Annotated in this window: 45 protein-coding genes, 1 tRNA gene and 3 pseudogenes (1 of these 49 running past the window's edge); 23 read left to right on the top strand and 26 right to left on the bottom strand. The window is 37.8% G+C overall.

Translation table 11 applies throughout. The features are described from left to right. The 4 genes from A9996_RS10525 to A9996_RS10510 all read right to left on the bottom strand — a co-directional run. On the bottom strand, window positions 1-537 hold the 5' portion of the coding sequence (locus A9996_RS10525; RefSeq protein ID WP_066434360.1) for an anhydro-N-acetylmuramic acid kinase. The gene continues 540 nt to the left of window position 1, outside the view; the window shows 537 of its 1,077 coding nt (coding positions 1-537); its start codon is at window positions 535-537; its stop codon lies beyond the left edge, outside the window. After that, window positions 534-1,202 carry a class I SAM-dependent methyltransferase gene (locus A9996_RS10520; protein ID WP_083993915.1) on the bottom strand — a complete coding sequence of 223 codons (669 nt, stop codon included), beginning with the start codon at window positions 1,200-1,202 and terminating at the stop codon, window positions 534-536. Before A9996_RS10520 ends, A9996_RS10525 begins: the two co-directional genes overlap by 4 nt. 211 nt (window positions 1,203-1,413) lie before the next feature. Beyond that, window positions 1,414-2,757: a RagB/SusD family nutrient uptake outer membrane protein gene (locus A9996_RS10515; RefSeq protein ID WP_066434387.1), complete on the bottom strand. Its 1,344-nt coding sequence runs from the start codon at window positions 2,755-2,757 to the stop codon at window positions 1,414-1,416. Window positions 2,758-2,767: 10 nt separating this feature from the next. Next, complete coding sequence (locus A9996_RS10510; RefSeq protein ID WP_066434358.1) at window positions 2,768-5,788, bottom strand: SusC/RagA family TonB-linked outer membrane protein; 3,021 nt, start codon at window positions 5,786-5,788, stop codon at window positions 2,768-2,770. Between the two features lie 546 nt (window positions 5,789-6,334). Here A9996_RS10510 and A9996_RS10505 point away from each other — a divergent pair. Then, a complete protein-coding gene (locus A9996_RS10505) occupies window positions 6,335-10,123 on the top strand; it encodes a phosphodiester glycosidase family protein (RefSeq protein WP_066434352.1) in 3,789 nt (1,262 codons plus the stop codon). 46 nt (window positions 10,124-10,169) lie between these two features. Next, on the top strand, window positions 10,170-10,802 hold the full coding sequence (locus A9996_RS10500; protein WP_083993912.1) for a class I SAM-dependent methyltransferase: 633 nt from the start codon (window positions 10,170-10,172) through the stop codon (window positions 10,800-10,802). 23 nt (window positions 10,803-10,825) lie between these two features. On the opposite strand, the gene A9996_RS10495 is transcribed toward A9996_RS10500, so the two are convergent. Both A9996_RS10495 and A9996_RS10490 read right to left on the bottom strand, forming a co-directional pair. Beyond that, window positions 10,826-11,602, bottom strand: coding sequence for a glycosyltransferase family 2 protein (locus tag A9996_RS10495; protein WP_066434349.1), 777 nt, complete (start codon window positions 11,600-11,602; stop codon window positions 10,826-10,828). Window positions 11,603-11,709: 107 nt separating this feature from the next. Continuing rightward, window positions 11,710-12,144: a hypothetical protein gene (locus A9996_RS10490; RefSeq protein WP_066434346.1), complete on the bottom strand. Its 435-nt coding sequence runs from the start codon at window positions 12,142-12,144 to the stop codon at window positions 11,710-11,712. A gap of 459 nt (window positions 12,145-12,603) precedes the next feature. Between A9996_RS10490 and A9996_RS10485 the strand changes: the two genes are divergently transcribed. From A9996_RS10485 to A9996_RS10475, 3 genes are all read left to right on the top strand, one after another. Next, window positions 12,604-14,196 carry a PhoX family protein gene (locus A9996_RS10485; protein WP_066434344.1) on the top strand — a complete coding sequence of 531 codons (1,593 nt, stop codon included), beginning with the start codon at window positions 12,604-12,606 and terminating at the stop codon, window positions 14,194-14,196. 77 nt (window positions 14,197-14,273) lie between these two features. Next, window positions 14,274-16,085 carry a cytochrome-c peroxidase gene (locus A9996_RS10480; protein WP_066434342.1) on the top strand — a complete coding sequence of 604 codons (1,812 nt, stop codon included), beginning with the start codon at window positions 14,274-14,276 and terminating at the stop codon, window positions 16,083-16,085. Between the two features lie 629 nt (window positions 16,086-16,714). Further along, window positions 16,715-17,245 carry a DUF421 domain-containing protein gene (locus A9996_RS10475; protein ID WP_066434339.1) on the top strand — a complete coding sequence of 177 codons (531 nt, stop codon included), beginning with the start codon at window positions 16,715-16,717 and terminating at the stop codon, window positions 17,243-17,245. 173 nt (window positions 17,246-17,418) lie between these two features. On the opposite strand, the gene A9996_RS10470 is transcribed toward A9996_RS10475, so the two are convergent. From A9996_RS10470 to A9996_RS10455, 4 genes are all read right to left on the bottom strand, one after another. After that, window positions 17,419-18,165 (bottom strand): PRC-barrel domain-containing protein, encoded by a 747-nt coding sequence (locus tag A9996_RS10470; RefSeq protein ID WP_066434336.1) that lies wholly within the window; start codon window positions 18,163-18,165, stop codon window positions 17,419-17,421. A 12-nt stretch (window positions 18,166-18,177) separates the two neighbouring features. Further along, a complete protein-coding gene (locus A9996_RS10465) occupies window positions 18,178-18,756 on the bottom strand; it encodes a hypothetical protein (protein ID WP_157487207.1) in 579 nt (192 codons plus the stop codon). A 372-nt stretch (window positions 18,757-19,128) separates the two neighbouring features. Beyond that, window positions 19,129-19,308 carry a hypothetical protein gene (locus A9996_RS10460; protein WP_066434322.1) on the bottom strand — a complete coding sequence of 60 codons (180 nt, stop codon included), beginning with the start codon at window positions 19,306-19,308 and terminating at the stop codon, window positions 19,129-19,131. Window positions 19,309-19,424: 116 nt separating this feature from the next. Beyond that, window positions 19,425-19,685, bottom strand: coding sequence for a hypothetical protein (locus tag A9996_RS10455; RefSeq protein WP_066434317.1), 261 nt, complete (start codon window positions 19,683-19,685; stop codon window positions 19,425-19,427). Window positions 19,686-20,001: 316 nt separating this feature from the next. Between A9996_RS10455 and A9996_RS10450 the strand changes: the two genes are divergently transcribed. Continuing rightward, window positions 20,002-20,631: an SOS response-associated peptidase family protein gene (locus A9996_RS10450; RefSeq protein WP_066434308.1), complete on the top strand. Its 630-nt coding sequence runs from the start codon at window positions 20,002-20,004 to the stop codon at window positions 20,629-20,631. A gap of 131 nt (window positions 20,632-20,762) precedes the next feature. Here the strand turns inward: A9996_RS10450 and A9996_RS10445 are convergent, their stop codons facing one another. From A9996_RS10445 to ku, 4 genes are all read right to left on the bottom strand, one after another. Next, on the bottom strand, window positions 20,763-21,716 hold the full coding sequence (locus A9996_RS10445) for a helix-turn-helix domain-containing protein (RefSeq protein ID WP_169817250.1): 954 nt from the start codon (window positions 21,714-21,716) through the stop codon (window positions 20,763-20,765). Between the two features lie 168 nt (window positions 21,717-21,884). After that, the gene (locus tag A9996_RS10440; protein WP_066434300.1) at window positions 21,885-22,349 is read right to left on the bottom strand and encodes a hypothetical protein; all 465 of its coding nucleotides are present in this window, start codon (window positions 22,347-22,349) and stop codon (window positions 21,885-21,887) included. Between the two features lie 438 nt (window positions 22,350-22,787). Continuing rightward, on the bottom strand, window positions 22,788-25,214 hold the full coding sequence (gene ligD, locus A9996_RS10435) for a DNA ligase D (RefSeq protein WP_066434298.1): 2,427 nt from the start codon (window positions 25,212-25,214) through the stop codon (window positions 22,788-22,790). A gap of 1 nt (window position 25,215) precedes the next feature. After that, complete coding sequence (ku, locus tag A9996_RS10430; protein ID WP_066434295.1) at window positions 25,216-25,989, bottom strand: non-homologous end joining protein Ku; 774 nt, start codon at window positions 25,987-25,989, stop codon at window positions 25,216-25,218. A gap of 454 nt (window positions 25,990-26,443) precedes the next feature. Here ku and A9996_RS10425 point away from each other — a divergent pair. The 6 genes and pseudogenes from A9996_RS10425 to A9996_RS10405 all read left to right on the top strand — a co-directional run bounded on the left by A9996_RS10425 (window position 26,444) and on the right by A9996_RS10405 (window position 31,868). Continuing rightward, window positions 26,444-26,527: transfer RNA gene (locus tag A9996_RS10425), tRNA-Leu, on the top strand. 438 nt (window positions 26,528-26,965) lie between these two features. Continuing rightward, entirely contained in the window at window positions 26,966-27,865 is a 900-nt protein-coding gene (locus A9996_RS10420) for a MerR family transcriptional regulator (protein WP_066434292.1), read from the top strand. 57 nt (window positions 27,866-27,922) lie between these two features. Next, a pseudogene (locus A9996_RS10415) lies at window positions 27,923-29,410 on the top strand (phytoene desaturase family protein). Then, window positions 29,394-30,233 carry a phytoene/squalene synthase family protein gene (locus A9996_RS10410; protein ID WP_066434289.1) on the top strand — a complete coding sequence of 280 codons (840 nt, stop codon included), beginning with the start codon at window positions 29,394-29,396 and terminating at the stop codon, window positions 30,231-30,233. The pseudogene A9996_RS10415 and the gene A9996_RS10410 overlap by 17 nt, the downstream one beginning before the upstream one ends. Window positions 30,234-30,241: 8 nt before the next feature. Next, a pseudogene (locus tag A9996_RS20570) lies at window positions 30,242-30,692 on the top strand (sterol desaturase family protein). Between the two features lie 21 nt (window positions 30,693-30,713). Further along, complete coding sequence (locus tag A9996_RS10405; protein ID WP_066434286.1) at window positions 30,714-31,868, top strand: lycopene cyclase family protein; 1,155 nt, start codon at window positions 30,714-30,716, stop codon at window positions 31,866-31,868. Here the strand turns inward: A9996_RS10405 and A9996_RS10400 are convergent. The 6 genes from A9996_RS10400 to A9996_RS10375 all read right to left on the bottom strand — a co-directional run bounded on the left by A9996_RS10400 (window position 31,854) and on the right by A9996_RS10375 (window position 40,235). Beyond that, window positions 31,854-32,420 (bottom strand): TlpA family protein disulfide reductase, encoded by a 567-nt coding sequence (locus A9996_RS10400; RefSeq protein ID WP_066434283.1) that lies wholly within the window; start codon window positions 32,418-32,420, stop codon window positions 31,854-31,856. The genes A9996_RS10405 and A9996_RS10400 overlap by 15 nt on opposite strands. A 65-nt stretch (window positions 32,421-32,485) precedes the next feature. Continuing rightward, window positions 32,486-34,750, bottom strand: a complete 2,265-nt coding sequence (locus tag A9996_RS10395) for an aconitate hydratase (RefSeq protein ID WP_066434281.1) — start codon at window positions 34,748-34,750, stop codon at window positions 32,486-32,488. A 315-nt stretch (window positions 34,751-35,065) separates the two neighbouring features. After that, window positions 35,066-36,019: an AAA family ATPase gene (locus tag A9996_RS10390; RefSeq protein ID WP_066434273.1), complete on the bottom strand. Its 954-nt coding sequence runs from the start codon at window positions 36,017-36,019 to the stop codon at window positions 35,066-35,068. A 4-nt stretch (window positions 36,020-36,023) separates the two neighbouring features. Further along, entirely contained in the window at window positions 36,024-37,454 is a 1,431-nt protein-coding gene (locus A9996_RS10385; RefSeq protein ID WP_245905276.1) for a peptidylprolyl isomerase, read from the bottom strand. Continuing rightward, complete coding sequence (locus A9996_RS10380; RefSeq protein WP_317047107.1) at window positions 37,438-38,292, bottom strand: peptidyl-prolyl cis-trans isomerase; 855 nt, start codon at window positions 38,290-38,292, stop codon at window positions 37,438-37,440. The genes A9996_RS10385 and A9996_RS10380 overlap by 17 nt, the downstream gene beginning before the upstream one ends. Further along, entirely contained in the window at window positions 38,289-40,235 is a 1,947-nt protein-coding gene (locus A9996_RS10375; protein WP_066434271.1) for a peptidylprolyl isomerase, read from the bottom strand. Before A9996_RS10375 ends, A9996_RS10380 begins: the two co-directional genes overlap by 4 nt. A gap of 351 nt (window positions 40,236-40,586) precedes the next feature. Here A9996_RS10375 and A9996_RS10370 point away from each other — a divergent pair, with 351 nt between their 5' ends. Beyond that, a complete protein-coding gene (locus tag A9996_RS10370) occupies window positions 40,587-41,042 on the top strand; it encodes an SRPBCC family protein (protein WP_066434377.1) in 456 nt (151 codons plus the stop codon). Continuing rightward, a complete protein-coding gene (locus tag A9996_RS10365; protein ID WP_066434270.1) occupies window positions 41,035-41,271 on the top strand; it encodes a hypothetical protein in 237 nt (78 codons plus the stop codon). The genes A9996_RS10370 and A9996_RS10365 overlap by 8 nt, the downstream gene beginning before the upstream one ends. 145 nt (window positions 41,272-41,416) lie before the next feature. On the opposite strand, the gene A9996_RS10360 is transcribed toward A9996_RS10365, so the two are convergent. Then, entirely contained in the window at window positions 41,417-42,349 is a 933-nt protein-coding gene (locus A9996_RS10360; protein WP_066434267.1) for a peptidylprolyl isomerase, read from the bottom strand. 355 nt (window positions 42,350-42,704) lie between these two features. Here A9996_RS10360 and azu point away from each other — a divergent pair, with 355 nt between their 5' ends. Then, window positions 42,705-43,217: an azurin gene (azu, locus tag A9996_RS10355; RefSeq protein WP_066434264.1), complete on the top strand. Its 513-nt coding sequence runs from the start codon at window positions 42,705-42,707 to the stop codon at window positions 43,215-43,217. A gap of 122 nt (window positions 43,218-43,339) precedes the next feature. Here the strand turns inward: azu and lplA are convergent, their stop codons facing one another. After that, the gene (gene lplA / locus A9996_RS10350; RefSeq protein WP_066434261.1) at window positions 43,340-44,341 is read right to left on the bottom strand and encodes a lipoate--protein ligase; all 1,002 of its coding nucleotides are present in this window, start codon (window positions 44,339-44,341) and stop codon (window positions 43,340-43,342) included. A gap of 152 nt (window positions 44,342-44,493) precedes the next feature. On the opposite strand from lplA, the gene A9996_RS10345 reads away from it, so the two are divergent. Then, complete coding sequence (locus A9996_RS10345; protein ID WP_066434259.1) at window positions 44,494-45,000, top strand: hypothetical protein; 507 nt, start codon at window positions 44,494-44,496, stop codon at window positions 44,998-45,000. 185 nt (window positions 45,001-45,185) lie between these two features. On the opposite strand, the gene A9996_RS10340 is transcribed toward A9996_RS10345, so the two are convergent. Continuing rightward, on the bottom strand, window positions 45,186-47,387 hold the full coding sequence (locus tag A9996_RS10340) for an ATP-dependent DNA helicase RecQ (RefSeq protein ID WP_066434257.1): 2,202 nt from the start codon (window positions 47,385-47,387) through the stop codon (window positions 45,186-45,188). A gap of 87 nt (window positions 47,388-47,474) precedes the next feature. On the opposite strand from A9996_RS10340, the gene A9996_RS10335 reads away from it, so the two are divergent. Genes A9996_RS10335 through lptB form a run of 5 tightly spaced genes read left to right on the top strand, consistent with a single transcriptional unit; the run spans window position 47,475 to window position 51,179 of the window. Further along, the gene (locus tag A9996_RS10335; RefSeq protein ID WP_066434254.1) at window positions 47,475-48,440 is read left to right on the top strand and encodes a KpsF/GutQ family sugar-phosphate isomerase; all 966 of its coding nucleotides are present in this window, start codon (window positions 47,475-47,477) and stop codon (window positions 48,438-48,440) included. Next, complete coding sequence (gene tatC, locus A9996_RS10330) at window positions 48,440-49,264, top strand: twin-arginine translocase subunit TatC (protein WP_066434250.1); 825 nt, start codon at window positions 48,440-48,442, stop codon at window positions 49,262-49,264. The genes A9996_RS10335 and tatC overlap by 1 nt, the downstream gene beginning before the upstream one ends. Beyond that, window positions 49,257-49,607, top strand: a complete 351-nt coding sequence (locus A9996_RS10325) for a carboxymuconolactone decarboxylase family protein (protein ID WP_066434244.1) — start codon at window positions 49,257-49,259, stop codon at window positions 49,605-49,607. Before tatC ends, A9996_RS10325 begins: the two co-directional genes overlap by 8 nt. Before the next feature lie 9 nt (window positions 49,608-49,616). Continuing rightward, window positions 49,617-50,426 carry a glycosyltransferase gene (locus A9996_RS10320; protein WP_066434240.1) on the top strand — a complete coding sequence of 270 codons (810 nt, stop codon included), beginning with the start codon at window positions 49,617-49,619 and terminating at the stop codon, window positions 50,424-50,426. Between the two features lie 12 nt (window positions 50,427-50,438). Next, window positions 50,439-51,179 carry an LPS export ABC transporter ATP-binding protein gene (gene lptB, locus A9996_RS10315; protein WP_066434237.1) on the top strand — a complete coding sequence of 247 codons (741 nt, stop codon included), beginning with the start codon at window positions 50,439-50,441 and terminating at the stop codon, window positions 51,177-51,179. A gap of 300 nt (window positions 51,180-51,479) precedes the next feature. Here the strand turns inward: lptB and A9996_RS10310 are convergent, their stop codons facing one another. From A9996_RS10310 to A9996_RS10300, 3 genes and pseudogenes are all read right to left on the bottom strand, one after another. Beyond that, a complete protein-coding gene (locus A9996_RS10310) occupies window positions 51,480-51,725 on the bottom strand; it encodes a hypothetical protein (RefSeq protein ID WP_066434233.1) in 246 nt (81 codons plus the stop codon). A 357-nt stretch (window positions 51,726-52,082) separates the two neighbouring features. Further along, window positions 52,083-52,959 (bottom strand): annotated as a pseudogene (locus A9996_RS10305) (DUF808 domain-containing protein). 55 nt (window positions 52,960-53,014) lie between these two features. Then, complete coding sequence (locus A9996_RS10300) at window positions 53,015-53,773, bottom strand: CDP-alcohol phosphatidyltransferase family protein (protein WP_066434230.1); 759 nt, start codon at window positions 53,771-53,773, stop codon at window positions 53,015-53,017. 410 nt (window positions 53,774-54,183) lie between these two features. On the opposite strand from A9996_RS10300, the gene A9996_RS10295 reads away from it, so the two are divergent. Both A9996_RS10295 and lnt read left to right on the top strand, forming a co-directional pair. Beyond that, window positions 54,184-55,254: a putative type IX sorting system protein PorV2 gene (locus tag A9996_RS10295; RefSeq protein ID WP_066434374.1), complete on the top strand. Its 1,071-nt coding sequence runs from the start codon at window positions 54,184-54,186 to the stop codon at window positions 55,252-55,254. Window positions 55,255-55,393: 139 nt separating this feature from the next. Then, entirely contained in the window at window positions 55,394-56,983 is a 1,590-nt protein-coding gene (gene lnt, locus A9996_RS10290; protein WP_066434226.1) for an apolipoprotein N-acyltransferase, read from the top strand. Window positions 56,984-57,671: the final 688 nt, after the last annotated feature.

Genomic DNA, 57,671 nt, shown 5'->3' with positions numbered 1-57,671 from the left:
ATCGTAAGCGATTCTTTTTCCCTCAACTTCAAATGACATATTACTGATGCCTCCTAAATTGAGGCAAAAATCATACGATTCAAAAAATAACGCATCGCCAATAGGCACTAAAGGCGCGCCTTGTCCTCCCAAAGCCACGTCGTTAGACCTAAAATCGCAGATTACCGATAGACCTGATTCATTCGCTAAATGCTGACCGGAACCAATTTGAAATGTGACTCCCTTTTGAGGTTGGTGGTGTGTGGTATGCCCATGACTTGAAATATAGTCCACCTCTAATTGCTCTTCATCTATAAAAATTTTTGCTTGCTTACCCAGCCAAGTACCATAGCTATTGTGATACTGCAATAATTCATCGGCCGTAAGAAAAATGGCATCTTTGAGTTTTAACTCCATTTCTTTGGCGTAGGGAATATGTTTAGATGCTTTTATGTCAAATTTATAAGACCTATTCTCTTCCCAAATATGGCAGTAGGCTAAATCTAGTCCGTCTAATGAAGTACCCGACATCAGCCCTATAATTTTATATATTTTCATTTTACTTGTGTTTTAAAAATTACTGAAACAGGTGTCAAATCTTGATTGGTCACTTCAATGATTTCATTTAAAATTAACCCAGCTTTTTGGAAATCATCAAGCCAACCTTCAAAAGTACGCGCGTACCATGCATGACCATCTGAAAAATTCCCCGATAAACCTTTCCATGAATCTGGAATCCATTGCGAGGTATATGGCAAGCTATTTTGGATCAAGAAAAAAGGATGCATTGTTTGAATGATAATTTCGCCAGTGATAGTCAAGCTCTCTCTTAATTTTTTCAAAAGTGGAATCAGCTCTTCATTTTGGTAAATGCAGAAATTAAAAACGATGGCTTCAAAAGGAGCTTCGGCAAGTTTTTTACCTTCTGAAAGATCCTTATAACTCAAATGATAATAGGTCTCTTTTCCTTTCTCTTTCGCGTTTTCCAATAGTATAGCGGTGGCATCAATGCCTATGCCGGTTTTTCCCATATTAGTGATGGCTCTGGTCAGCCAACCTTCGCCACACCCAATATCCAATATTTTATTTGCTTTAGAATTCTTTAAAAGATTAACAACTGCTTCATTGGTAAATATCCGAGACGCAATCTCTTGATTATCCATAACTTTTATCCAACGCTCAGCATTAATTTCCCAGGATGTTTTTATAGTAGTTTCTTTCATGATAGATGTTATAATTGCTATCGGATGTGGCACATGACCTCAATTTCGATTGAAAATTGAGGAGCCGAATCCTCTTGAAAAACTTAATGATTTTGATAAACACTTTTCAGAATACGCGTGATACAAAGTGTTTCTTTTATTATGATTTTAAAGAAAAAGGCCTATCATTCGTCACTTGAATGTAGGCCTTTTTAATATAACTCAACTGAATTTAAATAGATGGATCTGCTGGAACATTAGGATTGCTATTACGTTCTAAGTCAGGATAAGGATAAAAGTTTCTATTTCTCTCTTCAGAAAAGTTTGACGCTGAACCACTTGGTTGTGGTCTGCTAAAACGGCGACTGTCTTCTAAACTCAAGCCAGATAAGAACAGTTCTGCTCTGCGATTTTTATATATTTCCTTTAAAATATCGTTTATCGTATTTGGACCTGAATACGCAGCCACATTAGCGTTTATCCCAAACACATCATCTGTATCTGTTAGAACATCATTCAGAGCCATTATAGCGGCGGGGATATCTGGATTTGCTTTTCTCAAATTTGCTTCAGCGATAATAAGCTTCATCTCATCAGGAATATATAGTGGAATTGATTCTGTATTCATATCAAAAAAACCGAGTAAATCTTCAACGGGCAATCCATTCTGATTGACGTTGGGCGAGCTTGAAAGATAAAATGCAACGCGACCATCTGCAGGATCAAATGTAAATTCTGAGTTTGGTAAACCGAAATTATCTCTCGGTTTAAAATTCGAAATCCCATTCAAAAATACACGGTTGTAAACTGGATTTAAATTTTGGCTATCGTAAGCAAAAACTGACGTTGAAGTAGTGCTCACATTATTGGCATTTGCAATTGCAGCTTCATAATTATTAGCAAAAAGATTGTATCGCGCTAAATATGCATTTATAGAATTAAGCACATCAATGTTTCCTAAAGTGATTTCATTGGTAAATTCCATTGAAACTGGTGTTGCGTTTAGTGCCGCTTTACCCTCATTCAATAGCGCAATCGCTGCTAAAAAACCTTCATTTCTTGTAACAAATAAAGCATCATTATTATTACTGGTCTGAATGATTACCTGCTCATAGTTTTGTGCCAAGCTACCTATTGCCATCGCTTTGAAAAGCTTAGCATAAGCGAGCAAACCGCTTTTTGTTCCTGGTGCCAACTCAACATTATCAATATTGGCCTGAATGTCTTCTGAAATCTTCATAACCCTCAACATATTAGACCACAACCCTTGTACATTCGAATTGAAATTAGGCAAACTAGAGCCACCTTCTTCCAATTCAATCATATTTTGAAATGTTGTGGTAATACCAGCTTCACGCGTTGTAATTGCCGGGGTTTCAATAATCCATCTAAGCCCTGAAGTGGCATATAACTGTTGCATTCCTACAGCAGCTGATAAAATGCCTTCTCTTGAAGAAAAGGTCTGTTCAGCAGTTGCCGCATTAGGATTATCAAAATCTGTCTCACATGAACTTACCAAAAGGGTTAAAATCATGCTTAAAGCAAATATGCTATTTTTTTTATATCTATTCTTCATTTTCTTTTTTTTAGAAACTAACATTAATACCTAATTGATATGTTTTTGGGATGGGAACCCCAGCAAAATCAAAACCTCTAACACCATTACTTTGACCAGCCGTATTAATTTCCGGGTCCCAACCCGAATAACTGTCCCATGAAACTAAGTTTCTGCCTACAAGACTGATCTCAATATTGTTGATATTCTTAAATGGAGATCTTAAATTGTAACTTATTGCCAATTCTCTTAACTTAACAAAAGATGCGTCTTCAACAAACTCTTCAAAAATATTGGCTTGTGCTTGCCCCAGATTTTTTAGTCTATTACCCGCCAATTCTTGACCGTAGTTATAGCCTCCTCCAAAAAGTCTATTATCCATCAAACGTCTGTTCCAGTTGAAAATATCATAACCCTGAACGGCATCAAATTGTATTCTCAATTCGAAATCTTTAAATGCAAATTCATTAATTAAGGAACCAAACCATTCTGGGTTAGGATCTCCTATCACCTTACTGAGTGCTGATCCTACAGGTTGGCCATTGCCATCTCTACCTATTTCACCAGTGGAGGTATTTCCTTTTTCTGTTTGAGGATATCCATTAGCATCCAATAACAGGGTTCCATCGGGGTTTCGTGCATAGTACTGACGATAGAAAACGCCTAGTGCCTCACCTTCTATGACATAGTTTGTAGAGAAACTACCGCCCAGTGCAAATTGTCCACCCCCAGCAACTTTGGTAACCACGTTTTCATTTCTAGAATACGTCGCAGTTACATCCCAAGAAAAACTAGGAGTTTTTATAGGAGTTCCTCTCAACAATATTTCTATCCCCTCATTTTCTAAGTTTCCGATATTTTCAATTCTTGAACTGAAACCAGTGGATGGTGACAATTCTCTAGGTAACAATAATTCGGATACACGTTGTTTATAGTATGTAAATTCCAATCCTAATCTATTACTTAAAAAACCGGCATCAAAACCAAATTCTATTTCCTCCTGGCGCTCTGGTGCGATATTTAAATCGCCTTGTTGTGTGCTAGGAATTAAACTCGTGGATCCGTTGATAGCACCCGGGCTTAACACTGTAAATCTTTGAAATGCCGATAACGCAGTTAGGTTACCTGCCTGTCCCCAAGACCCTCTTATTTTAAATACATTAAAGGTATCTCCAAAAGTATTTATCCAATAATCCTCTTCTGACATGATGTAGGATAAGCTGGCTTTTGCATACAATTGATTGCGCTCATCTTTACCAAAGGTAGATGCACCATCCATACGTACAGCGCCATTTACATACAGTTTGTCTTTATAGCTAAAAGATTGTTGTACAAATGAGCCCCAGTAAGATATTTGAGATCTGCTCTCTCCTTGTGCCAAAATACTTCCACTCTCTGCAGTTTCAACTATTGGAGGAAGGCCATCAGCAGTAATCCCAATGCGATCAAATTCTTCATATTGCCATGATCCACCCAAAGTAGTAGTAGAATTTATGACCTTAGACAATGCTGTTTTATAACTTAAATTCAGGTCACTGTTATATTGGAAATTATTAATATCAGAACGTCTTGCATAACCATTAGGATTGGGTGAAGTGTTTTTGATTGGTATAAAAGCAGTTGCAGATTGGTTGTAATAATCTATTCCAAGGGTGTAGCTCGCTGATAGTTTTTCAGTAATGTTTGCGTCCAAGGCTATACTTGTAATGAACCGATTGGTTTTTTGTCCAAATTTGAAACGATTTACCGCCTCTAATGGATTGGTTCTTGGCACTAACAAAGATGTCACAGGATAGACGCCCGACTCATCAGGATTTGGATTCACCGAGTTCTGACTAAACAAAAAACCCGTTATTGCACCGTATGGATTGCTAATACCACCATTTGGAATATCATCACTATTACTTCTGATGTAATTGAAACCACCCTTTATAGTTAACCAATCAAAAGCTTTTTGAGAAATATTGGCCTTAAAGCCAATTCTTTTGAAATCTGAGTTGACGATAATTCCTTCATTATCCAATTGCGATGCAGATAAGTAATATGTTGTTTTATCAGTGCCACCACTTACTGAAAAGTAATTTTCAGTTCCGTAGCCTGTGCCAAAAAAACTTTCTTGTAAATCATAACGCTCCACCGGAACTGTCTCTAGATTATTGCGATCACCTGCATTTACCCAAGCTAACTCAGTAGTATTATAATCAATCTTTTTTCGTAATTCATTTACTTTCACGTTCGTTGAAAAAGAGAATCTTGGATCCCCACTTTTTCCTTTTTTCGTAAAAATCTGTACAACACCATTACTCGCTCGAGAGCCATAAATGGCCGCTGCTGCTGCACCTTTTATAATTTCTATGCGTTCAACATCGTTTGGATTAATATCAGCTAATCGGTTCTGGGTATTACCACCTAAATCAACAAGTTCAGCACTCGAATTACTAATAATAATGCCGTCAACAATGTAAAGTGGATCGGAATTACCTAATACTGTGCTCGGTCCTCTCAGACGAATACTGATACCACCAGCTGGATCTCCAGAATTTTGTTGGACTAAAGCACCTGTAATTTTGCCCGAAATGGCCTGATCTACAGAAGTTGCTCCATTGTTGACTAAATCTTCAGCGCTTACCGTTGAAATGGCATTTCCCAAAGTGCGCTTATTTACACCAACGGTATTTCCTGTAATCACAACCTCATCTAAACTTAACAAATCTTCATTAAGACTGACATTGGTTTCAATCACATCACCTGAGGTCGTAACCTTGACTTTTTTCGTTGAAAAACCTAAATAACTTACTACTATGGTATAATCACCAGCTTTTAATGAAGCTGCGAAACTATAGTTTCCATCAAAATCAGTAACACTACCAACATTGGTGTTTTCAATAAATACAGACGCACCTGCTATGGGCTGTTCGGTTGCATTATCTGTTACATTTCCTTTAAACACATACGGGTTAGTTTGCCCATAGACAATAGTACTTATTGCAAACAGAGCAAATGTAAGAAGCTTGATGTGCAATTTTCCTTTCATTAAAATTTCTTTCTTCATAAATAATCATTGGTTAATTTAAACTGGAGTTAAAATGATAGTTCAATATTGACAATTTAAAATTTGTATTATGCTTTTTTAAAACACTTAAAGATAAAAAAACCGCTCTATATGGCATTAATTTTAGAAAATACTTGGCGCTCAAACTCATTGCCCAATCACTGTTTAATTTCAAAAATAAGCAAAAATAAATTTGCTAAAAGTTTTATCCAATCGTATAAATTAAAATCAAATATAGAGTTAAAAGACCTTCAAATTTAAAAAGGCTATAAATTAAAGTCTTTGAACTCCACCACTCATCGCCTGTCTCAAATCTTCGAAATAAATGGCTTCCCTTATCTTTTCGAAAAATCTCTATATCTTTAAACGCAATCAAGTTGAAGACGTAATAGCGTTGAAACTGCCAAGCACTATTATATAATCCATGTTCGTCAGAAGATTGGGGTCATATTTGAAGCAACCACGAGAACAAGGTTTTTACATTCAAGTATAAAAACTATTTATAAATTAGCCACTATGTGCCAAATAAAGCTATCCATTTATACTATGAACTTTTTAAAAATCATCTTCATTTTTTTAAGTTTTCTTTGGTTTGGTAGTGTTCATGGTCAAGACATCAACTTGCACTGGAACCCTCGAATAGATCTTAATACCGAACTGCCGTCTTCAATAAAAATATATGACACTTATGGAAATTTACCGGACGGGAAACCTCTCAGGGCTATGTATGCCGAAATAGACCTTCGGGATAAGAATTTAAAATTTCGTTCTATAGGAAGTGATATCTTCAGGGAGACCACTGCGGAAACCTACCAGAAAAACAATGCCATATTTGCAATAAATGGCGGCTATTTTGCCAGTAATTCCTCAGTGAGTTTAATCATTGAAGACGGAGAGGTAGTATCAAAAGGAACCCATAATACGCCACGCGGTGCTTTTGGGCTCAAAAACGGAAAACCAGAAGTGACCTGGACAACGCCAGCCCCAGATGGAGATTTCGCTTTTAAATTCAACGTAAGCAACGACGATGGTTCTTCTGAAAAATGGCTGGCTTCCCAAGCGGTCGGAGGCGGACCTGTATTACTAAAAAATGGTGAAATACAGGTCAACACCACTGCGGAGGGTTTTGCTAAAGACCATACTGCCCGCCATCCCAGGACGGCCATTGGATATAGAGATGACCATACGATCGTGATTTTGGTAGTGGACGGTCGGCAGGAGGCCAGTGTAGGAACCACCCTTATTGAACTGGCCGAAATTATGCAAAGTTTAGGGACGATAGCAGCTGTCAATTTAGATGGAGGCGGATCTTCTACTATGATTGCTGCCAATGAAGTGGTAAACGTGCCGTCTCATGTTTCTGGCGGTGATCGTAACGACCTGCGGAAAAATGCGGGTGCTATCATCATTTCAGAAAAAGTGTCATCAAAACCTGAGAAACCCATTTATTTTGACACCGATGATGTCGCATATGCCGAAACCGGGATATGGAAAGACAGCAATTTATTTAATTATTACGGAAAATCGGCATCAAGAGTGGCGGTGTCGAACCCCATCAATAAGGCAAGTTATCGCTTTAGAGGCATCAGCCCTAGAAAATATCAGTTGGGAGCTTGGTTTGCTTTGGATACTGCTGAAAATTCAATGGAAGTGCAGTACATTTTACATCAATCCGGCACAACCGATACGCTAAAAGTTGATCAATCTGATCTTGACAATTTAGGCAAATGGAGAATTTTAGGTGACTATCAATTAACACCTGAAGATTCACTTGAAATTAGAAGCACTAAAGGAAATCAATTTATTAGCGATGCCGTTCGATTGGTTCCCATTCACGACATTCCGGAAGTGCCTAAACGCGGAGACTTGCGGATTGGGGTGATTTCTGATCTTAATTCGGGACTTGGTGCCGTCGATTACGAATGGCAGGTGGATAGCATTATTAATAGAATGCCCCGCATTTGGAAACCCGATTTGGTTATTTCCGGTGGTGACCTTGTGGCTGGGATGGGAATTTCAGACACTGACCATTTGCAAAAAATGTGGGATGGATTTACAAAGCATATTGCCGCCCCACTTATAAAAAACGGTATTCCTTTCGCTTTTACATTAGGCAACCACGATGGCCCGCGCTCCTATAAAGTAGAGCATGATTTTGCCAATGCCTATTGGAATAAAAGTGAAAACAAGCCGAAACTAAATTTCGTTGATGACAGCCGTTTCCCCAATTACTATTCGTTTGTCATAAACGGTGTTTTTATCGTTTCTTGGGAAGCCTCGTCTGCTAAAATTACTGAAGAAAATTTAGAGTGGATGGAAAAACAATTTCAACTACCTGCTGCAAAAAAGGCCAAATTTCGTTTTGTGATGGGACATATGCCGCTTTACAGTGTGGCCCAAGAACGCGATTCTAAAGGAGATGTTCTCGAAAATCCTGAAAAATTACGGGCGCTTCTTGAACGTTACAAGGTACATACTTACATTAGTGGTCACCAACACGCTTTTTATCCTGGAAAGCGTGGCAAACTACAACTACTCAATACCGGAGCTGCAGGCTCTGGAGCTCGTTCTTGGCTAACACAGGAGCTACCACCAACCAACACTATTACTATTATGGACATTTTTTACGAAAGCCGTGAAATAGTCTATACAACATACGCCATCAAAGAGAAAAAAGCTTCAGATATGGAAGTTTTCGATATCCGCCAGCTACCTTCGGTAATTTTTGGAGTAAATGGATATATTTTACGCAATGATCATGAAAAATTTAAGGAAGGAAAAGGCTACTTCCATTCTATTCACGAAGGAGAAAACACCTCAGAAAACGGCGAATTTTCAGCAGTACTTGTAGAAAAAGAATTAAAGATTTCAGGACGTTTTGCCCTTCCAAAAACCCATAAGGATCGACACGTTGAAGTTGCGTTATTTCAAGGCAGAAATGGTGAAACCGGAACCCTTCTAAAAAAATTATATACTGGCAAAATCAAAAATGGAAAAAGACATTTTTCAGGAACACTAACAATAACCGAAAAATTAGAAGATCTTCTCGCCGTAGGAGGCGTGTATATCAGCGTTTCAGCAAAAAATGACAGTTTGCGAGGGCAACTATATCCGTCCCAAAACCAACCGCCAAAAAAACCGAATATCACTACTCACCATCCAAAAAATACCTATGGCGTTCGGGATCTAAAGGTCCTAGGTACCGTGAAATGGACTCCTGCAATTGACCCAGATGGCGATTTTGTGACCTATACCTATCAAATAGCTTCAAATCCCGAATTTTCGAAAATTATCTTTCAGCAAAATATAGGGCGTAATTCAATACTAAAGTTTGAGGAAAAAGACTGGTTTGAATTGCTGACAGATTCAAAGATTGGTGAAGAAGAAATCTTCTACCATCGCGTTTTGGCCAGTGATGGCAGTCTTGGCATAAGTTCAGGAATTTCAAAATTAAAACTGCTCAAATCTGATGAAGAGCTAACCGATCTTGCCGAGGTGGCACCTCCCAATTACAAATTTATAGAACAAATTGAAAATTCCGCTGCTGGTTATGGGGCGCTATGGGACGATGAGCATAATGTTTGGTTGGCCGACTATAACCGCGGATTGCTTATTAGAGATCCTAGCGGAGATTCTGCAAAATTCTCTCCACTTACCGAGGTTGAAATCGACGGAAAGCAGTATCCGCTGCACCCCGTAAACGGTATAGGAAAAGATCTGGACGGCAATATTCTGGTTGGCATCAATCGACACCTCATCAAAATAGACGCTAAAACTGGACAGGGCATTGCCGTATGGGAAGTACCTAAGGGCAACAGAGCCATCACCAGCCCAAGAGCGGCTAAAAACGGGACTATTTTTGCCATGTCTTTATTTGGAGAAGATTCGAATTTTATTTTGAAACAAAATGGCCATCGATTTGATCTTATAAAAACTATAGAATTGAAAGATCGTAATCTTTCCCGGACTTTTGATATGAGTTTCGATGGACGCACCCTGTACTTCCCAGAACCCGGTAGCGCACTAACCCAAGTATACCATAGCGAGGATGGGGATATCTATAAAAAAGCAGCCCCTATTAGAAGTTTAAACGCGGGCTCCAGTGCGCTACAAGTTCGTGATCATGCCCTCTATTTTGCAGTGCGATCTAACGGGATCTCACCTTCCTCCTTCCATTACCGAAATAGCGAAAAGCAAGAGATGTGGACTTTGGATTTACCAGAAGTTCAAGGGGCTGAACCTCGTGGGATAGGTATTTCACCAGATGGAAAATTGTTGATTTTTTGTAGCTATGACAAAGAAGGTGGGTTCTATTTATATAGGCAACAAGAATAAGGAATACCCTGCACTATCAATTCACTAAAGTCAACCGTGTGGCTTTGTGTTAACTCAAAACTTGCTGGAACCTTTCAATACACCTACGGAATACTTCTTTTTGACCAAAAGACAACATCTGGAAACCTTGGACACTGAATACTTCGAAGCCTTATATACGACTAAAATTGATCCTTGGAATTTTCGAGATAGTACCTATGAGCAGTCGAAATATAAAAGATCCATAAAAGCATTAAAGGGTGACTGCTATAGAAATTGCTTAGAACTCGGATGTTCCATAGGTATACAAACAGCAATGTTGTCTCAAATTTCTGACCAGGTATTGGCCATTGATATTAGTATGACCGCTATAAATGAAGCCAAAGCATCTTGTTCAAATCTTGACAATATAGAATTTAAGGTCGCTGATATTACCAAAGATTTCCCCGCTGGTATGTTTGATCTCATTACATGTTGTGAAATTGGATACTATTTAAACCCCATGGACTTATCAGTCTTATTTAAAAATATTGACGAGCATCTGTCTCCGGATGGAAAACTATTGCTTGTACATTGGACGCCCTTCGTGCCAGAGTATCCATTAAGTGGCGATGAAGTTCACGATAATTTTGCAGAAAAAGCTAAAATGTTGGGTGGTTATGAAGAATTGTCTAACGAACGGCATGATTTATATAGGTAGCAAGTCTGGAGAAAAGCCAACAATTAATTGGTCAAAAAATCCTCTAGGTCCTGTACTGCCAGACACACATTTTGTTTAGGAAACCTTTCGCGCCACGATGCTAGTTCATCGAGGTCCTTTTCAATTTTAAGGTTCATTGCATTGAAAGTGGGATATTTTAAAAAATAATCCGTTAGTTGATCTTTATCCAAACCGCTTTTAAAGCTGGCCCTCTCCAAAAATTTCTGGGTCTTGGTCAAATATAACGCTTCCACCAGATTATAGATTTTTAGTCTTTCCAGAAGTGCTTTAAGGCCTTCAACCTCAAAAATAATTGAGGACTCATCATTCCATGTTTTTAATTCCGCTCCAAACCCCCAAGGCGCTCTAGGGTCTTGTCTACTTGACGTGGTCACAATTGTTTCTGGACAATGTCTAACTTTAAAACCTCCGTATATTATGGAATCGTAAAACGCAATATCTTCACAAAATCCTAAGGGCCGCATACCTCCTACGGCCTCGTAAACATCAGCCCTGACTGCCAAACTAGGCCCTGAATTATCGGCATGGTTTGGAGCAAAATCCCATTCTTCCGGTACAAAAGTAGCCTTTAACCGAGCCACCAAGTTTTGATTAAAGACCGAATATTGATTGAACAAAGATTCAAGACATGTAACAATAACCTTTTCTTCATTATGGGCAGGAATTGTAACAATGATTTTAGTTTCAGGATCAGCTGGCTTCATCCCAATGGCAATAGAGTTTGCAATGGCATCTATGACAGCCATTGAATTTTCGTCGAAATATTTGTGTTTTTCCAATGTTTAGAAAACGAGCGTCGTCATATTAGCCAATTGAAAATTCTTCTTAAATCCGTTAAAACACGTCTTTAAGATGAAAATCAAGTCCTAAAAATCACAAGCATAAATTAAGAGCGCTTTTTGTACGGGCCTTCACGGTACATTGCAAATTGTGCTTCATTGAGTACTGCCTTCAAAGCGGCAACATGACTATCCTCTTTTTGTTGATTATCCATGTCAATACCTGGATTGGTCTTTTCCCAATCGCCCATAATAGCCTGGTAGTCTCTCTCAAATCGTCGGCTTTGATCTTCTGTCATACCTAAATCCTTATACATCAATTGTGTCTTGTCATCTGATGGACTTTTGGTGTTTTCTTCATTCCTGCGGTTCTCAAATGAATTTGACTTTTCATTTCTTAAGGAATTGTGGTTAGGATTCCGTGGCGGACCTGAAGAATTTTCATCCCTTACAGATGTATTACGAGTAACCTTGAAAGCCAAATAAGTGGTTAATGAAGCGAGTATACCCATAAATGCTAAAAATTTGCTTGTCTTATTCATAATGTGTTATTAAAGTTAAAAATTCATTCTACATTTTATCTGTTATAAAAATAGGTGTTACTAGTTAAAAGGATGATCCTTAATAATTTCAATTTTTGCTCAAATGAAACAAACACTTCCAGTTGAAACATCTATGTAACCATTAATGATTTTAATGCCATTTAGAAGAAATAGCGTACTCTAAAACTTTAATCCCTTGGTCGGAATAAAGAAGATTTGTATCCAAGTAACCGGCTGAACTATGGTTTTATTGAATTTTTCTGTAAAAATTTAGTGACCTTCAAATCTTTGATACTTGATAAAACACTCAAAATCTCCTTATATCCATTGTTCGTTAAGGTTGAGTTAACACCTTAACAGTACCTTAAACTTATGGTAATCAAACCACCTTAATTTCCTAACAGGTTATTTGAAGTCTAAACCTACTTTTGAATCAATTAAAAACCAAAATAAGTTTACATGAAAACTACTAAAAAAATCTTATTAAGCGCCCTCATTGCTCTAGCAGTTGGCTTAACATTCAATGCCTGTGAAGATGGCACAGACGGGATCAATGGTATTGATGGTGTCGATGGAACTGATGGCCAAGACGGTCAAGACGGTCAAGATTTCGTTCCAGAACCTACAATATTTGCAGACAAATCAAGCACGCCTCCGTTAGTGGCGATGTCTCCACAATTTAATTTTGTAAAAGCATACTCATTAATAAGTACTCCAGATGTTATAGGCGGCAATTTCCAGTTGGCCGGATCTGCTGATGGTGCTGGATTTCTCAGTGACAATCAAGGTGGCTATATTTATGTGGTGAATAACGAAGACAGTTATTCAGTGTCCCGTATTTTTCTAGATAAAAATTTAATACCAACTACTGGAGATTACTTATTGAACTCAGGTGTTTCTGACTTTTCAAGACAATGTTCAGGTACCATGTTTGAAGCGGCGGTGCATGGAGGTTCTAAAGATATCTTTTTGTCTGCATCTGAAAGGTTTCATTATGATGTTAAAGGAATTGACCCAAGAGTCACCACACCAACGCCAAATGCCGATTTTGGGTTAGATGCTTTAGGAGAGTTCTCTTGGGAGAATGCTGTGCCACTTCCAAAAGATGCCTATTCAGGCAAAACACTTATCATTGGTGGTGATGATGATTCAAGCGGTTCACAAGGTCAGGTGACGATGTACTATTCAACACAAGGTGATGCCGACTTTAATAACGGTAAAATTTATGTGATGCGCTTTAAGCAAATTTCAGATGGTGCAGGCGGTTTACAAGATGTATCTGCCAGTACAACTTATAATGAAGGCAGCTTGGATTTTGGTCAGACTTACGCTGTTGAATTCGTAGAAATTGTCGATGGAGCCAGTATGACCCAAAGTGAAATGGATACCGCATGTACTGCTATCAATGCCTCTCAATTTATGCGTGTTGAAGATGTTGATTATCAAAAAGGAAGCGATGCCAATGGCCGTAATATCTTTTTCGCTGTTACTGGTAAAGGTCCAGGCACCGGGACTTATAATGATTGGGGAACAGTTTATAACCTCAAATTAGATCCAGAAAATCCATTACAAGGAACAGTGAAACAGATCGTAAGTGGAAACACAAACACAAACAATATGGACGGGAACTTACCCGATCTTCAAAGTCCTGATAACATTTGTGTGACTGAAAATTTCATCTATATCCAAGAAGACCCCAACTCCTTCAGCAAAGGACATACAGCCTATATCTATCAAACTGATATCAATGGAAAAAATCCTAATAAAGTTTTGGAGTTTATCGTGCGTCAGGATTTAGCTGAAGATAATAGTGTAGGTCCGATGGATGGTGATCAAGGCGAATATGGTGCATTGATAGATATTTCTGATAAAGTAGGAATTCCTGGAACCTTTATATTGGCTTTACAGCCTCATTATTGGGTAAGTGATTCCTTCGGCGAATTGGATGGTCATAATTTCATAAAAGGTACACCAGCTTCAAATGGAGATACAGGTGGTCGCGAAGACAAACAAGCGTCGCAAATAGTCTTACTAAAAGGATTGCCTAGATAATTAATAATTATAATTTCAATAGAGACATCTCCATTTTTTATAAATGGAGATTCTTTTTATAGATAAAACCAACAGATATGAAGCACTTCTCTTCCCCCCTATTAGTCCTATTTAGTTTTGCATTATTTCTTTCCTGTAAAAAGGAAAAAGAAGAACTAGTTCCTATTTCTGAGTGGACCTATGCCCAAAATTATTATCTAGAAAACATTACCAAATCCATCCAATATCTTGACAGCTTAAAAGTTGAAGGCTTTGATGGAAAAAACGCCAAAAACTTATTTAAGGAAGCTCGTATTGCCTTTAAGAAAGCAGAACCTTATGCTACCTACCTCAATCCTGATGTAGGACATAGAGCTAATGGCCCTGCCCTACCGATTTTTAAAGAGGATAATAACAAGGTGCTTAAGCCGGTTGGCTTCCAAAAAATAGAGGAAAGCATCTACGAAGGTGAAACAAGTAAAGCAGATTATGAGGAGGAGCTTTATATCACGAAAGGGCTTTTGATAAATCTACAAAGCAATATCGAAAAGAGGGAACTAAATCCACAGCGTTTTTTCATCGCTACGCATCAACAACTATTTAGGATCGTCAGTTTGGCAATTGCCGGTTTTGACACGCCAGTGAGCCATTTGGGCATTTCAGAAACTGCCATATCCCTTGAAAGTTTATACGAAATCTATCAACACAGCATCCAATATATTATAAAGGACAAGAATTCCAAACTGGACACAGATTTTCAGAATCATATTGAAAAAGCCGTAAAGTTCATTGAGGATAACCCAGACTTCGACACATTTGATAGATATACATTTACACGGGAATATTTCAACCCGATCATGCGCAATTGGGTCGACATTCGCAAAACGTCTGATTTATGGGAACCCGTAGATACCGAACCATTCAATTTTGATGCTCCTACGTTTTTTGAAAAAAATGCATTTAACTCAAATTTCTTTATGCCCAATGTGAATAAAAACCCGACCGACAAACAAATCGAACTAGGAAAAAAACTATTCTTTGACACTAATCTATCTGCGAACGGTTTAATGGCCTGTGCAACCTGCCATAATCCAGATAAGGCTTACGCTGATGGCATGGCAGCTAATAGTGATAACAATGGCAAACCACTGGGTCGTAATACACCAACCCTTATCAATTCTGCTTTTCAGCAAAGCTTTTTTTGGGATGGACGCTCGGAGACAATTTTAGACCAAATATCTTCAGTGTTTACCAACAAAGATGAATTCAACACAAACGTTCATGAATTTTCTTCGGAGATTTTAAAGGATTCAACTTACAACAAACTTTTTAAAGACGCTTTTGGAAGTATCTCTACAAGGAACACAGATGTTATCAAAGCCATTTCCTCGTATGTTTCTGAGCTTAATGGCTTCAATTCCAAATTTGATCAAAATATGAGAGCCGAAGTTGACACTTACACAGATGAAGAAAAGTTGGGCTATAATTTATTTATGGGAAAGGCGCTTTGTGCTACTTGCCACTTTATTCCACTTACTAACGGAACGGTTCCTCCATTCTTTGGAGAGACTGAAAAAGAAGTCATTGGCGTGCCAGAAACCGCAACTAACAAGAGCTTGGATGATGATTTAGGTTTCTACTGGAAATATGGATCGCCATTGCACAAAGGGATGTTTAAAACCGTTACGGTTCGCAACAGTGCCTTAACGGCTCCTTATATGCATAATGGTGTTTATGAAACTTTAGAAGAAGTGCTCAATTTCTACAATCTTGGTGGCGGTGGCGGAATGGGTTTTGAGCTCGAACATCAAACTTTACCTTTCGACGAGCTTAATTTGACCGAATCAGAGCAGAAGGCAATCATTGCATTTCTCAAAACGCTGAACGATACGGATGTTGAATCTTACTAAAGCTAAACGGGAATTATTAAAGAACCAAATGTCTTTTTGAGTTTTCCACAAACGATTAAATTATTACTAGACATGCAAAAGTGAAGTGCCAAATTTTGGTTGTGATATTGAAGTAGCTCAGTTCAATTAAAATTGATGAAAACCATAAACCAGATCTAATTAAAAACTTCGAAGAATTATGAGCATCTCACGGTTAGCTCACTAATTGTTTAACTTCTTTGTTTTTGTCAAATCTATTTGCTGGTTTACTTTTACAGCCTTAATTACGGGCCTAAACTATTTTGAATAACTCCGCCTTCGAAATGAAGATCTTTTCTGTTGTGGGAATTTGGTATAAGAGGAGCTCTTTTTCACTATATCCCAATTCATTAATGCGCTCATTATTATATTGCCAATCTTTTATGTGTAGCTCCAAATCGTCAATCTAGCGCACATAGTACTCTAAAACTGTCAATTGGAATATTTAATTAAAAGCCTACAACCAAAAGTTGTCTACCACAGTATTTATTAAATATCCAAGCTTAAAAGACTACAACTATTTGATTTTATGTATTTTTAGTCAAGCGCGCCACAATAGTGTCAACAATGTAGAAATCTAATTATGGCCACACTAACTTATAAAAAAAAATATGGATTGGATATACAACAACAGCGACCCCATACTTGAAACCCTAATAGCATGTTTTCTTTTATTTGTATTGATTATTGTTTTAACGCGATTGGTTGGTCTGAGGGCATTTGCAAAATTTACAGCGTATGATTTTGCCTTCACAATTGCCATAGGCAGTATCATATCATCTACTCTTACCTCAAGCACATCTGTAGTTCATGGCTCGGTCGCAATTGCAGGTCTACTGTTCTTAACCTTTATTTTTTCTTATTTACAACGAAGATTTAAGACCTTAAGTAAGGTAATTTCAAACGCACCATTATTGCTCATGGACGGTAGCACAATCCTATATGACAATATGAAATCTGCCAGAATTGAAGAAAAACAGCTGTTTTATAAACTACGGGAAGCCAACGTGTTGAATTTTGAACAAGTATATGCCGTTGTCTTGGAGTCAACAGGCGATATCTCTGTTTTGCACAAAGGCAGTAGCGATAGTAATGAAAATTTTGATAAAACGTTGTTATCAGGCGTACGGCTAAAACCATAAAGACGGAACACTATGAAATCAGCGTTGAATTTAGTTTCAAAAAAATTTAAATTAGTGCCGTTTGCGATGTTTGAAACATCAATTGATGACATGATAATTTTTATAAAAAAAGAGAACTTACAAATAATAAGTTCTCTTTTTTCAAAGGCATTACGTATTTTAACTGTTGAAAATTACAAGCCTGGCGTGCGCTTTTTAAAATGTTTGTCATCAAATTCTCTGCGCTCGTAAAAATCAACGTCATTAGAAGACGCCTCATTGTCTCTTCTTCTTCTCAATTCCATTTCTTGATCTGTCATAATTTCTGAGTCCTCTACATCTTCTGATACGCCTTCTGATTGATGATAGGCTTCTGAATTACTATAGGTTGTGTTTTTATTAGAATCATGATGGTATTTTCTAATTTCCTCACGTATAATTTCCCTCAATCGAAGTTCATGTTCAGAAGCACTAGATTTTTTTTGCTCTTCATCTGAGGTTTGTCGACGTCCGTAAGAACCTAACACTTGGTCTTCATAGCTTCTATCAATTGTATCACCTTTTCGGTACCTTTTTGTTTCAGCAAAGGTGCGGTGATTAATCGTATCCGTGTAAACATAATTGGAATCCTGGTTTAAATCAACCAATCCGATAGGTATTATAATGTGATTTTGACCTTCCTTATTTACAAACTCTCGGATGTCAGTCTGGGCGGGTCTACCATAGGGATCATATTTGGCGTCAATAATGCTTTCGTCTACTTCAACATCAAGATAGACCACGCGTTCGGCCTCTTTATTGACCAATAGATTATCCACTTTACCAATAACCCGATTGTCGATGTCCTTAACATCCCATCCTCTAATGTCTGGGTAGCCATCAGAAATTTTGTAATCAGAAAGGTCATCAATATAATAGAGGTGTTTATTCTGTTCTGTCATGATTTTTATATTTTAGTTGTTCATTGCTTGTAATACATCTTTAGCCTTGTTTAAAAAGGAATTCATAAATGCTTGTTGCCCATCCATTCTCTTGGAACCGTCAACCTTAGCAGCGATTTGTTTCAAATCTGACACTTGTGATTGGAGTGCTGGGTACTTTTTAGATTGTATAGCTCCTAATACAGTAACAATCTCCTCACTGGGAGTTTTAAAATTCTTAGATGCTTCCATGCCTTGTGTCGTACTCGACATGTTGGCGCTGAGTGTTGAATAATCTCTCAAATAATTTAAAGCTTCTGAATTCTGCAAAGCGCTCTCGTCAGCCTTCGCTACGACCGCTTTGGCCAAATTTGAAAACGCCTTTTTGGTATAAGATGAATCTACGGCTATCCGTGTAGAATCTGAGATGGATTCTTCAAAAGCAGAAAACTCATCAAAAGTGCTACTGTAATTTTGGTTGGGATCATAAGTGCTGTCCGACTGTAGGTCGATGGAATCGTCCATCTGTTCAGTAGTAGTACCATCATTTAGGTCGTCATTATAGTCATCGTTATCTCGATTTTCGTAGATAAAATACACTATAATTGCCAAAACGATTAAGATTAAGACGACCCAAGGCCAAACAGGACGTTTTTTTCGATTTTTATTTCTGCCATAATTTTCTATTTAAGTTAATTTGTGCTCCCAACCTGATCTCAGGCATGAACGATATAAAGTTAATTAAACTAAACAGCTGAATAAGGCTCTAATAGATAATATGTTAACCCCAATGCATCTCTTTATTATAAATTTTGATGACTAGTCTGCAACAGAAGATTTCAACTAAAGCACTGAGGACTGATTTTTTAATTTGAGCTTCTCAACGCCTTAATAAGTTCCTACAAACTTTCTTCAAAAAGACAACTGCGTATATAACAGGAAATTGAATTGTAGTGTTATTTAATTATAAAACACTGACCTATGTTAGGTGTTATCTTCTTTATCCTCCTCACCATCCACTCGCTTAGACATGTTTCTGTCTTTCTTATCGTGCTTCTCGCCATATTGATTTACATGTTTTGACTTTAAGGGTCCATTTTCAACCTCTTTGTTTTTTTCTGGATCAAATTCTTTGTTTTTGCGTTTGTCTGTTTTGTCTGTCATGATTGTTCGTTTTAGCTTTGTTATTTGTTTATTGAAGATGACATGTCTATTAATTTAAATTTACCATGCCTTATTTAGTATATGTATATTTTTAAAAATGTAGTACTCAATTTGTCTTAGGGTTTCCAATTCTTAATTTCATCTGCAATCTGATCCCGACTTCTATTTGTTCTCTTGGCTATTTTTTCGGTCATCAAATCAAATTCACCTGTTCTATAGGTCACGTCTTCTTCAGTAATGTTTGGATATTGTTTACGGTAGTCCTGTTGAATGGCTGACCATCGTCCTTCAAGCTCATCGTTAAACCTCCCTGCTAAATTATCCTTGTTATAGCCACTATGATTGTCATCGTCTTGTGTGTCTTGCTGTTTGCTCATTTATAGTTTAATTTAAAATTATAAAATTCAAATTAGACTATTTGCACAGGACACTTGTATCTTATTCCTTAAAAAATTACTCGAAAAAAATAAGAAAGACACTTTTGAAATGGAGATAGTTGCAGGTGTTTGTTTTTTTGGATTGTTATTGTTATAAAATCAGTTTAAACTTCAACATGCAGTGTTAGACAAAAACACTGTTGAACTCAAAGATTTAAAACCGCTATTATATTTCTATCGTAAGTTAAGACGTGCAAGGTTAAAAATAATTTTTTTAAAGCAAGCACTTGTTTGTACTAATGGTTTAATTCGCAATATGCTGTCACGTATCTCAAATACCGCATCTCTTAAAGACATAGAAATCCAGCTCAACTCAAAATTTGACTATGATTATCTCTATGAGCCAACCTCTATCATAAATGGTTTTAAAGAATCTTCGGTATGCGTCATTACCGCACAGGCACCAGACCGGATCCAATATGGAATATGGGGCATCCTGCCTAGAGGTTTTATAGATAGTTGGAAAAGTTTTCAGTCCTTCCACAACACCCTCGAAATTGAATATGAGTTAATCCCAGAAACCTCATGGCTTTTTGAAGCCTTAACATATAGACGTTGTTTGATTGTAGCGACAGGGTTTTTTACTGCCGAATTTGAAAACCATAAAGTGAAGACATTTCACAACCAATTAAAGAGCCATGATGTATTTTGCTTTGCAGGAATTTATAATATTTTAGAGGATGGTTTTATGTCTTGTAGTATTCTTACCCATTCCAATGGTTCTTCCCATTACCATTTAAAAGATCCAAAACCCATCATTGTTGCAGCGGACAAGTATTCGGATTTTTTAAATCAAGACATGCCAATTGACGATATATGTAACACTACTTTTGAAATGGATAAAAGTATATATAACCAACGGCAGATGATGCATCGGGAGTATTGATAGACCTTAGCCAACTGCACGCCGACCAGTAGAGACGATTACAGCATATATTTAGAAATATCACAGATAAAAAAAAGAAATTCTTCTACAAAATTTAAGAAGAACAAATCACAATTGTCAACTATTTGACTTTAAGAGGCGAGCGTATTTGGCACTTTCAATTGCTGCTGATATGATTTGGGTGAGCACTTGAAACGTTTTTTAAATACCCGGCAAAAATAACTTCTGCTGGTAAGCCCAACAGAATAAACTATTTCCGAAACATTCAAATCTGTATTCCGTAGCATTTCCAAGGCCTTTTCTAAGCGTACGTTCCTTATAAAAATGGCCACCGTACAATTGTGCATTTCCTTAAACCCCATTTGAAGCTTAGAAACTGACAAGCCTGTTTGTTTGCATAATTCCTTAATGGCGTATTGCTGTTGCGGATTGACCTTGATTTTTTCAGTTAGCAACTCCAACTGTTGAATTTCAAAATTGCGCAGATAAGCCATTTTAGTTTGAAAATGTTCCCCATTAAGCAGCTCTTTCAATTTCAACCCAATGAGAATATTGCTATACCCTCTAGCAATAAATTTATTTTCACATAATGTTTTATCTATGTCTTTTAATTTTCTTGACACCTCGCACATCCCAAGATTTGGCGTCAAAATTTTAGGGATATTAGATGAAGCTATCAGGGCGCCCTCATGCTGTAATCGTTCCAACAATTCTGTTTGATCTTGGTCCAAATCAGATTTCTCTATTTTTAATAATAAAAAATCGTAGTCCTTATGAGACTTGCAGTCAAAAGAAATGGTTTCAGTATTTTTAAAAGGAACCAACGCACTCGCAAATGAAGGGACAGAAGTCACGCTGGTACCGCAGGTCATCTGTAAAGAAGACTTATCAGCCAAATTGACGCACAAATACAGTGAAGACTCTTTTTCTGTTCGCAGATTGATCGTAAAATCATGGATGCATTTGATCCGAAATCCATAATAATCCAAAGTGTTTGTAAGTTTTTGTTTCTCAATCGAACCCTTAAAATATCGAGCATTTTTGGTATGGCCCTCCCGTATCTCAAAACTGCGCAAATCATTCATAACGAGTATTTTTAAAAGCATTTAACTTTGAATAGTCTTACAAATCTCTAAATTTTATAGCTGTATAGTTATCGTTTTTCCATTAATAAATAGCGCAATACCGATTTGTAAACAACAAAGCAAAAAAAAACTCCTACCTGAGTAAGAGTTTCTTTATATCAAAATTACTTAATTTCTTAGATCATTGGCATCAGACCATTGCTGATATTGATCATACTGGGAGGCATCAAGGATCTCCTTTAAAATCCGATCCTCTTCTTTAATTTTCTCATTGGCAGAAAGCAGTTTGTAGGCCTCGCCTTTTTCAACGTCCTTCCACTCTTTCAATGCCTTTTCATAACGTTGGATTTGATCTTGCGACATACGAAAGCGGGAATACAAATTTTCTTGTCGCTCCGGATCATCCAAATTCCAATTCTCATTTAAACTATCCGAAATCCCATTCCCTACGGTAGTTTCATCCATGGTATCGAAATTTCCAGTTTCTCTATAATTGGTTGTATTGGTGATCTCTTTATTTTCAGGTACAGTCCTACCCTCGGTACTGTGATCTGGAGAATTGTTTTTACCAAAATCACATGACATTGTCAAAGTCATTATCAAGACGACTGCTAATTGGTGGTGAATTTTCATAATTATTTGATTTTTAGTTCTGAACAAAAATAAACTCAAATAATCACATACATTTTCTCATTTGAATAAATGATTGCTCTTAACGATTCCACCAGCGGCGCTAAATAGCTTCAAACAATGCAGGCAATTGAATTGAGTCTTGATTATTTTTTGGTTCAAAAACAAAAAAAACTCTTGCACCACATCATGGCACAAGAGTTTTTAAGGAGTACACGGCGTTCTACTTTTTCTTAGGAGCATTCGCCGTTTTGCCAGCAGCAGCAGGTGCTTTTTTAGGAGCGTTTTGCTCATCTGATTTCTTCGGAGTTTCCTTTTTGTGATTTTTGTCTTGAGTGCCCATTTTATATGTATTTTAAAAGTTTAAAATAAAATTAACCAACATTTGATCAGACATCGAATCCAAAAAATCAAAATTCGAACTCAAAAAGAGCACATTTCTTAATTTTCCATTAAGAGATCTATCGCTTTCTCCATATTAATTCCTGCGCCCAAAATTCCTTTAAATAGATCGTCTTGGGTAAGCACCCGATTGGGCACCGTTTGAATGGTGAAGTCTGTCACTTCCAATCCGGACTTGACTTCTGACCAACGTAATGGTGTGGATACCGTGGCGTACTTTTCTGGTCTCACACTATAAGCTGAAGCGATGGTTTGTCCCTTTCGGTTTTGTAAATAATCGAGATAGATCTTGGGGCCCCGTTTTTTAAGAGAGCGCTCCAACGTGGTTAGGTTTGGCAGCGCTTCGTTGATATAAACACACAGTAGTTTTGTAAAATCCCTTGCCTCTTCATACGTGTATAAACCTCCCATAGGTATGTAAATATGGAGTCCTGATGCCCCCGAAGTTTTACAAAACCCTTTTATTTTTGCACTATCCAAAATGTCTTTAGCAATTAGGGCCGTTTCTATAACCTGTTCAAACGTATTCTCTGCCGACGGATCCAAATCAATAATGGCATAATCAGGCTTGTCCAGTTGATAGATGGTCGAATGCCAGGGGTGCAATTCTATACATCCCAAATTATTCATGTAAAGCAAACTCGCCTGATTTTGACACAATAGGTAATTGATTTCCTTTTCTGAAGATTTTGATTGAATGGCAACCGTTTCTATCCATTTTGGTAAATTTTCATGATCCTTTTGATAAAAAGAATCTCCCAAAATGCCGTTGGGATGCCGGTGCAAACTTTCTGGACGGTCTTTTAGGTAGGGCAGAATGTACTCAGACATTTTAATATAATAATCCAAGAGGTCAAACTTGGTCAGCTTTGGATTGGGCCAATAGAGTTTATCAGGATTGGTGATTGACACTTGAATTTGATCCACCTCTAATGAAAATTCAGCATCAGGAGATTTTTGTCTTATGGCTGACTTTGAGGTTGGTCCTGAGGTTTCAAACTCAAGCGCCTTATCTTCTCGTAGTCTTAAAAACACAGGATGTCGCATCACGCTGGCTGGAGTCCATTCTGAAAATTTCACTTCACACACCAATTTAGGAATTAGCCAGACAGCTTCCCTTCCTTTAAGATGTTGACGGATCTCAAAAGCAGGTTCCACTGTTTTTAGCACCTCAAACTTATGGTATAGTGCGGTGATTTGCTGTTCTGAAAATCCAGACCCACAAGTGCCCACATATACCAAAACACCGTCTTCTACCATGCCCAAGATCAGGGAGGCAAATTTTCGGGATTTGGTTGTAGAAAGTGTATACCCACAGATGATGGTTTCAGTATTTTCAATTTTCTTGAATTTCAACCACTCTGAAGAGCGCGCATTTGTGTCATATTTGGAACTGGCCTTTTTGGCAATCACACCTTCCATTCCCATGCTAATGGCCTGATCGTAAACGGTAATTCCCATAGCTTCCACATGATCACAGTATTGAAGATGCGGCGTATCTGGAATCAATTCTTTCAATAATTGTTTCCTATCCAACAATGGGAGCTCCAGAGTATCGTGGCCGTTAAGATGCAACAAATCAAAAATATAATAGACTAAGATGCCTTTGGTGGTAGCCTCATCATAGTTTTGCAAAGCATTAAATTGTGGTAACCCGTTGGCATCCAACACCACAATTTCTCCATCTAGGATGGCAGTATGCTCTAAATCTGCCAAGTCCATATAAACGCTTTTGAATTTATCATTGAGCGAAATTCCGTTTCTGGAATACAGTTCTACACCACCCGATTCAATATTGGCCAAGGCGCGATAGCCATCATATTTTAATTCATAAATCCAGTTTTTATCATTAAAAATCTTGGTGCCAGGAGATGCCAACATGGGCTTTACGAAGGATTTCAAATTTAGTGGTGAAGCATTATGATGATCGTTATTGGAAAACGCTTCCAAATTAAAATCCTCAGCATCATAATTGAGATTGGTTGCAAATTGATCGTCGTGCTTAATAAGTAACCATTGGTCTTTTTTGTTCATTGAAGACGATCGCACCAAGGTGAAAATTCCTTTGACTTTTTTTCCATGAATGGTGATTTTCAATTTGCCATCTGCGTAATCTGAAGATAAATTCTGCTCAGGATATAAGTTTTGATAATATCCGGTATCCCAAACAGTCATTTTACCTGCGCCATAGTTACCCTTAGGGATAACGCCTTCAAAAGTAAGATAGGCAACGGGATGATCTTCTGTATGGACTGCCAACCGCTTGTCTTTAGGGTTCATGGACGGTCCTTTGGGTACAGCCCAACTTTTGAGGACACCTTCCATCTCCAAACGGAGGTCATAATGCAAGTGGCTTGCGCGATGCCTTTGAATGACAAAACGGAATTTGTTATCATCATCAAGGATGTCCTTTGGTTCTGGCGTGTCTTGAAAACTTCGTTTCTTACGGTACTCTTCCAACCCCATATTAAGAAGCTTTCTTTTTGCGTTGATCCAAACTGGCTTTTAATTTGGCCATTAAGTCTTTTGCCGCCGTAGGTTCGCTCTCTGTTTTTTCGACTTTGAATTTTTTCCCTGTGGCTTTGGAGTCAATAATCTTAAGCAATTGCTTATTATAAACATCTTTATATTTTTTGAAATCGAATTTTTCAGTATAATTCTCAATCAAGTCTTCTGCCATTGAAATCTCTTTTTTAGATGGTTTTGTTGAGGGAATCTTCACCTCTTTCGGATCTCGAATTTCTTCAGCAAACCGAATCACATGTAAAACAATCACATTTTTATAGACGCCAATAAGCGACAGATTTTCCTTTTGGCGCATCACAAAAGTAGCTACGCCCAGTTTGCCCGTTTTCTTCAAAGCATCCCGCAACAGATTGTAAGCTTTTCCACCTTCCTTTTGGGGCTCGAGGTAATAAGGGCTTTTAAAGAGCATATCAGCCACTTCAGTTTCCTCAACAAATTCCTCAATATCAATCGTTTTACTTTTCTTGACATTGGCATTCTCGAAATCTTCCTTTTCAAGAATAATATAAGCATCATCCTTCTTAAAGCCTTTAACGATATCCTTCCATACCACTTCCTCGCCGGTATCTTCATTGACGCGTTTATAGCGTATTCTTGCATGGTCATGCTTATCGAGCATATCCAAGTCTATATTCCTACTTTCTGAAGCGGAGTACATTTTTATGGGAATCGATACGAGACCAAAACTAACGGTGCCATTCCAAACTGATTTCATATAAGTTATTTTAATTTATTATAAAGATAGAGATGCGCATTGATTTCCTCTAGTGTCTAGTGTCGGCTATCTATTGTCTAGCTTCTAGCGTCTATTTTGATGCATTAAAATCTAAGAAATCCTCATTTGGCAAATGACTTCATAAGAATTTATTTGTAGCGCTATCAAGAACAAGTTTCATAGCGTATCCCTCTTAATTTCCAAAAAAAGCCAACGCTAGTTCTATATTGAAAGATAAAAGATGGAAGATGTCGAGCTCCTTGTTCGCAATTGGCCTAAATCAAAATTAAAATAGAGACTCCTTAAAAGTAAATTAAAAATAGCTGCTTTAAAATAATTGATTTTTTATATTTGCACCGCTAAAGTTCTTTTAGGATGAGTTTTTGGATACCAACCAAGGCGCGAAAAGTTAAGCAAATGCTGAATTTTTACATCCTTTGATTAAAATTTTAATGCGCACGTGGCGGAATTGGTAGACGTGCCAGCTTGAGGGGCTGGTGACCATTAGGTCGTGGAAGTTCGAGTCTTCTCGTGCGCACATAAACAAAAACTAGGTTAACGTGGAAGTTCTCCCGACAGTTCGGGATTCTCGTGCGCACATAAACAAAAACTAGTTTAACGTGGAAGTTCTCCCGACAATTCGGGATTCTCCTGCGCACATAAACAAAAACTAGTTTAACCTGGAAGTTCTCCCGACAGTTCGGGATTCTCGTGCGCACATATACAAAAACTAGTTTAACGTGGAAGTTCTCCCGACAATTCGGGATTCTCGTGCGCACATAAACAAAAACTAGTTTAACGTGGAAGTTCTCCCGACAGTTCGGGATTCTCGTGAACGGCTCGATCGAATGAAATTAGTCAAGAGAAGATTTCTGATTTTTTTTGAAACCATCTCCATTATATTTACATTATTAAGAAATTCCTTGATATTATATCATAAAATAGTTTAATTTTGTTTCATATTTTTTAATAAAGAATGAACAACATTAAGACCATTTTCAGTATAAAGGATTTAGAAAATCTCACGGGAATCAAGGCCCACACGATCAGAATTTGGGAAAAAAGATACCAATTGCTCGAACCTGAGCGCACAGATACCAATATAAGATTTTACAATTTAAGCCATCTTCAGAAGTTATTGAACATTAGCTTCTTAAACAATAATGGCCAAAAAATTTCGAAGATTGCCTCATTGACCACTCAGGAAATACACCAAGAGGTCAGAGAACTTGCCAGTAAAGGCCACCTGAAAAATCACGCCATCAATACCTTTAAAATGGCGATGTTGGATTTTGACCAAGAGCTCTTTTATGAAACCTATAATGGCCTTATCAAAGACAAATCATTCAAAGAGTTGTTCTATCAAGTCTTTTTGCCTTTACTTTCCGAAGTTGGAATGCTCTGGCAAACAAACACGATCACTCCGGCGCATGAACATTTTTTGTCCTCCCTTATCAGACAAAAACTGTTGGTCAACACTGAGAGTTTGCAAGCTCAAAATAAAATAAAGCACAATAATGCTTTTGTTCTTTTTCTTCCGGATAATGAAATTCATGAACTCGGCTTGATGTTTGTAAATTTTGAAATGGTTTCTAAAGGGGAACGTTGCATCTTTTTGGGATCAAGCGTTCCCATTGACAGCCTAACAGACATTTTAGCCTATTACGAAAAAGTTACGTTTATATCTTATTTTACTATCAGACCTGAAAAAGAGGAACTTTCAAATTACCTCGCTGAGTTTGAATCCAAGCTTCTGACAAACAACAATCACGAATTGTGGGTACTTGGTTATATGACCCAACATATTGACAGCCAATCTTTACCAAAATCAATCAAAACATTTAAATCAATAGACAGTTTAATGGCGACTATTTAGTGCTTTAAAATTGTTTCTTGTTTAACTTTTGTTTACTTTTGTTAAACAATCTAAAAAATGAAATTACGTATTACTATTATCGGTTCCGGTTTCTCTGCATTATCTGCAGCATGCTATCTCGCAAAAGACGGCTATGATGTCACCATTTTTGAAAAAAACAAGACTATTGGCGGTCGCGCCAGACAGCTTAAAAAAGAATGGCTTTACATTTGACATAGGACCAACTTGGTACTGGATGCCTGATGTATTTGAACGCTTTTTTGGCGATTTTGGAAAACATCCTTCTGAATATTATCAGTTGGAAAAACTAAACCCGGCCTATAGCGTTTATTTTGCAAAAGACGATTTCATTACAATTGAAGATACTTTGGGAAAAATTTGCGAAACATTTGAAAAAGAAGAACAAGGAAGCTCCCAAAAGCTCAAAAAATTTATTGCCAATGCGCAACATAATTATGATGTTGCCATTAAAGATTTAGTGTATAGGCCAGGAGTCTCACCCTTTGAGTTGATGACTCCTGTTACTATTAAAAAATTGATCAATTTTTTAGTACCATTAAAAAGGACGTCCGCAAGGAATTCAAGAATGATCGATTGGCTAAAATTTTAGAATTTCCGGTGTTATTCTTGGGTGCAAAACCTGATAATACGCCGTCTTTCTATAGTTTTATGAATTATGCCGATTTTGGAATTGGCACCTTTCATCCAAAAAAAGGCATGTACGAAGTTATTTTGGCCATGGAAGAACTTGCCAAAAGTTTGGGAGTGACCATAAAAACAGAACAGTCCGTTGAAAAAATTAATGTTACAGATAATAAGGCTACCGGCATAGTCTCCAACGGAGAAACGTACCACTGCGACATCGTTTTGAGTGGTGCAGATTATCACCATTCAGAGACATTGCTAGACAAAGTACACCGTCAATATTCTGAAGCATATTGGGAAAAGAAAGTGTTTGCACCTTCTTCCCTACTGTTTTATGTGGGGTTTGATAAAAAGCTGGAAAATGTCAATCATCATACGTTATTCTTTGACGTCGATTTTGAGGCGCACGCTAAAGAAATTTATGACACGCCAAAATGGCCAAAAGACCCATTGTTTTATGCTAGTTTCCCGTCGTTAACTGATACGAGTGTTGCACCAGAAGGGCAAGAAGCAGGCATTTTCTTAATTCCGCTTGCACCAGGGTTGGAAGATACTCCAGAACTTAGAGCGCTCTATTTTGACAAAATAATGGACAGATTTGAGAATTTAACCTCACAAAACGTCAAAAATAATATTATATTTAAGGAGTCTTTTTGTGTAAAGGACTTTATTGACGATTACAATTCTTATAAAGGCAATGCATACGGAATGGCAAACACCCTCTTGCAAACTGCCTTTTTAAGACCTAAATTGAAGAGCAAAAAGGTAAATAACCTTTATTTTACTGGACAACTTACAGTACCAGGTCCGGGAGTTCCGCCATCATTGATTTCTGGAAAATTGGTTTCTGAACTTATTAAAAAACATCACACCATTAAAACATATGAAAGCGCTATTTGACATCGTTTCCCATAAATGCAGTAAGGCCGTAACAAACTCTTACAGTACTTCATTTTCTCTTGCTACCAAAATGTTGGCCAATAGCATCAGACAGGATGTTTACAACATCTATGGGTTTGTGCGTTTTGCAGATGAAATTGTTGATTCTTTCCATGATTACGACAAGAGAACCCTCTTTGATCGTTTTGAAGAAGATTTAGAACTTGCGCTTGAGCACAAAATTAGTTTGAATCCTATTCTCAATGCTTTTCAGGAAACCTATCATAAATATGATATTGACAAACACCTTGTCACTTCCTTTATGAAAAGTATGCGTTTAGATTTGCATAAAACTGATTATTTAACTGAGGCAGACTATAAAATGTACATCTACGGTTCAGCCGATGTGGTTGGATTGATGTGCCTTAAAGTTTTTGTAAAAGGGGATCGCAAAAAATATGAAGCCTTAAAAGGTGGCGCTATGAGTCTGGGTTCCGCGTTTCAAAAAGTGAACTTTTTGAGGGATTTAAAAGCTGATCATGATGATTTGAGCAGGACTTATTTTCCTAACACAAATTTGAACCAACTGGATGAAGCTTCTAAAAATGCAATCATTACTGATATTGAAAATGACTTCGCACTAGGTCTTAAAGGCATTAAGGAACTTCCAATTGAAGCTAAGTTTGGCGTTTTTATGGCCTATCGCTATTATAACCAACTTCTCAAGAAATTAAAAAATACACCTGCCCTGGATATTAAGTCAACTCGCATAAGAGTACCTAACTACAAGAAGTTTGAACTTTTGACCCGGAGCTACGTCAAATATCAACTCAATTTAATGTAAATTTGTAGATGCGAATTTTTCTTTGGATACTCATTTTTGTAAGCGTATTTTCTATTATGGAATTTATGGCTTGGTTTACTCATAAATACATTATGCACGGCGTTTTATGGAATTTGCATAGAGATCACCATAAAAAAGACCACAAAAGTTAGGTTTGAGCGCAATGATGCCTTTTTTATTTTTTATGCCATTGTAAGTATCACTTGTTTCTACTTATGGAGCTATGAAAATATTTGGTATTGTCTGCCTATTGGGCTCGGCATCTTAGCCTATGGTATTGCCTATTTTACTGTTCATGACATCTTTATTCACCAACGCTTTAAAATCTTCCGAAACGCCAACAATTGGTACGCCAAAGGTGTGCGCCGCGCTCACAAAATGCACCACAAACACTTAGGAAAAGATGATGGCGAATGCTTTGGCATGCTCGTAGTCCCTTTCAAATACTTTAAAAAATAATTACTTAGGCCGTTTTCAACTATGCAGGATAATACCTCTTTTGATTATCTCATCATTGGAAATGGTCTTGCTGGGTTGCAGCTGGCATTGGAACTTTCAAACGATCCGTTTTTTGACAGCCATAAGATAGGACTTATTGACCCTTCCCATAAAACATCAAACGATAAAACCTGGAGTTTCTGGGAAGTAGGCGCAGGAAAATGGGACTCTATTGTAGAACAGGTGTGGCACACTGCAAAGTTCGAATCTGATGAGGTGTCGTTGCTTCTTCCGCTCCACGACTATCATTATAAAACCATTAGGTCCATTGATTTTTACACCTATGCGAAAAATCAGCTGCTGTCAAAATCTAATTTCACTTTCATTTTAGACACCATCCAAACAATTGAAGAACATAGTGGTTTAACAGTCATTGGCGATAACCAAAGTTATACTGCAACACATGTGTTTGATAGCAGAATCCCTAAAGAATTCTATACTGAACAATCCAAATACACACTTATACATCAGCATTTTAAAGGTGTGGTCATCGAGACTGAGACACCTTGCTTTCAACCTGAAGTTTTCACCATGATGGACTACAGGTTTCAATATAAAGATTCCACAAGCTTTATTTATGTCTTGCCATTTTCGGCAACCAAAGCGCTAGTGGAGTTTACCTTTTTTACGCCATTTACCGTAGAAACCAAGGTTTATGATACTGTCATTAAAGAGTATCTGCAGAAGGAATTCAAGGTATCCAATTATCAACTAGTAGACACTGAAGTAGGCAACATCCCTATGACCGATTTCCCATTTTGGAATTACCACACTAACAACGTTACGAAGATTGGCACTGGTGGTGGTTGGGTTAAAGGATCTACAGGGTATTCTTTTAAACACACTGAAAAGAATGTGTTTAAATTAGTTGAGAATATCAAGGCTGGAAAAAAACCTTCACATGATTTATTTCAAATGAAATTCAAGTTTTATGATAAGATTTTTTTGACAGTCCTTAATGACGAAAACGAAAAAGGTGTTTGGATCTTTGAACAGTTCTATTCCAAGAACTCAATTAAAACGATGTTCCGATTTTTAGATGAAGAAACCTCATTTTCAGAAGACTTGGCCATTATGAAATCGCTCTTTTCAATGGCGTTTATTAAAGCATTCTTTAAAGTCCTATTCAAGGTTTAGCAAGTGGTCTAAAAGTGCTCTTACTTTAGCACTGTTCCAATCTGCAGCGCCAGATTTATCAATAACGATGTTGCCTTGTTGATCGATGACAAAGGTTCTCGGTATTGAAGAGGTTTCCAAAAGTTCAGGATTTGGAGTTAGAGCAGCATGTACTAAAAACTCATAATCATTCTTTTCCTTGAACTTAGAAATGACCTCCTGCTTTTCGTTGGAAACAAACAGAAAGACCACATCTTCTTTATAATCTTGATATAATTTTTCCATACTCGGCATTTCAGCGATACATGGCGGACACCAAGTAGCCCAAAAATTGATAAAGACCACTTTACCTTTGGCATCATTGAAATTGTAAGCCATTCCATTTTCATCTACAAGCTGCCAGTCATAATCAGTCAATAAGATCCGGTTTTCTTCATCAACAACTGACGGACTGAACATCGCCAAACCTTTCTGTAATAAAATTTGAATAGGCTGACGGGTTTGCGGGATAACCATAATCAAAATAATCACCAGGAAAATAATATTATTGCGTTGACTTTTTGAGATTTTCATTTGCTTAAACATAAAAAACTCCCGATAGCTATCGGGAGTTTTATTAAATTAGTTACGTTCTACAATTAGGACGCGTTTTGTCTTTTAATCAAATTCAACGCAGACCCTTCATTATACCAATCAATTTGTGCTTGATTGTAAGTATGGTTTGCGATGATCACATTTTTGCTACCATCAGCATGTACAAACTCGATAGTCAACGGTTTGTCTGGCGCAAATTGATCCAGATCTAAGAAATTGATGGTATCATCTTCTTGGATTAAATCATAATCACTTTCAGTGTTAAATGTCAACCCTAACATCCCTTGCTTTTTGAGGTTTGTTTCATGGATACGCGCGAATGATTTCACCAATACAGCAGCAACGCCCAAATGTCTCGGTTCCATCGCAGCGTGCTCACGTGAAGAGCCCTCGCCGTAATTATGGTCGCCCACAACAAGCGTAGGGATGCCTTTTGCTTTGTAAGCTCTCGCTACATCAGGAACACCACCATACTCGCCAGTCAATTGGTTTTTGACAAAATTAGTTTTCTTACCAAAAGCATTGACGGCTCCAATAAGCATATTGTTAGAAATATTATCTAAATGTCCTCTGTAACGTAACCACGGTCCAGCCATTGAGATATGGTCTGTAGTACATTTCCCGAAAGCTTTGATCAGTAGTTTTGCACCCTTAATAGTGTCTCCTAAAGGTTTAAATGGTGTCAATAATTGTAAACGTTCTGAAGTTGGACTAACAGACACATCGATATGGCTGCCATCTTTAACCGGCTCAACGTATCCTGCATCTTCTACGTCAAAACCTCTTGGAGGCAATTCAATACCTTGTGGGATATCCAATTTTACCTCTTGTCCATCTTCATTGATCAACGTATCATTCATAGGATCAAAATCCAAACGACCTGAAATGGCAATTGCGGCCACCATTTCTGGCGATCCTACAAACGCATGCGTATTTGGATTTCCATCAGCACGTTTTGAGAAATTACGGTTGAATGAATGTACAATCGTGTTTTTCTCTTCACCTTTCAAATCACTTCTATCCCACTGCCCAATACATGGTCCGCAAGCATTAGTGAAAATAGTTGCATTTAAATCTTCAAATACTTTTAAAATGCCATCACGTTCTGCTGTGAAACGGATTTGCTCTGAACCTGGATTGATCCCGAAATCAGATTTTGGCTTTATTTTTTTATCTACGGCCTGTTTCGCAATGGAAGCAGCACGCGTTAAATCTTCATAAGAAGAGTTGGTACATGAGCCTATCAAACCCCAATCGACCTTAATTGGCCATCCTTTTTCTCTGGCCAGTTTTCCAAGCTCGCCAACAGGAGTTGCCAAATCTGGCGTAAATGGACCGTTTAAATGCGGACGTAACGTATCTAAATTGATTTCAATAACTTCATCAAAATACTGCTCTGGATTCTCGTATACTTCAGCATCGCCAGTTAAGTACTCACGAATTTTATTGGCTTCATCAGCAATATCAGATCGGTCTGTAGCTCTTAAAAAGCGCTCCATAGAATCGTCGTAACCAAAAGTTGAAGTGGTTGCACCAATTTCGGCACCCATATTACAAATGGTACCTTTACCTGTACACGATAAATTTTTCGCACCAGGTCCAAAATATTCTACAATGGCACCAGTACCACCCTTAACGGTCAAAATACCAGCCACTTTTAAGATGACATCTTTTGAAGCCGTCCAGCCACTAAGGCTTCCGGTCAGTCTCACCCCTATAAGCTTAGGAAATTTCAACTCCCAAGCCATTCCGGCCATCACGTCAACAGCATCTGCACCACCAACACCAATGGCAACCATGCCCAATCCACCTGCGTTAACAGTGTGGGAATCGGTCCCGATCATCATTCCGCCTGGAAATGCATAATTTTCTAAAACTACTTGGTGAATAATCCCTGCTCCTGGCTTCCAGAAACCGATACCATATTTATTAGATACCGATGCCAAAAAGTCAAAAACTTCACTACTAGTTTCATTGGCTCGCTTTAAATCAGGTACTGCACCTTGTTTTGCTTGAATTAAATGGTCACAATGCACCGTTGTAGGTACCGCAACTTTAGGTTTCCCTGCCTGCATAAACTGAAGCAAGGCCATTTGAGCTGTAGCATCTTGGCACGCAATACGGTCTGGAGCAAAATCTACATAATCCTTCCCTCTTTTAAAAGCTGTTGTCGGTTCTCCATCCCACAGATGGGCGTATAAAATCTTTTCAGATAAAGTTAAAGGCTTACCAACTATTTCGCGCGCTTTGTCCACACGCTCAGGCATAGTTTTGTAAACTTTTTTAATCATGTCAATATCAAATGCCATAGACTATATTTTAAGGTTGATGTTTATTCGATTCCTGAAGTTTCAGGGTATGCAAAATTACAAAATTTCAAAGACTTTTAAAAATATGTAATGAAATCAAAAAAGCATTGAAGATAATTCAATGAATACAGATTTATTGAGCTCCAAATAAGGAATTTGATAAAATAGTAATTGATAAAATATTAAATTAACAATATAGCAGCTTCAAAAAAATCACATAGAAGGATATACCGTGTTAATTTTATCTCAGATTTCTATTGCGATAGTACTAGCATTTCCATAGATGAAGACCAAGAAAGCCATTTAAAGGAAGATTTAAAACAAACTCTTTATAATCTGCTCATCAGAAATACCTTCAGCTTCTGCCTTATAATTCTTGATGATTCTGTGACGAAGAATACCGCTCGCTACTGCTTGGACATTTTCAATATCTGGTGAAAATTTACCGTTGATAACGGCGTGCGTTTTGGCCGCTAGGATAAGATTTTGTGACGCTCTTGGACCTGCTCCCCAGTCAACAAATTCTTTAACCAAGGCTGAAGCTAATGCTTCTTTAGGACGCGTTTTACTCACCATAGTTACCGCATACTCAATAACATTATCTGCTACTGGAATACGACGGATCAGGTTTTGGAACTCGATAATTTCCTGAGCTGAGAACAGTGGATTGACGGTCGGTTTTAAATCGGAGGTGGTGGCTTTGACCACTTGCACCTCTTCCGCAAAAGAAGGATATTCTAAGGTGATGGCAAACATAAAACGGTCCAACTGTGCTTCTGGTAAAGGATACGTTCCTTCCTGCTCAATTGGATTTTGGGTGGCCAATACAAAATAAGGCAAACTCAACTGATAATGCTGTCCTGCAACTGTTACAGAACGCTCTTGCATAGCTTCCAGTAAGGCTGCTTGGGTTTTTGGAGGTGTTCTATTGATCTCATCAGCCAAAATAATATTGCCAAAAATGGGACCTTTTATAAATTTAAACTGTCTGTTTTCATCCAAAATTTCACTCCCAAGAATATCACTTGGCATTAAATCTGGTGTGAATTGGATGCGCTTAAAATCGAGACCCAAAGCTTGGGCGATGGTATTGACCATTAAGGTTTTTGCTAATCCGGGAACGCCAATCAACAGTGCATGTCCGCCAGAAAAAATAGAAATCAGAATTTGGTTAACCACGGCATCCTGTCCTACAATAACTTTGGCAACCTCACTCTTTAAAGCTTTATATTTTTTTACAAATAGTTCTACGGCAGCAACATCTGACATATCTTTATTCCTTTTTTAACCAGTTACTGTTAAAGTCACATTCTCTATACTCGCCATTAATATTGATATAGGTATCCGTGATTTTCTCATTGACCCATTTTTCGATGGCTTTAAATTGCTTATCCTGTTCTGTCAGATTTTTAATTTTGAGGTAATCTTTAGCAAAATCAGCCTCATGCTCATTAATTCTATCAGTCACGGTCATGATTTTAAATTTGATGGGATTGATGCGGTCTTCATCTTGAAGCACTAAGGTGACTTCATTATCTTTCAAACTTTCAATTTGCGTATAGAGCTCTGGATCCATTTTAGTCAGTTCAAAACTGTAGTCTTGAGTTCTCGGATTGATCAGTTGGCCACCGTCATTACGAGTTTCGTCTTCATCACTAAATTCTCTTGCCGCTTGCTTGAATGTAATTTCGCCGTCAACAATTCGCTTTCGTACCAAATCCATTGTTTCCTTTGCCTCAGTTATCGCTTTCTGGGTGACTTCTGGACGCAGCAAAATATGACGTACATCATATTCCTGTCCTCTAATTTTTTCCAAATAAATAATATGGTATCCAAAATCTGATTCAAAAGGGTCTGAAATTTCACCTTCCTGCATGGCGAAAGCCACATCTCTAAACTCTTTTACCATCTGTGGACGTTTTCTATTCAAGGTGTACAACCCTCCTGTTTTTCGAGAGGCCACATCATCAGTATACAAAACCACTTTAGACGTGAAACTAGCGCCACGTTCTACAACGTCTGCCTTAAATTCTTTAAGTCTGTCAATCACCTTTTGCTTTTCTTCCTGAGCAATTTTGGGGATTATGACAATTTGAGCAACCTTTAACTCTGTTCCAAAATATGGACGCTCCTCTTTAGGGATATCATTAAAATATTGTCTTACTTCTTCTGGAGTTACTTCAATTTCGTCAACAATTTTCTCCTTCATCTTGCTTGCTAACTGCTGGCTTTTATTGATTTCAAACATCTCGTCACGCAGACTTTGTTCAGAATCTTTATTATAAAATTTGAGCATTTTATCCATATTGCCATCCATTTGCTCTAAAATATAACTGAACTGTTGATCTATTTGAGACCGCACCTCTATATCATTTACCACAATACTGTCCTGGATAGCGTGATGGGCATACAATTTATCTTCCAATAACTTTCCGAACAATTGGCAGCGATTAGGCAAGTCAGATTTAGAAACCCCAGAGGCTTCCAATTGGGCTAATTGTTTATCAAGATCGGAGTCTAAAACAATATAATCTCCCACAACGGCGACAACACCGTCAATTTTTACACGTTTTTGAGTAGAGGTATCCTTGACAATTTCCTTTTCTATGACCTTGTCAATAATGATTTCTTGGGCAGGGCTAAAAGTATAAGTTAGTAGGACAAATAATGTTAAGATGAACTTAAGCTTAGTTGTAAATTTCAAATTGGTTGTTTTTGATGGCATCTCTTGTAATATCTTTTTCAAATTGTTTGATGAGTTCTAATTTTCTTCGATTGATTATGATTTGATTCACTGTAGGTTTCACATATTCTAATGGTGCATATTCGTTTTGCTGTAAAACCTCATTAATTTGGATCAAATATAGGTCTAATGAATCTTTGAGCTGTATAAAATTAGATATTTTTAACAGTTCTTTTTTGTTATCAGCATTGACCACCGGGATTTTTTGGACCACTTGGGAAGCCTTGATCCAAATGGAATCATTTAAGGAAAACGACTTGAATTGAATATCCAAAGAGTCAAGATAACGCTTGTCCTTTTCATTAAATCTTTTAAAGCGTTTTTCAATCTCGTCCCTATTGATTGCATTTTGGGACAGGTTGATATATCTTAATTTTATCAACTCCTCATTAAGCTTAAAGGATTCTTTGTTGTTATCATATACATTTTGGGCTTCAGACAACGACACAGTGGTATCTATACTTCGCTTCACCAAGGCTTCTACATAGGCTCTGGTAAACAGGTCATTTTGATACTGATTGACCAATTTATTAAAATCATTTTGCAAATCTTCTGGTAAATTTCTTTTGGCTCCATCAACCAATAAGAGTTGTGTGGCCCATCGTGTTATAAACCCATTGACCAAAAGCGTGCTGTCTTCTACAGAAGTTCCTTCTGCCACTAAATCTTCAACATCTTCTTCATAGAGATAAGAGTCTCCTACTCTAGCAACTGGGGTTCTGTCATCAGTCTGCTTGAAAAAATCACAGGAGACTAAAAAACAACAACCCAATATTATAAAAACCGTGTGTTTAATCAATTTTCTTGTTTAATTTGAAATTTAACGTCTTGAAGAACAGCATCAATCACCTTTACTTCATAACGTTGATTCAGTTCATTCAACCAATTTTTTTCCAAAGTGTTTTGATAATCACTGATAACTTTACCTTTTGCCTCCTCAAAGGTTTTGTTGGTTTTGGGTAGCATGGCTTCTACTTTAATAATATGGTAGGCATCATTGTATTGATACACCTTAGAAAGTCCTTTCTTTACAACCGCATCCTTGGGAAACCCTTGATAATCCAATGGTTTTATCCCTTTGGTAAAGATCACCTTTTGTTCTTGATCTGTGTTCAATGCTTCGCTAATGGCCTCAGATGATTTTCCTTTTTTGAGGAGTTTCTCAACAGTTTTGATAGCATCCTCTTTCGCCGAGGTAGCAATGATCACGTCTACACGATCTTCCCAAACATAATCATCTTTGTGCGTGTTATAATGGTTTTGCAGACCTACACTGTCTAAAGCGGCAGCATTCCAAACTTCCTTTTCCATCAGGTCAAAAAGTAAGAGACCATCTCTGTACTCTTTCAAAATCTGTCCAAATTCTTCATTTTCAAATTCCAAATGTTCTTCATGATAGGCTAAAAGAGCATCTTCCTCAAATCCGTTGTACTCCTTTTCAATAATAGTTTTAAACGGCATTGTTTTACCGGCATAAACTTTTTGGATACTCATTAAGTGATTTCCAAAGTCTCCGTAAGTAATGGTTTCATTTTGAACAGTCACTAAAGTCTGCTCATTTTTAAAATCTTTAGGCAATAGCCAAGCACTTGAGAAAAAATCAGGGTTAAGGATAGACTCAAAATAAGCCTTAGCTTTGGGGTTGATTGTGACCTGATAGGTTGTTCTCAAATCATTTGCCAATGTGGTGTTAATAAGTTTAGAACGCGAGTCGCGCTTTATTTTGTTCTCAATATCATACTTCACGTCTTCATATGGAGGTATGCCTTTTTTATCCAATAACTTCACAATATGCCAACCATAATTTGTTTTGAACGGTTTTGAGATGTCGTCCACAGTCTTTAATCCAAAAGCAACAGCCTCAAATTCTGGAGCACTCAATTGCCCACTTGAAAATGCGCCCAATTCGCCACCATTGTTGGCCGAACTTTTATCATCAGAAAACTGCTTTGCCAAAGATTCAAAATTCTCACCTTGGGAAATCTTTTTATAGAGTTCGTTGATTCGCTTTTCAGGATCTATTAGACTATCGTTTTCTTTAGCGGTTACCATAATATGCGCCACAGTCACCTCGCCTAATGAGGAACGCTTATCCTCAACGTTCACAATATGGTACCCAAACCGTGTTCTGAAAGGTTTTGAGACATCTCCAACTTTCGTATTGTAGGCTGCGTTTTCGAACTCATAAACCATTTTGAAGGCTGAAAAATATCCCAAATTTTCAGCAAAAACATTTTGACCATCGTGAACCTCAGCTTTCACTTGATCAAACCCTTCTGTTATAACACGGTCTCTTAAGTCCATCAAATCTTGATACACTTTTAAGGTGTCTGTTTCACTTTCCTCCATACGGATCAAAATGTGTGACGCTTTCAAGTCATAACCCATTCTATCATAGGCTTCTTTCATTAGGGCCTCGGTAACTTTTGAATCTGACAAATAATTTTTAACCAATTGGTCTTTATAACCAGAAAACTCCTTAATATAACTTGGATCATTATCCAATCCCAGACGTTTTGCTTCTTTGATCTTTAGCTGGTAATTGATAAATAGATTAAGGTAACCATCAATATCCTTCTGGCTTTCATCCTTGACCAGGTCCAAATTTTTGTTGTAAACCCTAATAAATTCTTCGGCCTTTATAGGCTCGCCATCAACGGTAAACAACACATCTTTTGATGACATTTGTGCATTTGCAAAGGCAGTGAGCAAAAGCACTAGTAAACTGACATATACTTTCATGATGCTATTTTGATATCTTTAGATTAAGATATGGCATTCCTATCGTGTTTAGAAAGAACAGCCTCATCTTTTTAATTAAATGTGGTTGGCAATGGTTGCAAAAATAATATAATTAGTGTATTAAACAAGTTGCTTTTGTCAAACGGCGCATCTCTAAATTTAGTATTTAAAAAGATGATTTAGAAAAAAAAGCGACCCATTGAGATCCAGTTTTATAGTTTAATAATGGAAGATGTTACGCCTATAGCATCTGAGCAGTTCTTTTAAGCTTTTAAACTCTAAGAGATCAATTGTTTTGTCAGTCAACCTTATCTTTGCGAAGACCATACCACACAAATCTTTATGTTATTTATGAAATATACACTTGACATAGTAATCGAGATGCCATTGGACGAATGTATGAAAACATTCGCCAATTCAGAAAACATGAAACATTGGCAACGCGGCTTGACGACTATTGAGCACATTTCTGGAACTCCTGGAGAATTTTGTGCAAAAATGAAAATGCACTATACCCTCCGAAAACGGCCCATATCAGTCATTGAAACCATAACGCATAAAAATTTACCTCATGAGTGGTATGCCACCTACACAACAGATGGCGCAGACAACATTCAAGAAAACTTTTTTAAGGCAACGTCCGAAAACCAAACCCAATGGACGAGCATCAATGAATTTTTTCCTTTAAATTTTAGGATGCACTTAAAACTTTGGGTCATGCCAAGAACATTCAAGAAACAAACGTTGCGATACATGAAAGATTTTAAGAACTTTGTCGAAAATGGAATTTCCGTTGCTGATGCGTAAACTCAAATTGATTTGGGACTTTAAAGGTCCGGACGGTATAAAGATAGCTGAACATCATGCTATCCATCTTAAAGAATTTATAGAAATTGAAAATTATCAGGACATCCCAACCGGTTTTGAAGCTTTGAGTGAGTTCCACGCCATTGCCTTTTTAGTAGTCCCTGAAGCGCAGATGAAGCCTTTGAGAGATGCTTTAAAACCGCATCGCGGCGAGGTGTATTCCGAGTAAATAAAATATCAAAGTCCATTTTTCATAAACAGCATCATTATTGCGCCATAAATTGGTTTTAATAAATTTGTTTGAAACAATGGAACAACCGCATAAAAAAACGCAACCTTTTGAGTTGCGTTTTACATTTTACATATCATAGCAATTATTTGACTGCCATCAATTCCACATCAAACACCAAAATAGCGTTTGGAGGAATCACGCCACCTGCACCTTGTGCGCCATATCCTAAATCACTAGGAATGACCAGTCGCGCTTTATCACCAATGTTTAATAAGCAAATACCTTCATCCCATCCAGAAATGACCTGACCAACACCTACCTGAAAATCTAAAGGTTGATTGCGTTTGTAGGACGAATCGAAAACCGTACCATCAGCCAATTGGCCTTTATAATGTACTGAAACCATCTGGCCTTTTTCTGCAGACTTCCCGTTTCCTTTTTGAAGAATTTTATATCGCAAACCGCTCTTTGTTTGTTCAAAACCAGCAGCTAATTTATCGAGTTCAGCGTCGTTCGCTTGGCGCGCTTCAGCAATAAGTTGTTCTCGTGAACCTTCAAAAGTTCTGAACGCCTCAACGGCATTAAAATCTTCAGCTTCTGACCCATTTCTGACAATCTCCACCTTCTCAATCTTATCACCTTGAACAATAGCATCAACCACATCCTGTCCTTCAACCACATTCCCGAAAACAGTATGTTTGTCATCTAACCATGGCGTTGCAATATGAGTGATAAAAAATTGACTTCCATTAGATCCTGGACCTGAATTGGCCATTGACAAAACGCCTGGAGCGGCATGTCTCAAATCTTGATGAAACTCATCGTCAAATTTATAGCCTGGATCTCCTGTTCCTGTGCCTTGCGGACAACCGCCTTGAACCATAAAATCAGGAATCACACGATGAAATTTCAAACCATCATAATAAGGTTTACCTTGTGGTTTTACAGAGTTCTCTAAATTCCCTTCTGCCAAAGCCACAAAATTGCCAACTGTACCCGGGGTTCTTTTGTATTCTAAATTCACCAAAATATCACCTTTATTGGTGATGAATTTCGCATATAAGCCGTCTTGCATTGTTTTTGTTTTTAATTTGAAGTTGTAAAGATACGAATTGCTTAGGAAAAATGATTTACCAATTCCAATTTACCATCTGTAGGTGATAGCTTTCATGAGATGGATTGGAATATGGCTGGGTGCTGCCATTTTAATTTCATCAAGTTGGGTCGTACTTTCCAAAGAAAGGTAAAAAACGATGCAACGGATTGGTTATCATTCTATTTCATGCCCATTCATCACAAAAACCGTATCCTGAAATCATATGCAGTGTCACTTTTAAAATATTTTGAAAAAATGATGTGAATGATTTTGCAGTGCTGAAAATAGCCCTTAATTTTACAGTAATTAGTGAACATCTAAAAATTTACACAATATGAAAAAATTAGTCGTAGTATGTTTAGCTGCCGTAGCATTTAGCTGTGGCGAAAGCAAGAAAGAAGAAAAACCAGAATTAAATATCAGTACCCAAATGGAGGAGAAAACTGCTCCAGCAGAAGCAACTGACTCCAAGGTGGCTGTTGTAAGCATTGAGGGTAACGATCAAATGAAATTCAATAAAGACGAGATTCGGGTTAAAGCGGGTCAGACAGTAAAACTTACGTTAACGCATGTAGGTAAAATGGATAAAGCAGTCATGGGCCACAACTGGGCTTTGCTTACACAAGATGCTGATATGGCTGCCGTAGGTCAGGCTGCTGCTGCTGCTGCAGATAACGATTATATCCCTGAAGATATGTCAGATAAGATTATTGTGTATACTAAAATGCTAGGGGGAGGCGAAAGCGTCACGATAGAATTTGAAGCGCCGGCAGCAGGAACTTATACATTTATGTGTACTTTTCCAGGCCATTACGCCTTAATGAATGGTAAGTTTATTGTTGAATAAGATCAACTTATTTTCAGCTTATAAAGTCGTAATTTATATTACGGCTTTTTTTTAGAACTAAACTCCCGATACTAATCATAAAATTGATCAACAAATTCCAGACCTTAAACTACAAACCCTATTCACTCATCATCTCCATAAATCAAATCAATAAAATCTTCTTCCGAAATTTCCCCAAAGTAGTCACTTAACTCAACATTCTTTAATACTTCTGAAACAGTGGTGCGTTCATAACGTTCATCTGTAAGCAATTGTTCTATACGTTCTACCGGTTCTTTTCCAAAAAAATCTCCAAAGATTTTGAAATCTTTAATATAGCCTTTCTCAACAAAAATTCGCAGATCTATTTCACCCACAGGAAAACGCTTGCTGCGCTGTATGTTAAATTTTGGTGATCGGCCATAGTTCCAATCCCAATTCTCATATTTTTCCGTTTTCAATTGATGGACGCCTTGCCATTCTGCATCCGATAAATGATAGGTTTCAAAGGGTTCGCTTTCTTCATAAAGTCCTTCCAACACCAATTGTCGGAATTCTTCAATCTTTAGAGGCTCTTTTAAAAATTCGGAAATATTGGCCACACGGCTACGCACCGATTTATGTCCTTTAGATTGAATTTTACTCATTTTTACGTTGAGCGCATTGACAACTTCACCCAAATCTGTATCCAATAATAGTGTTCCGTGACTTACCATCCGTTTGCCTGTAGAAAACTGTGCGGTTCCAGAAATTTTCTTATCATCAACCTGTATATCGTTCCTTCCTTTCAATTCAGCATTAAGGCCTAAATTATTCAAGACTTTGATGACTGGCGCGGTAAATTTTTTGAAATTATTGAGGCTCTTTCCATCGTGGTCAGTGATAAAGCTAAAATTCAGATTTCCAAAATCGTGATAGACAGCTCCGCCGCCTGACACACGTCTCACAATATGAATCTTCTTTTCCTCCACATAGTTTTGGTTAATTTCTTCTAAAGTGTTTTGGTTGCGACCAATGATGATAGATGGCTCATTAATATAGAACAGCAAATAATCATTATCAGCGCTAAAATTCCGTAAGATATACTCTTCCAAAGCCAGGTTTAACTTCGGATTGGTTTGGCCTTCGTTTTCTATAAAAATCATGGTATTGCTAGGTTTTACACAAAGCTAACTAATTGTTTACCAGTTACGAAGAATGCACGCTGCCAATGAATTGAGAATTTGGTATTTGTTATTTAAAATTTGGAATTTGGTAGTTCTATCATATAAGGTTAGTTTTACAAAAATTGAAAGCCATGAAATTCTCATTAAAGAAGCTCCGTGCCACTCTTGGTGCTACAAAAACCATTGATGAGTCGCAGACGGATACCTATACGGAAGACATTATCAATGATGTAGAAGGGGTGCCGTTTGCCATCTCCAAAACCAATGTGATGTACGCCGGATTGAGCGAACTGGCAGGATACCACTACTTCAAAACCATTATTATTGGCACGTTTCAGATCAATACTTTTAACGGCGCAACATTGCTTGTAAATGGCAATGATTTTAAACTAGAACTACAATCGGATATGGTGGAACTGCAATCAGAAACTTCAAATGGTTCTCACCGCAGTATTACACGCATCGATTTTGAAATTGATAGCGCGGATGTTTCTAAAATTACTAAAGCAAGTATTGAAAGCATGACGCTTAGCTCTAAAAAGAACCGGATAGAATTTTCAATTATAGAAGGCGGCTATGATGAGGGCTTGACAAATGCCGGATTAACTGATGAAGCGGAACCATTGGAAGGAGAATAAATGTTTATTAATCCTATAGGCCTTGGGCTGACCGCCTGCCCGTCCGTAGCTTTAGAGAAGGCGGGAAGACAGAGGACAGAGGACATATGACTGAAGACCGATGACCGATGACCGATGACTGATGACTGAAGACCGATGACTGAAGACCACTTGCCCGTTTGCGGCTTTTTCGAAGCCGGGAAAAATTAATTAGCAACATCACTAATAAATTTAATGCGGTACAAACGCAACTCTTCATCATCATAGTCGCCGTCAAATTCGTCTATGGCCACATCAATTTTATCGGTATTGGATTCCATAAAATAATCGTGGATTTCTTCTTGTTGATCTTCATCAAGAATATCATCAATCCAATAATTAATATTCAATTTCGTCCCAGAAAACACGATGGCCTCCATTTCTTTAATAAAATCCTTCATGTTCATACCTTTGGCAGAAGCAATATCATCCAAAGGCAATTTACGGTCAATATTCTGAATGATATACAGCTTTAAAGCGGAATTGCTTCCGGTACTTTTAACTACCAAATCGTCTGGCCTAATAATATCATTCTCTTCAACATATTGGGCAATAAGTCCAACAAAGTCTTGGCCGTATTTTTTCGCTTTCCCATCGCCAACGCCATGGACATTGCCCAGTTCCTCTATGGTAACTGGGTATTTGAGCGCCATATCTTCTAAAGAAGGGTCCTGAAATATCACAAATGGCGGCACACTCAATTTTTTCGCATTGCGTTTTCTGAGGTCTTTCAACATCGCCATAAGACGTTCATCAGCAACAGCACCTTCACCCTTGGATGCCGTAATAATGCTATCATCTGTGGTTTCATCAAACACGTGGTCTTCAGACATTTTAAAAGATCGCGGCAATTTCAAGAATTCCTTCCCACCATCGGTCAACCGCAACACGCCGTAAGTTTCAATATCTTTTTTAAGCAATCCCGCCACCAATACCTGACGAATCAGGGCCATCCAATAGCGTTTGTCCTTGTCCTGACCATTACCAAAAAATGGCATTGTATCAGTTTTATGGGATGCAATCAGGGCATTTGACTTTCCAGTGATCACGTGTACCAGATCCTTAGACTTGTATTTATCATTTGTGCGCTCCACAGTATCCAAAAGCACCACAACATTATCTTGTGCTTCGTGCTGTTTTTTAGGATAACGGACATTGTCATCCATATCACCGCCTTCACCGGTTTCATTGTCGAACTCTTCCCCAAAATAATGAAGAATAAATCGACGTCTTGATAATGAACTTTCTGCAAAAGCCACCACTTCCTGCAATAGCGCGTGCCCTATTTCCTGTTCTGCAACAGGTTTACCAGACATAAATTTCTCTAGTTTCTCAATATCCTTATAGGCATAGAACGCCAAACAGTGGCCTTCACCCCCATCACGTCCTGCTCGACCTGTTTCTTGATAATAGCTTTCTATACTTTTTGGAATATCATGATGGATCACAAAGCGGACATCTGGCTTATCAATCCCCATTCCAAACGCGATAGTAGCCACCACCACATCTACATCCTCCATCAAAAACATATCTTGATGCTTCACCCTAGTTTTGGCATCCAATCCTGCATGGTAAGGCACCGCTTTTATCCCATTTACTTGGAGTACTTGCGCCAATTCTTCTACACGTTTACGACTCAAACAATAAATAATACCTGACTTGCCTTCGTTTAGTTTCACAAATCTGATGATGTCAGCATCTACATTTTTCGTTTTTGGACGGACTTCGTAATAAAGATTGGGTCTGTTAAAAGACGCCTTAAAGGTATTGGCATCTGTAATATCCAAACTTTTAAGAATGTCCTCCTGAACCTTAGGGGTCGCAGTGGCGGTCAATCCGATAATGGGAATATTGTCCCCAATACGCTTAATAATATGTCTGAGATTTCTATATTCTGGCCTAAAATCGTGCCCCCACTCACTTATACAATGGGCCTCATCAACCGCCATAAAAGAAATGGTGACAGATCTCAAAAACTCAACATTTTCTTCTTTGGTCAACGATTCTGGAGCCACATAAAGTAGTTTTGTGATTCCGCTTTTAATATCTTCTTTAACCTGTTTTATTTCGGTTTTATTCAGAGAAGAGTTCAAAACATGGGCAACACCGTCATGTTGGGACACCGCTCTAATCGCATCTACCTGGTTTTTCATCAACGCAATAAGCGGAGATACAATGATGGCTGTCCCCTCTTCAATCAACGCTGGCAACTGATAACATAATGATTTCCCACCACCGGTTGGCATGATAACGAATGTGTTGTCTCCTGATACTAGGCTTTTTATAACGCTTTCCTGAAGACCCTTGAATTTAGAAAATCCGAAGTATTTTTTTAGCGATGCATGTAAGTCAATTTCTTCTTTGTTCATTAATCCCTATTAGTATTTTATATACATTTGCATAGGATTAAAGATACTAATTTCTTTATATGCATCAAACCCAAAAATCAATAAATTTTGAATATTAAAAATTCTATTCTAAGTACCGCAAAAAAAACCATCGACTTAGAGAGTTCAGCAATTTCAAACCTTGCCAATTTATTGACTGACGATTTTTCCAACGCAGTAGAACTCATTTACAACTCTAAAGGAAGGGTAATTATTACAGGAATCGGGAAAAGTGCCATTATTGCCAATAAAATTGTGGCCACCCTAAACTCCACCGGCACTCCTGCAGTTTTTATGCATGCAGCAGATGCCATACATGGTGACCTCGGCCTCATTTTGCAGGATGATGTGGTGATTTGCATCTCTAAAAGCGGGAATACTCCAGAAATCAAAGTCTTGGTGCCTTTAATAAAAAATGCCAATAATAAAATGGTTGCCATTACAGGAAACATCAAGTCCTTTTTAGGGCAACAAGCCGATTATATTTTAAATGCTTACGTTGAACATGAAGCTTGTCCCCATAATTTAGCACCTACCACAAGTACTACCGCCCAGTTGGTTATAGGCGACGCGCTTGCAATTTGCCTGCTGGAATTAAGAGGTTTTTCAAGTAAGGATTTTGCCAAATACCACCCTGGAGGCGCTTTGGGAAAACGCTTATATTTGAGAGTTAGCGATTTGTCTTCAGTCAATGAAAAACCAAAAGTAAATTTGACCACCAATGTTAAGCAGATAATTGTTGAGATTTCTGAGAAAATGTTGGGCGTAACCGCAGTAGTTGAAGATGATAAAATTATAGGCATTATTACAGATGGCGATCTGAGACGCATGCTGACCAAGAATGATGCATTTATCCACCTCACGGCAAAAGATATTATGAGTTCCAACCCAAAACGGATTGATGAAAACGCAATGGCTGTCGATGCCCTAGAACTTATGGAAAATAATGGAATCTCACAACTTTTAGTAGAACATGATGGTAAATATGCTGGTGTAGTGCATATTCATAACCTCATTAAAGAAGGTATCATATAATGGCAAAAAAACCCTCCAATGAGATGTCCTTTTTAGATCATCTTGAAGATTTACGCTGGCATCTCATCCGTATCACCCTAAGTATTGTTATTGCAGGACTTGTGGCATTCATTTTTTCTCGATGGATTTTTGATAACATTATTTTTGGGCCGAAGAGTATGGATTTCCCCACTTATAAGTACTTGTGCAAATTGTCAACCTTTTTACGTGTCGATTCTACATTTTGCGCAGAATCCTTTCCATTTACCATTCAAAGTAGAACAATGGGAGGGCAATTCTCTGCCGATATTTGGACCTCCATCTATGCTGGATTCATTATTGCATTCCCTTATATCATCTACCAGGTATGGCTTTTTGTCAGCCCCGGCTTGTTGGATAACGAACGACAAAGTTCACGCGGATTTATCATTATTTCCTCTTTATTATTCTTTTTGGGCGTCTTGTTTGGCTATTATGTCATCACCCCATTATCCATAAACTTTTTAGGCACCTATTCTGTCAGTAGTGAAGTCACCAATCAATTTGATATCAGTTCCTATATTAGTCTTGTCCGATCGTCATCTATAGCTGCAGGCCTGGTGTTCGAGCTGCCCATCATCATTTATTTCTTGACCAAAATCGGATTGGTTACCCCAGAATTTCTTAAAAAATACAGAAAATATGCATTGGTAGGCGTCCTGATTATCTCTGCAGTCATCACACCTCCAGATATTGCGAGTCAGGTTATTGTGGCCATTCCTATTCTTATATTATACCAAATAAGCATTTACATTTCTGCCATAGTGGTCAGAAATCAGAAACGAAAAAATAAGAAACATGTCTGATACTGTCAAAGAATTTAATGACTATCGCACCAAAATGAACGCAAAAATTTTGGGTGATGACAACAACAAAATTATCAAGCGTATTTTCAATTTAGATACCAACGCTTACGCGGAAGGTGCGCTGGATGTTAAAACCAAAGAGCTTTTAGGTTTAGTGGCTTCTGCGGTATTACGATGTGATGATTGTATTAAATACCATTTAGAAACCAGCTACAAACATGGACTTACTAAAGCAGAAATCAATGAAGCCTTAGGGATTGCTACCCTGGTAGGTGGTACTATTGTGGTTCCACACCTTCGCAGAGCTTATGAATTTTGGGAGGCCCTTGAGCAACAGTCATAAGATTCTCAAATGTTTCAACATTTTTTAATCACTCGCTTTAATCTCAAACTTGAGGAGTGGCAAACTACTAAAAAGGGGGAACCTGTGGTGTCTGAAGCATGGCTAAAAAACCGATTTGAGCTTTTCAACACCTATTGTCTGCCGTCAGTAACTCAACAGACCAATCAGAATTTTAAATGGTTGGTCTGTTTTGACTCTGAAACACCAGATGTTTTCAAAACTAAAGTGTCTGAAATATCACACTCCTATCCAAATTTCAAGCCGCTCTATCTCTCAGCATCTACAAATATTATTGACGTCCTAACAGCGGAAATCAAATTGTACTTAACGTCTTCTGACACTCATATCATCACTACACGTATGGATAATGATGATGCCCTGCATAAGTCATTCATAGAAACTATTCAGAGAGCTTTTAAATCACAAGACCCTTTTATTGTTGATGCCGTTAGAGGCTTTCAATTCATTCCTGGTAAAAAAAGCGATGTGGTCAGGATCATGAATGTGGCGTATAATCCGTTTTTGAGTTTTGTAGAATACTGTGATAATTTTCAAACGATTTTGAGCAGACCGCACTTAGAGTGGCATGATACACAACATGTCATCTTAAACACCCAACCGCTCTGGATGCAGGTCATCCACGATCAAAACATCTCAAATGCTGAAAAATTAAACTTTCCTGAAACAAATGATTTTTGTGCAAATAATTTTGGCAACCCTAAAACTAAGTTAAAATCAGAGTTTGCAATACGTTTAAGCACGATTTGGAGTTTCTTTAAACGTGTTTTAATAAAATTAAAAATTGTAAGTTTGCTCTAATAAACAAAATCAATGAAGCTAAGTGCATCAAATTTAATGAAGTCCTACAGTGGGCGTCAAGTGGTTAAAAATGTCTCCTTAGAAGTTAATCAAGGAGAGATTGTAGGTTTGCTTGGACCAAATGGAGCGGGAAAAACCACCTCTTTTTACATGATCGTAGGCTTGATCAAACCTAATGGGGGCAACATTTATCTTGACAATAAAGAAATTACCAAATACCCCATGTACAAACGTGCCCAAAATGGAATTGGCTATTTGGCACAAGAAGCTTCTGTGTTCAGAAAATTGAGTATTGAGGACAATATCTTGAGCGTACTCCAAATGACAAAATTGTCAAAAAAAGAACAGCAGGATAAGATGGAGTCTCTAATAGAAGAATTTGGATTGGGGCATATCAGAAAAAGTAGAGGCGATTTATTATCAGGGGGTGAACGCAGACGTACGGAAATTGCACGCGCTTTGGCCACAAATCCTAACTTTATATTATTAGATGAACCTTTTGCGGGTGTAGATCCCGTTGCTGTAGAAGACATTCAACGTATTGTGGCGCAACTGACCAAAAAGAATATTGGCATCCTGATCACCGACCACAATGTGCAGGAAACCTTGGCCATTACGGACAGAACTTACTTGATGTTTGAGGGCAATATTTTAAAAGCCGGAAAACCAGAAGAATTGGCTGAAGATGAAATGGTACGTAAAGTATATTTGGGCCAGAATTTTGAATTGCGTAAAAAGAAACTCTTTTTTTAGTGGCCCAACCTGCTTTTGTTAATCCAATTTCTTGGTTGGATTTTGATGGGTGTTGAAGACTGAATAGATTAAGATATCATTATCCCTTATTTCGTAAATAATCACAAACGGAAATTTCTTTAATGGCAACTCTCTAAAATAGGGATACTTTCTGATTTTAAAAATCGCTCCTCCCGCTCTAAGTGTTAATAAATAGTTATCAAGATAGGTTATGAATTCACCTCCTAGTCCTTTTTGCTTGAGTTCATACAGTTTATCGCGTAGCCGATTTCTTGCTGAGCAAGCGGAAGAATAATTAAATTATAACCCATATTTGACGATCAAGCTTTGCTTTACGTCCTCCCAACTCTTACCTTCGCAATCTTTATTAAGATATTCCTTCCGCGTTTCATGTATGAGATCATAATGAGCATTGGGAACATTTGAAAGTCCCTGACCAGAATTAAGAGCATCCAAAAGACCTTCTAAGGCGTGAAGTTTTGCTTCATCCTTGAGAATAACTTCAAATTGTTTTATGAGCTTTTTTCTTAATTTAATTGTCTCCATGATATTCTTTTGACTAATTTATGAAAATTCTATCTTAGATTCTGGCTTTGGCGTAGATACCTAAATAAAAAAAATCAAAATCTTATGCCGTTGCTGGTGTTTTCCACCTACAACTCTCTCTCTCTATAAATCAGGGCTACTTCTGCCGTTGTTGGTGTTTTCCACCAACAACACTCTCTCTAAAAATTACCATTACTAACGACAACCCAAAGATAAAAGCTACCTGTTAACTTAATTTAAACAAGGAGTAAACTGTTGGTGAAAAACACCAACATTGGCGTTTCATCAACACGTATAGAAAACTAATTTAAACCCTTAATGCCGTTGTTGGTGTTTTCCACCAACAACACTTTAAACTCACTTCCTAACCAACCCAATCAACTTCTTAACCCCATTAAAAACCAGTAAGGCCACGAAACCAAACACAATGCCCAAAAGAAACTCTTTGAGAATAGATGGCCAAGTCTCCAAAAAGTGGTGCAAAAATTCCAGATTATGAGCAAATATACCTCCTGCTACCAACAATAAAGCAATAGTACCAATAACCCCCAAACTCTTGATGACCCATGGCAAGCCGTTGACCAATAGGTGGCCAAAAAAGTCAGAGATACTTTTGTCCTTTTCATTCATTTGGATCAACCTGAAACCAAAATCGTCCATTCTGACAATTAAAGCAACAATGCCGTACACACCAACCGTGGCGATAAGCGCGACAATGGTCACCACCAAAACTTGATTTAAAAGTGGTAGACCAACAACACTGCCAAGGGCGATAATGACAATTTCTACAGAGAGGATAAAATCAGTAATGATAGCCGATTTAATTTTTGACTTTTCAATTTCCAAAATATCTGCTTCGCTAAGACCCTCGGTTTGTACGTTCTCAGTCGCATGTTTGTGCGGCACGATATATTCATATAGCTTCTCAGCACCTTCATAAGCCAAATAAATTCCGCCTAATATCAGCACAACCGTTACAGCCACTGGTAAAAAAGCACTCAATAAAAAAGCAATGGGCAAAATAATAATTTTGTTGATAAATGAACCCTTCGTAATGGCCCACAATACAGGAATTTCTCGAGAGGCCACAAAACCGGAGGCTTTTTCCGTCATTAACCGCGAGGTCATCACCCAAAATTCCGGCTGTTTTTTTTGTGGATATTTTAGCCATTGAGGCCACGTCATCCATAAGTGTTCCTATATCATCTAAAAGTGCAAAAAATCCTGAGGCCATGTCGTTATAATTATTTTAATGAAATGAATAGAAATTGCTAAAAGTGATTGTAATTCTATTTGCTTAAAGATTTGGAAAATAAGGATAACAACACATAAAAAACGATGATAATGGGTATGGCCAAGAATTTAAAAAGTACAATAAAGATGGCACACATGACAATAAAAATATAACGGACGGCATTGTTTTTAAATCCCCAGTCCTTAAATTTCAAGGCAAAAAGTTTAATGTTTGCATTTAGCATGTAACAGCTCAACAATGTCATGGCAACCAAAAACCAAGGGTTCAGGATGATCGCATTTATGGCATTGCTATTTTGAAACTCCATAATTAAAGGCAAGGAAAGGATCAATAACGCATTGGCCGGGGTTGGCAATCCTGTAAAAGAAGACTGCTGATCCTCGTCAAGGTTAAATTTTGCCAATCGGTAAGCCGAAGCTAAGGTGATCAAAAGGCCTATCAATGCTATCGGCGAAAATTGTATGGAGATCCAATTCATGCTGCTATCCCAAGCATCACCCAATCTAAAGCTGGTAGAAGCATTGGTCGCTAGAGTCAGCAGTTTAAACATGACAATTCCGGGCACCAATCCGCTAGTCACCATATCGGCCAAAGAATCCAATTGGAGACCCAGCGGACTCTGTACATTCAATTTTCTAGCCACGAGACCATCAAAAAAATCAAAGAAAATTCCTAAAAACACAAAGAGTGCTGCGGCAACAAAATTATTTTGAACGGCAAATAAAACCGCAATGCTGCCACAAAATAAATTGAGCAGGGTGATGATATTGGGAAGGTGTCTTTTGAGAGCCATAGTATAAGTTTGTGTAAAAATAGCAAACTATTTTTATAAGAATATGTATAGTGACCAATATTGAAAACTTATTTTATTAAAAAGTAAAAGCTGATAAAATGTAATTGTTGCTGTTGCTTCAAATAACGCAGGACACAATATGTAATGCCATTTTGAAGTTTAACTAACAACTATAGACTAAAGTGTGACAATGGTATTTTAAAACAGACTGAAAGTCTTTTGCATTAGCGAAATTTACAGTAACGATATACACCCTTATTTTAAGCAATTGGTGAATCAGTGAAAATCGGTGAAATTTGTTTCAAAATTTTCAGAAGATTGAGCGAGAGGCACTAAAGTACTTCGTCGTAACTTTTCAAAACAGAGTTTCACTAACAAAAATATTGTGCATCTTTGTAAAAATTTTGCTGTTGAAAACGAATATCTTTGTTGCATCTTTCCTGCTGACCATCGTTGTTTATGGACAAACCGCTCGTAAATACTCCAATGAGTTTATGAATATAGGCGTTGATGCCGCAGCGTTGGGGATGAGCAATGCCGTGGTATCCCAATCGGCCGATGTGAATTCTGGGTATTGGAATCCTGCGGGATTGACGGGTATTGAAGACAATCAAATCGCATTGATGCACTCCAGTTATTTTGCCAATATTGCCAACTATAATTATGCGGCCTTTGCAATGCCTTTAGATGATAGAAGTGCCATTGGTTTGTCTTTGATCAGATTTGGCGTTGATGACATCCTCGATACTACCCAATTAATTGATGATCAGGGCACTATTAATTATGATCGAATCAGCCTCTTCTCCACCGCCGATTATGGACTCACGTTTTCCTATGCGCGAAAAATTCCTTTGGATGGTTTTAGTTATGGAGTGAATGCGAAGGTCATCCGCCGGATTATTGGAGATTTTGCTTCCTCTTGGGGATTTGGTCTCGATTTAGGCATTCAGTTTCAATCACAAAATGATTGGAAGTTTGGCTTGATGGCAAGAGATATTACCACCACATTTAATGCGTGGTCTTTTGACAAGGACAAGTTGGCTGCCATTGAAGACGCTGTGGAAGGCCAAAATCAGGAAGTACCGGAATCTACAGAATTGACCATCCCTAAATTGCAGTTGGGCATGTCCAAAAAGTTTATATTTCACTATGATTATTCCCTAGTAACCGCTTTGGACCTCAATGTCCGTTTTGAGCAAAATAATGATATCATCTCCAACTCCTTTGCAAGTGTCACGCCCTCTTTAGGGTTTGAATTCGGGTATACCGATTTGGTTTTTTTAAGAGCAGGTGTCGGGAATTTTCAAAATGAGCTCCAACTCGATAGCTCTGAAAGTTTAACCTTTCAACCCAATTTTGGTGTTGGTTTCAAATACAGGGGCATTCAAATTGATTATGCGTTTACCGATATTGGCGATCAAAGTGCGGCCCTCTACTCCAACGTGTTTTCCTTAAAATTAGATTTCAGTGTGTTCCGATAGTACCACCTTTAATTAATTGTTGTTCTATTAAATTCTAATCGCCACAATATTCTACTTTTCAGGAATCAAAAATCGTAAATCATAAAACGGCCTTGGTTCATTTCTCGCACAATAACAAATTAGTTTGTAAATTCACCCCATGAAACACTTACTTTTAGCGGTACTTTCAGGATTACTTTTAGCATTTGGTTGGCCCACCTATGGTTTTCCCGTCTTACTTTTTATAGGATTTGTCCCAATTTTATTGGTAGAACGAGACCTCAGAATTTCTCAAATACGCTGGAAAAAATGGACCGTTTTCGGATACAGTTATGTCTCCTTTGTCATCTGGAATTTCATCACCACAAATTGGCTGCAATATGCTGACGTGTTTGGAGCCAGTTTTGCCATCTTGGTGAATTCGCTATTAATGGCTCTTTTGATGGTGCTATACCACAGTGTTGCCAAACGGGCAAAATCGACTATTAGTTTGCTGTTTTTGATGTGTTTATGGATGTCTTTTGAAAAGCTCCATTTGGGATGGGATTTTTCGTGGCCGTGGCTGAATTTGGGTAACGGGTTTTCAGAATATTTCACCTGGATCCAATGGTATGAATATACAGGCACTTTTGGTGGCACCTTATGGGTATGGATTGTCAACATTCTCATTTATAAACTCATCATCAAATATCAGTTTGAAAAATCTGTAAAAAACCTAAAAAAGGACGGCATCATTATCCTCTGTGTGGTTTGCTTGCCGATAATTTTTTCTTTAACCCTTTATTACACCTACACAACTGAGGGAGAACAAATTAATGTGATTGCGTTACAGCCCAACATTGATCCCTATTCTGAGAAGTACAATGTGCCCAATGAAGCTATAGCCGATTTATTGTTACAGCTGACAAATAATGAGATTACAGAACACACCGACCTTGTTGTGGCGCCAGAAACGGTCTTTGCAGATAATGTAAAAATCAGCCAGCTGAAAGATGCGTATTTTAAACGAAAACTCGATCTGTATATTTCTAAACACCCCAACCTCAACATCCTTACCGGCATCTCATTTATAAATTTCATTACTGATGCTTCACAAATAAAAGAACAATCCAATTACCATAGCAGCGGTTTTTGGTATGATGACTATAATTCGGCCATGATGCTCAACACCAGTGATAGTATTCAACTCTACCACAAATCAAAATTGGTTGTAGGTGTTGAAACTTTACCTTATAAGGATATTATAAAACCACTTATAGGCGATTTTATGATTGATTTGGGCGGCACCTTAGCAATGAAAACTACGCAAGACGCGCGTAGTGTTTTTGTGACAGAAAACCCCAATTTGAAGGTTGGGCCTATTATTTGTTATGAATCTGTTTATGGCGAGTTTGTAACCGGGTATGTCAGAAACGGTGCTACGGTGTTAGCCATCGTTACCAATGATGCGTGGTGGGGCGAAACCCAAGGTCACAAACAACACTTAAGTTATGCGCGTTTGAGAGCTATAGAAACCCGCCGGGATATTGTCAGGAGTGCAAACACAGGAATCTCTGCCTTCATAAATGCCAAAGGCGACATCACATCATCATTAGCCTATGGCACCCAAGGGGCATTATCAGGAACCCTAACAACAAATGATAAAATGACCTTTTACACCTGGGCCGGCGACTATATAGCACGAATAGCGATCTTTATCGCAATCTTTGTCTTTCTAATCACCATGTTCAGAAAGTCTAAAATCTCTTAGGAATAATTTGTGGTTTGTAGTTCTGTAGTAGTAGCCTCCAGTTGATACTTTCTGCAAAAATCAGCGTAATCCGAGAGACAGGAGTCTTTTTATTTGCTCTGATCAGTCAATCATCAATTCGCCTGGAAATCTTCTAACATTTAACTTCTAGCTTCCTTCTTCTAGCTTCCAGCTTCTAGCTTCTATCTTCTTGCTTCTATCTTCTAACATCTAACTTCTAACTTCCAGCTTCCAACTTCTAGCTTCCATCTTCTAGCTTCCAGACTAATCTCACCAACTTCACAATTCAAACTTCGTTATTCGTTATTCGTTATTCGTTATTCGATATTCGTTATTCGTTATTCGTTATTCGTTATTCGTTACTCAAAACGAGATGTGCACTCTTCAGTCAAAAGCTTAACTGTAATAATTAAAATCCTCCCGCAGATAACGCAGATTAGCGCAGAATAATCCGTATAAATCATTTACAAAAATTGTAAGCTTCACTCGTATACTCTCAATCTTCCAGCTTCTTGCTTCCAACTTCTAGCTTCCTTCTTCTAGCTTCCAACTTCTAGCTTCCAGACTAATCTCACCAACTTCACAATTCAAACTTCGTTATTCGTTATTCGTTATTCGTTATTCGTTATTCGTTATTCGTTATTCGTTACTCAAAACGAGATGTGCACTCTTCAGTCAAAAGCTTAAC

The sequence above is a fragment of the Gelidibacter algens genome (genome assembly GCF_001678675.1).
In the GTDB taxonomy this organism is placed as follows: Bacteria; Bacteroidota; Bacteroidia; order Flavobacteriales; family Flavobacteriaceae; genus Gelidibacter; species Gelidibacter algens.
Note: the sequence above shows the minus strand (reverse complement) of the source record. Positions and strands in the feature narration are given on the sequence as shown.

Coding starts and splice junctions, on each gene's coding strand:
- A9996_RS10520 (WP_083993915.1), bottom strand. CDS start 1,202: ATGAAAGAAACTACTATAAAAACATCCTGGGAAATTAATGCTGAGCGT.
- A9996_RS10515 (WP_066434387.1), bottom strand. CDS start 2,757: ATGAAGAATAGATATAAAAAAAATAGCATATTTGCTTTAAGCATGATT.
- A9996_RS10510 (WP_066434358.1), bottom strand. CDS start 5,788: ATGAAGAAAGAAATTTTAATGAAAGGAAAATTGCACATCAAGCTTCTT.
- A9996_RS10505 (WP_066434352.1), top strand. CDS start 6,335: ATGAACTTTTTAAAAATCATCTTCATTTTTTTAAGTTTTCTTTGGTTT.
- A9996_RS10490 (WP_066434346.1), bottom strand. CDS start 12,144: ATGAATAAGACAAGCAAATTTTTAGCATTTATGGGTATACTCGCTTCA.
- A9996_RS10485 (WP_066434344.1), top strand. CDS start 12,604: ATGAAAACTACTAAAAAAATCTTATTAAGCGCCCTCATTGCTCTAGCA.
- A9996_RS10480 (WP_066434342.1), top strand. CDS start 14,274: ATGAAGCACTTCTCTTCCCCCCTATTAGTCCTATTTAGTTTTGCATTA.
- A9996_RS10475 (WP_066434339.1), top strand. CDS start 16,715: ATGGATTGGATATACAACAACAGCGACCCCATACTTGAAACCCTAATA.
- A9996_RS10470 (WP_066434336.1), bottom strand. CDS start 18,165: ATGACAGAACAGAATAAACACCTCTATTATATTGATGACCTTTCTGAT.
- A9996_RS10460 (WP_066434322.1), bottom strand. CDS start 19,308: ATGACAGACAAAACAGACAAACGCAAAAACAAAGAATTTGATCCAGAA.
- A9996_RS10455 (WP_066434317.1), bottom strand. CDS start 19,685: ATGAGCAAACAGCAAGACACACAAGACGATGACAATCATAGTGGCTAT.
- A9996_RS10450 (WP_066434308.1), top strand. CDS start 20,002: ATGCTGTCACGTATCTCAAATACCGCATCTCTTAAAGACATAGAAATC.
- A9996_RS10445 (WP_169817250.1), bottom strand. CDS start 21,716: ATGAATGATTTGCGCAGTTTTGAGATACGGGAGGGCCATACCAAAAAT.
- A9996_RS10440 (WP_066434300.1), bottom strand. CDS start 22,349: ATGAAAATTCACCACCAATTAGCAGTCGTCTTGATAATGACTTTGACA.
- ligD (WP_066434298.1), bottom strand. CDS start 25,214: ATGGGGTTGGAAGAGTACCGTAAGAAACGAAGTTTTCAAGACACGCCA.
- ku (WP_066434295.1), bottom strand. CDS start 25,989: ATGAAATCAGTTTGGAATGGCACCGTTAGTTTTGGTCTCGTATCGATT.
- A9996_RS10420 (WP_066434292.1), top strand. CDS start 26,966: ATGAACAACATTAAGACCATTTTCAGTATAAAGGATTTAGAAAATCTC.
- A9996_RS10410 (WP_066434289.1), top strand. CDS start 29,394: ATGAAAGCGCTATTTGACATCGTTTCCCATAAATGCAGTAAGGCCGTA.
- A9996_RS10405 (WP_066434286.1), top strand. CDS start 30,714: ATGCAGGATAATACCTCTTTTGATTATCTCATCATTGGAAATGGTCTT.
- A9996_RS10400 (WP_066434283.1), bottom strand. CDS start 32,420: ATGAAAATCTCAAAAAGTCAACGCAATAATATTATTTTCCTGGTGATT.
- A9996_RS10395 (WP_066434281.1), bottom strand. CDS start 34,750: ATGGCATTTGATATTGACATGATTAAAAAAGTTTACAAAACTATGCCT.
- A9996_RS10390 (WP_066434273.1), bottom strand. CDS start 36,019: ATGTCAGATGTTGCTGCCGTAGAACTATTTGTAAAAAAATATAAAGCT.
- A9996_RS10375 (WP_066434271.1), bottom strand. CDS start 40,235: ATGAAAGTATATGTCAGTTTACTAGTGCTTTTGCTCACTGCCTTTGCA.
- A9996_RS10370 (WP_066434377.1), top strand. CDS start 40,587: ATGAAATATACACTTGACATAGTAATCGAGATGCCATTGGACGAATGT.
- A9996_RS10365 (WP_066434270.1), top strand. CDS start 41,035: ATGCGTAAACTCAAATTGATTTGGGACTTTAAAGGTCCGGACGGTATA.
- A9996_RS10360 (WP_066434267.1), bottom strand. CDS start 42,349: ATGCAAGACGGCTTATATGCGAAATTCATCACCAATAAAGGTGATATT.
- azu (WP_066434264.1), top strand. CDS start 42,705: ATGAAAAAATTAGTCGTAGTATGTTTAGCTGCCGTAGCATTTAGCTGT.
- lplA (WP_066434261.1), bottom strand. CDS start 44,341: ATGATTTTTATAGAAAACGAAGGCCAAACCAATCCGAAGTTAAACCTG.
- A9996_RS10345 (WP_066434259.1), top strand. CDS start 44,494: ATGAAATTCTCATTAAAGAAGCTCCGTGCCACTCTTGGTGCTACAAAA.
- A9996_RS10340 (WP_066434257.1), bottom strand. CDS start 47,387: ATGAACAAAGAAGAAATTGACTTACATGCATCGCTAAAAAAATACTTC.
- tatC (WP_066434250.1), top strand. CDS start 48,440: ATGGCAAAAAAACCCTCCAATGAGATGTCCTTTTTAGATCATCTTGAA.
- A9996_RS10325 (WP_066434244.1), top strand. CDS start 49,257: ATGTCTGATACTGTCAAAGAATTTAATGACTATCGCACCAAAATGAAC.
- A9996_RS10320 (WP_066434240.1), top strand. CDS start 49,617: ATGTTTCAACATTTTTTAATCACTCGCTTTAATCTCAAACTTGAGGAG.
- lptB (WP_066434237.1), top strand. CDS start 50,439: ATGAAGCTAAGTGCATCAAATTTAATGAAGTCCTACAGTGGGCGTCAA.
- A9996_RS10310 (WP_066434233.1), bottom strand. CDS start 51,725: ATGGAGACAATTAAATTAAGAAAAAAGCTCATAAAACAATTTGAAGTT.
- A9996_RS10300 (WP_066434230.1), bottom strand. CDS start 53,773: ATGGCTCTCAAAAGACACCTTCCCAATATCATCACCCTGCTCAATTTA.
- lnt (WP_066434226.1), top strand. CDS start 55,394: ATGAAACACTTACTTTTAGCGGTACTTTCAGGATTACTTTTAGCATTT.